Annotated in this window: 59 protein-coding genes, 4 tRNA genes, 2 rRNA genes and 1 pseudogene (1 of these 66 only partly in view); 14 read left to right on the top strand and 52 right to left on the bottom strand. The window is 50.7% G+C overall.

Annotated features, from left to right (window positions below; all coding sequences use genetic code 11):
• Together CAFE_RS00570 and CAFE_RS00565 are read left to right on the top strand one after the other, a co-directional pair.
• Positions 1-90, top strand: partial view of a DUF859 family phage minor structural protein gene (locus CAFE_RS00570; RefSeq protein ID WP_156989481.1) — the end only. 1,620 nt of this gene lie to the left of the window's left edge; only the last 90 of its 1,710 coding nucleotides appear in the window; its start codon lies off the left edge, out of view; its stop codon occupies positions 88-90.
• Positions 91-400: 310 nt separating this feature from the next.
• Positions 401-853, top strand: coding sequence for an asparagine synthase-related protein (locus CAFE_RS00565; RefSeq protein ID WP_228725177.1), 453 nt, complete (start codon positions 401-403; stop codon positions 851-853).
• Between the two features lie 56 nt (positions 854-909).
• On the opposite strand, the gene CAFE_RS00560 is transcribed toward CAFE_RS00565, so the two are convergent.
• From CAFE_RS00560 to CAFE_RS00550, 3 genes are all read right to left on the bottom strand, one after another.
• The gene (locus tag CAFE_RS00560) at positions 910-1,596 is read right to left on the bottom strand and encodes a hypothetical protein (RefSeq protein ID WP_156989480.1); all 687 of its coding nucleotides are present in this window, start codon (positions 1,594-1,596) and stop codon (positions 910-912) included.
• A gap of 155 nt (positions 1,597-1,751) precedes the next feature.
• Positions 1,752-3,119 (bottom strand): UDP-N-acetylmuramoyl-tripeptide--D-alanyl-D-alanine ligase, encoded by a 1,368-nt coding sequence (locus CAFE_RS00555; RefSeq protein WP_156989479.1) that lies wholly within the window; start codon positions 3,117-3,119, stop codon positions 1,752-1,754.
• A 9-nt stretch (positions 3,120-3,128) separates the two neighbouring features.
• Complete coding sequence (locus tag CAFE_RS00550; RefSeq protein ID WP_156989478.1) at positions 3,129-4,586, bottom strand: UDP-N-acetylmuramoyl-L-alanyl-D-glutamate--2,6-diaminopimelate ligase; 1,458 nt, start codon at positions 4,584-4,586, stop codon at positions 3,129-3,131.
• Between the two features lie 348 nt (positions 4,587-4,934).
• Here CAFE_RS00550 and CAFE_RS00545 point away from each other — a divergent pair, with 348 nt between their 5' ends.
• Positions 4,935-6,383 (top strand): radical SAM protein, encoded by a 1,449-nt coding sequence (locus CAFE_RS00545; RefSeq protein ID WP_066643418.1) that lies wholly within the window; start codon positions 4,935-4,937, stop codon positions 6,381-6,383.
• 60 nt (positions 6,384-6,443) lie between these two features.
• On the opposite strand, the gene CAFE_RS00540 is transcribed toward CAFE_RS00545, so the two are convergent.
• The gene (locus CAFE_RS00540; protein WP_066643415.1) at positions 6,444-7,643 is read right to left on the bottom strand and encodes a glycosyltransferase; all 1,200 of its coding nucleotides are present in this window, start codon (positions 7,641-7,643) and stop codon (positions 6,444-6,446) included.
• A gap of 18 nt (positions 7,644-7,661) precedes the next feature.
• Positions 7,662-8,726: a glycosyltransferase family 2 protein gene (locus tag CAFE_RS00535; RefSeq protein WP_066643413.1), complete on the bottom strand. Its 1,065-nt coding sequence runs from the start codon at positions 8,724-8,726 to the stop codon at positions 7,662-7,664.
• A gap of 396 nt (positions 8,727-9,122) precedes the next feature.
• On the opposite strand from CAFE_RS00535, the gene CAFE_RS00530 reads away from it, so the two are divergent.
• Positions 9,123-10,379, top strand: coding sequence for a glycosyltransferase (locus CAFE_RS00530; RefSeq protein ID WP_066643409.1), 1,257 nt, complete (start codon positions 9,123-9,125; stop codon positions 10,377-10,379).
• 36 nt (positions 10,380-10,415) lie between these two features.
• Here the strand turns inward: CAFE_RS00530 and CAFE_RS00525 are convergent, their stop codons facing one another.
• The 10 genes from CAFE_RS00525 to CAFE_RS00480 all read right to left on the bottom strand — a co-directional run bounded on the left by CAFE_RS00525 (position 10,416) and on the right by CAFE_RS00480 (position 20,354).
• Positions 10,416-10,796 (bottom strand): DUF4363 family protein, encoded by a 381-nt coding sequence (locus tag CAFE_RS00525; protein ID WP_066643407.1) that lies wholly within the window; start codon positions 10,794-10,796, stop codon positions 10,416-10,418.
• Positions 10,793-11,470: a DUF421 domain-containing protein gene (locus CAFE_RS00520; RefSeq protein ID WP_066643406.1), complete on the bottom strand. Its 678-nt coding sequence runs from the start codon at positions 11,468-11,470 to the stop codon at positions 10,793-10,795. The genes CAFE_RS00525 and CAFE_RS00520 overlap by 4 nt, the downstream gene beginning before the upstream one ends.
• Before the next feature lie 62 nt (positions 11,471-11,532).
• A complete protein-coding gene (locus CAFE_RS00515; protein ID WP_066643405.1) occupies positions 11,533-12,792 on the bottom strand; it encodes a tyrosine-protein kinase domain-containing protein in 1,260 nt (419 codons plus the stop codon).
• Positions 12,793-12,818: 26 nt separating this feature from the next.
• Positions 12,819-13,985, bottom strand: a complete 1,167-nt coding sequence (locus tag CAFE_RS00510; RefSeq protein WP_156989477.1) for a glycosyltransferase — start codon at positions 13,983-13,985, stop codon at positions 12,819-12,821.
• Entirely contained in the window at positions 13,982-15,199 is a 1,218-nt protein-coding gene (locus CAFE_RS00505) for a glycosyltransferase (RefSeq protein WP_156989476.1), read from the bottom strand. Before CAFE_RS00505 ends, CAFE_RS00510 begins: the two co-directional genes overlap by 4 nt.
• Positions 15,196-16,734, bottom strand: coding sequence for an O-antigen polysaccharide polymerase Wzy family protein (locus CAFE_RS00500; protein WP_066643393.1), 1,539 nt, complete (start codon positions 16,732-16,734; stop codon positions 15,196-15,198). The genes CAFE_RS00505 and CAFE_RS00500 overlap by 4 nt, the downstream gene beginning before the upstream one ends.
• 90 nt (positions 16,735-16,824) lie before the next feature.
• Complete coding sequence (locus CAFE_RS00495) at positions 16,825-18,585, bottom strand: Rqc2 family fibronectin-binding protein (protein ID WP_156989475.1); 1,761 nt, start codon at positions 18,583-18,585, stop codon at positions 16,825-16,827.
• An 18-nt stretch (positions 18,586-18,603) separates the two neighbouring features.
• Positions 18,604-19,374: a Nif3-like dinuclear metal center hexameric protein gene (locus tag CAFE_RS00490; RefSeq protein ID WP_156989474.1), complete on the bottom strand. Its 771-nt coding sequence runs from the start codon at positions 19,372-19,374 to the stop codon at positions 18,604-18,606.
• A 16-nt stretch (positions 19,375-19,390) separates the two neighbouring features.
• Positions 19,391-20,101, bottom strand: a complete 711-nt coding sequence (locus CAFE_RS00485) for a class I SAM-dependent methyltransferase (protein ID WP_156989473.1) — start codon at positions 20,099-20,101, stop codon at positions 19,391-19,393.
• A 46-nt stretch (positions 20,102-20,147) separates the two neighbouring features.
• Positions 20,148-20,354 carry a DUF1858 domain-containing protein gene (locus CAFE_RS00480; protein WP_066643382.1) on the bottom strand — a complete coding sequence of 69 codons (207 nt, stop codon included), beginning with the start codon at positions 20,352-20,354 and terminating at the stop codon, positions 20,148-20,150.
• Positions 20,355-20,613: 259 nt separating this feature from the next.
• Between CAFE_RS00480 and CAFE_RS00475 the strand changes: the two genes are divergently transcribed.
• Entirely contained in the window at positions 20,614-21,870 is a 1,257-nt protein-coding gene (locus CAFE_RS00475; RefSeq protein WP_066643380.1) for a cation:proton antiporter, read from the top strand.
• Between the two features lie 58 nt (positions 21,871-21,928).
• Here the strand turns inward: CAFE_RS00475 and CAFE_RS00470 are convergent, their stop codons facing one another.
• From CAFE_RS00470 to CAFE_RS00430, 9 genes are all read right to left on the bottom strand, one after another.
• Positions 21,929-22,870: a GGDEF domain-containing protein gene (locus CAFE_RS00470; RefSeq protein ID WP_066643378.1), complete on the bottom strand. Its 942-nt coding sequence runs from the start codon at positions 22,868-22,870 to the stop codon at positions 21,929-21,931.
• Positions 22,870-23,493, bottom strand: a complete 624-nt coding sequence (locus tag CAFE_RS00465) for a chemotaxis protein CheC (protein WP_066643376.1) — start codon at positions 23,491-23,493, stop codon at positions 22,870-22,872. Before CAFE_RS00465 ends, CAFE_RS00470 begins: the two co-directional genes overlap by 1 nt.
• Positions 23,468-23,866, bottom strand: a complete 399-nt coding sequence (locus CAFE_RS00460) for a response regulator (RefSeq protein ID WP_066643367.1) — start codon at positions 23,864-23,866, stop codon at positions 23,468-23,470. Before CAFE_RS00460 ends, CAFE_RS00465 begins: the two co-directional genes overlap by 26 nt.
• Positions 23,867-24,079: 213 nt before the next feature.
• Positions 24,080-25,480, bottom strand: coding sequence for an aminopeptidase (locus tag CAFE_RS00455; RefSeq protein ID WP_066643360.1), 1,401 nt, complete (start codon positions 25,478-25,480; stop codon positions 24,080-24,082).
• Positions 25,481-25,494: 14 nt separating this feature from the next.
• On the bottom strand, positions 25,495-26,067 hold the full coding sequence (locus CAFE_RS00450; protein WP_066643358.1) for a lytic transglycosylase domain-containing protein: 573 nt from the start codon (positions 26,065-26,067) through the stop codon (positions 25,495-25,497).
• Positions 26,054-26,668, bottom strand: a complete 615-nt coding sequence (gene coaE / locus CAFE_RS00445) for a dephospho-CoA kinase (protein WP_066643355.1) — start codon at positions 26,666-26,668, stop codon at positions 26,054-26,056. The genes CAFE_RS00450 and coaE overlap by 14 nt, the downstream gene beginning before the upstream one ends.
• Entirely contained in the window at positions 26,661-27,683 is a 1,023-nt protein-coding gene (locus CAFE_RS00440; RefSeq protein WP_156989472.1) for an L-threonylcarbamoyladenylate synthase, read from the bottom strand. Before CAFE_RS00440 ends, coaE begins: the two co-directional genes overlap by 8 nt.
• Position 27,684: 1 nt before the next feature.
• Positions 27,685-28,776, bottom strand: a complete 1,092-nt coding sequence (gene prfA / locus CAFE_RS00435) for a peptide chain release factor 1 (protein ID WP_156989471.1) — start codon at positions 28,774-28,776, stop codon at positions 27,685-27,687.
• Positions 28,777-28,818: 42 nt separating this feature from the next.
• On the bottom strand, positions 28,819-29,016 hold the full coding sequence (locus CAFE_RS00430) for a DUF951 domain-containing protein (RefSeq protein WP_066643347.1): 198 nt from the start codon (positions 29,014-29,016) through the stop codon (positions 28,819-28,821).
• Positions 29,017-29,177: 161 nt separating this feature from the next.
• Here CAFE_RS00430 and CAFE_RS00425 point away from each other — a divergent pair, with 161 nt between their 5' ends.
• Complete coding sequence (locus CAFE_RS00425) at positions 29,178-30,155, top strand: biotin--[acetyl-CoA-carboxylase] ligase (protein WP_066643344.1); 978 nt, start codon at positions 29,178-29,180, stop codon at positions 30,153-30,155.
• Between the two features lie 80 nt (positions 30,156-30,235).
• Here the strand turns inward: CAFE_RS00425 and CAFE_RS00420 are convergent, their stop codons facing one another.
• The 11 genes and pseudogenes from CAFE_RS00420 to CAFE_RS00370 form a co-directional block, all read right to left on the bottom strand.
• Positions 30,236-30,718: a hypothetical protein gene (locus CAFE_RS00420; RefSeq protein ID WP_156989470.1), complete on the bottom strand. Its 483-nt coding sequence runs from the start codon at positions 30,716-30,718 to the stop codon at positions 30,236-30,238.
• A gap of 541 nt (positions 30,719-31,259) precedes the next feature.
• A complete protein-coding gene (locus CAFE_RS00415; protein ID WP_156989469.1) occupies positions 31,260-31,715 on the bottom strand; it encodes a hypothetical protein in 456 nt (151 codons plus the stop codon).
• A gap of 78 nt (positions 31,716-31,793) precedes the next feature.
• Positions 31,794-32,081 carry a hypothetical protein gene (locus tag CAFE_RS00410; RefSeq protein WP_156989468.1) on the bottom strand — a complete coding sequence of 96 codons (288 nt, stop codon included), beginning with the start codon at positions 32,079-32,081 and terminating at the stop codon, positions 31,794-31,796.
• 625 nt (positions 32,082-32,706) lie between these two features.
• The gene (locus CAFE_RS00405; RefSeq protein WP_156989467.1) at positions 32,707-33,009 is read right to left on the bottom strand and encodes a hypothetical protein; all 303 of its coding nucleotides are present in this window, start codon (positions 33,007-33,009) and stop codon (positions 32,707-32,709) included.
• Positions 33,010-33,088: 79 nt separating this feature from the next.
• A complete protein-coding gene (locus tag CAFE_RS00400) occupies positions 33,089-33,682 on the bottom strand; it encodes a hypothetical protein (RefSeq protein ID WP_156989466.1) in 594 nt (197 codons plus the stop codon).
• 263 nt (positions 33,683-33,945) lie between these two features.
• Complete coding sequence (locus CAFE_RS00395; RefSeq protein ID WP_156989465.1) at positions 33,946-35,202, bottom strand: hypothetical protein; 1,257 nt, start codon at positions 35,200-35,202, stop codon at positions 33,946-33,948.
• Between the two features lie 116 nt (positions 35,203-35,318).
• Positions 35,319-36,095, bottom strand: a pseudogene (locus tag CAFE_RS00390) (C39 family peptidase); the annotation flags it as partial.
• Between the two features lie 387 nt (positions 36,096-36,482).
• The gene (locus CAFE_RS00385; RefSeq protein WP_156989506.1) at positions 36,483-38,171 is read right to left on the bottom strand and encodes a glutamine--tRNA ligase/YqeY domain fusion protein; all 1,689 of its coding nucleotides are present in this window, start codon (positions 38,169-38,171) and stop codon (positions 36,483-36,485) included.
• Positions 38,171-39,640, bottom strand: coding sequence for a glutamate--tRNA ligase (gene gltX / locus CAFE_RS00380; RefSeq protein ID WP_156989464.1), 1,470 nt, complete (start codon positions 39,638-39,640; stop codon positions 38,171-38,173). Before gltX ends, CAFE_RS00385 begins: the two co-directional genes overlap by 1 nt.
• A 78-nt stretch (positions 39,641-39,718) precedes the next feature.
• On the bottom strand, positions 39,719-40,504 hold the full coding sequence (locus CAFE_RS00375) for a M15 family metallopeptidase (RefSeq protein WP_066643321.1): 786 nt from the start codon (positions 40,502-40,504) through the stop codon (positions 39,719-39,721).
• A 70-nt stretch (positions 40,505-40,574) separates the two neighbouring features.
• Positions 40,575-40,895, bottom strand: coding sequence for a putative heavy metal-binding protein (locus tag CAFE_RS00370; protein ID WP_066643316.1), 321 nt, complete (start codon positions 40,893-40,895; stop codon positions 40,575-40,577).
• Positions 40,896-41,022: 127 nt separating this feature from the next.
• On the opposite strand from CAFE_RS00370, the gene CAFE_RS00365 reads away from it, so the two are divergent.
• The 3 genes from CAFE_RS00365 (at position 41,023) to sdaAA (ending at position 42,897) form a co-directional block, all read left to right on the top strand.
• Entirely contained in the window at positions 41,023-41,226 is a 204-nt protein-coding gene (locus tag CAFE_RS00365; protein ID WP_066643313.1) for a hypothetical protein, read from the top strand.
• A 119-nt stretch (positions 41,227-41,345) separates the two neighbouring features.
• Entirely contained in the window at positions 41,346-42,008 is a 663-nt protein-coding gene (gene sdaAB, locus CAFE_RS00360; RefSeq protein WP_156989463.1) for an L-serine ammonia-lyase, iron-sulfur-dependent subunit beta, read from the top strand.
• Positions 42,009-42,021: 13 nt separating this feature from the next.
• Entirely contained in the window at positions 42,022-42,897 is an 876-nt protein-coding gene (gene sdaAA, locus CAFE_RS00355) for an L-serine ammonia-lyase, iron-sulfur-dependent, subunit alpha (RefSeq protein WP_156989462.1), read from the top strand.
• On the opposite strand, the gene CAFE_RS00350 is transcribed toward sdaAA, so the two are convergent.
• The gene (locus tag CAFE_RS00350) at positions 42,894-43,157 is read right to left on the bottom strand and encodes a late competence development ComFB family protein (protein ID WP_066643305.1); all 264 of its coding nucleotides are present in this window, start codon (positions 43,155-43,157) and stop codon (positions 42,894-42,896) included. The genes sdaAA and CAFE_RS00350 overlap by 4 nt on opposite strands.
• 158 nt (positions 43,158-43,315) lie before the next feature.
• Here CAFE_RS00350 and CAFE_RS00345 point away from each other — a divergent pair.
• Positions 43,316-43,392 (top strand) — tRNA-Ile (locus tag CAFE_RS00345).
• A 141-nt stretch (positions 43,393-43,533) separates the two neighbouring features.
• On the opposite strand, the gene CAFE_RS00340 is transcribed toward CAFE_RS00345, so the two are convergent.
• The 8 genes from CAFE_RS00340 to CAFE_RS00315 form a co-directional block, all read right to left on the bottom strand.
• Positions 43,534-43,773, bottom strand: coding sequence for a hypothetical protein (locus CAFE_RS00340; protein WP_066643303.1), 240 nt, complete (start codon positions 43,771-43,773; stop codon positions 43,534-43,536).
• 111 nt (positions 43,774-43,884) lie between these two features.
• Positions 43,885-44,019, bottom strand: a complete 135-nt coding sequence (locus CAFE_RS20265; RefSeq protein WP_267459217.1) for a hypothetical protein — start codon at positions 44,017-44,019, stop codon at positions 43,885-43,887.
• Between the two features lie 49 nt (positions 44,020-44,068).
• The gene (locus CAFE_RS00335) at positions 44,069-45,370 is read right to left on the bottom strand and encodes an esterase/lipase family protein (protein WP_066643301.1); all 1,302 of its coding nucleotides are present in this window, start codon (positions 45,368-45,370) and stop codon (positions 44,069-44,071) included.
• A gap of 54 nt (positions 45,371-45,424) precedes the next feature.
• Positions 45,425-46,222 (bottom strand): PBSX family phage terminase large subunit, encoded by a 798-nt coding sequence (locus CAFE_RS00330; protein WP_066643297.1) that lies wholly within the window; start codon positions 46,220-46,222, stop codon positions 45,425-45,427.
• Positions 46,185-46,358, bottom strand: a complete 174-nt coding sequence (locus tag CAFE_RS20565; protein WP_413814406.1) for a hypothetical protein — start codon at positions 46,356-46,358, stop codon at positions 46,185-46,187. Before CAFE_RS20565 ends, CAFE_RS00330 begins: the two co-directional genes overlap by 38 nt.
• Positions 46,301-46,684 (bottom strand): terminase small subunit, encoded by a 384-nt coding sequence (locus CAFE_RS00325; RefSeq protein ID WP_407926837.1) that lies wholly within the window; start codon positions 46,682-46,684, stop codon positions 46,301-46,303. The genes CAFE_RS20565 and CAFE_RS00325 overlap by 58 nt, the downstream gene beginning before the upstream one ends.
• A gap of 180 nt (positions 46,685-46,864) precedes the next feature.
• On the bottom strand, positions 46,865-47,482 hold the full coding sequence (locus CAFE_RS00320; protein ID WP_156989461.1) for a hypothetical protein: 618 nt from the start codon (positions 47,480-47,482) through the stop codon (positions 46,865-46,867).
• A gap of 15 nt (positions 47,483-47,497) precedes the next feature.
• On the bottom strand, positions 47,498-47,782 hold the full coding sequence (locus CAFE_RS00315) for a hypothetical protein (RefSeq protein WP_156989460.1): 285 nt from the start codon (positions 47,780-47,782) through the stop codon (positions 47,498-47,500).
• Between CAFE_RS00315 and CAFE_RS20560 the strand changes: the two genes are divergently transcribed.
• The 3 genes from CAFE_RS20560 (at position 47,750) to CAFE_RS00300 (ending at position 49,098) form a co-directional block, all read left to right on the top strand.
• The gene (locus tag CAFE_RS20560) at positions 47,750-47,923 is read left to right on the top strand and encodes a type II toxin-antitoxin system HicA family toxin (RefSeq protein ID WP_083209942.1); all 174 of its coding nucleotides are present in this window, start codon (positions 47,750-47,752) and stop codon (positions 47,921-47,923) included. The genes CAFE_RS00315 and CAFE_RS20560 overlap by 33 nt on opposite strands.
• Before the next feature lie 30 nt (positions 47,924-47,953).
• A complete protein-coding gene (locus CAFE_RS00305) occupies positions 47,954-48,346 on the top strand; it encodes a type II toxin-antitoxin system HicB family antitoxin (protein ID WP_156989459.1) in 393 nt (130 codons plus the stop codon).
• 584 nt (positions 48,347-48,930) lie between these two features.
• Positions 48,931-49,098, top strand: a complete 168-nt coding sequence (locus tag CAFE_RS00300) for a hypothetical protein (RefSeq protein WP_156989458.1) — start codon at positions 48,931-48,933, stop codon at positions 49,096-49,098.
• Between the two features lie 160 nt (positions 49,099-49,258).
• Here CAFE_RS00300 and CAFE_RS00295 read toward each other — a convergent pair whose 3' ends face one another.
• From CAFE_RS00295 to CAFE_RS00285, 3 genes are all read right to left on the bottom strand, one after another.
• Positions 49,259-50,413 carry an anti-sigma-I factor RsgI family protein gene (locus CAFE_RS00295; RefSeq protein ID WP_066643291.1) on the bottom strand — a complete coding sequence of 385 codons (1,155 nt, stop codon included), beginning with the start codon at positions 50,411-50,413 and terminating at the stop codon, positions 49,259-49,261.
• Positions 50,410-51,120, bottom strand: a complete 711-nt coding sequence (locus CAFE_RS00290; RefSeq protein ID WP_066643498.1) for a sigma factor — start codon at positions 51,118-51,120, stop codon at positions 50,410-50,412. Before CAFE_RS00290 ends, CAFE_RS00295 begins: the two co-directional genes overlap by 4 nt.
• Positions 51,121-51,491: 371 nt before the next feature.
• Positions 51,492-53,432, bottom strand: coding sequence for a GH25 family lysozyme (locus CAFE_RS00285; RefSeq protein WP_166525031.1), 1,941 nt, complete (start codon positions 53,430-53,432; stop codon positions 51,492-51,494).
• Between the two features lie 368 nt (positions 53,433-53,800).
• Between CAFE_RS00285 and CAFE_RS00280 the strand changes: the two genes are divergently transcribed.
• Positions 53,801-55,360, top strand: a complete 1,560-nt coding sequence (locus CAFE_RS00280) for an acyl CoA:acetate/3-ketoacid CoA transferase (protein WP_066643286.1) — start codon at positions 53,801-53,803, stop codon at positions 55,358-55,360.
• A 311-nt stretch (positions 55,361-55,671) separates the two neighbouring features.
• Here CAFE_RS00280 and CAFE_RS00275 read toward each other — a convergent pair.
• From CAFE_RS00275 to CAFE_RS00255, 5 genes are all read right to left on the bottom strand, one after another.
• Positions 55,672-55,747: transfer RNA gene (locus CAFE_RS00275), tRNA-Asn, on the bottom strand.
• A gap of 9 nt (positions 55,748-55,756) precedes the next feature.
• Positions 55,757-55,872: ribosomal RNA gene (gene rrf, locus CAFE_RS00270) — 5S ribosomal RNA — on the bottom strand.
• Between the two features lie 27 nt (positions 55,873-55,899).
• Positions 55,900-55,974: transfer RNA gene (locus CAFE_RS00265), tRNA-Glu, on the bottom strand.
• Between the two features lie 63 nt (positions 55,975-56,037).
• A tRNA-Lys gene (locus tag CAFE_RS00260) sits at positions 56,038-56,113 on the bottom strand.
• 148 nt (positions 56,114-56,261) lie between these two features.
• Positions 56,262-56,376 (bottom strand): 23S ribosomal RNA (locus CAFE_RS00255); the annotation flags it as partial.

Here is a 56,376-nt window from a genome sequence, read left to right as displayed (position 1 = left end):
ACGACCGGGTTCACAGTCAAAATCACCAATGAGGTCACATCCTCAGGTGTAAACTGGGGAATCCACTGGCTCGCAATCTATGGATCGTAACAGCTGAAAAGCAAAGCGCAATATTGCAGATGGAACACCTGATTTTTGCCCTTTAGAACAATGCGGGTGAAGTCCGTCAAAATTATGTAGAAAATTCCATCCGGCGATTCTTTCGCATCCACTTGATGTTCCTGCCTTTCAGAGCTATACTACCTTTGATAGGATTTTGCGGGTTCGTTCGGTACTGTGAATCAAAGCATTTGGAGGACATGCTCGTTTGTCCACAACAGGGGATTGGTTTTAGGAATCAAAACTTCAGGAATGGCGGCGTTTGCATGGACAAACTGTTAAATTTTTACTTACTTAGCAAATCTTAACTCTATGGGACCGCAAAGACCGCATGAGCATGGCAAGCGGACTTGAGGTCCGCGTCCCCTATGCGGACCACCGGATTGTGGAGTATGTTTTCAACGCCCCCTGGAGCTACAAATGTCCCGACAATGTCGTGAAGGGTCTTCTGCGGGACGCCGCCCGCCCCTGGCTGCCTGAAGACGTCCGCACACGCCGGAAGAGCCCCTACCCGAAAACGCATAACCCCGCATATGAACGAATTCTCCGCCGCAGACTGGACCTAGTGATGAAAGATCCGGAGGAGCCGCTTCATCTTCTGGTGAATTCCGCGGCGGTTGAGCAAATGCTAAGTGAAAAATCGGATTACGGGAAACCGTGGTTCGGGCAGCTGATGGCGGGGCCGCAGATGATGGCATATCTTCTGCAGATCAACTATTGGATGAAAAAATATGAAATTGAAATCGAATTATAACCTTAAAAAACCTGCCGGGGTAAAAACCCGGCAGGTAACTAATTTTGCTCTGTCATTTACTGTTTGGCGAAATCCGGCTCAGATGCCACCATGACTCCCGATTCGTCAAACGTATAAGTCACCCCGTCGATCGTACGCGACGTGCCGACTATATATTGTCCGTTTTCATAATAATACTGATCCCCTTCAAAGGTGACGAACCCATTTTCCGGGTAACTGATTTGAGGAAGTTTAAACCATTTGGTCCAGTGATAACTGCCGCCGATCACGCTGCCGTATTTCATGTTCTTTCCGGAACAACGGTTGTCCACCGATTTATTTCCTCCCACATAAACTCCTACGTGACCCGGGCTGTAAAGAATCAGTCCGTGAATGCGCGGCAGTGTGGCAGCATCGGCCAGATCGATGCTGCCTTTCACTTTCGCTGAGGCGAGCATGGAAGTCGAACTGCCGGCAACGGAAATCAGCCCCGGATCCGGGTCACAGTCATCACCCTGCCACCAAAGATAGGATTTGACCAGACCGGAACAGTCGGTGGAACGGGATCCGTCGATATACTGGCCATAGTCCCCGTATTGGTATTTCCATCCTTCCTGATAGGCCTTCAGAACATGTTCCGACAGACCGACGCCCGTCTTTGCCTCCGCGGCCGACGCGGGCACCGCCTGAAAAGCCAAAACGCCCCACAAGGCAAAATTCATCAAGAGCGCGGCAACAAAAACAAATCCCCGTTTTGATCTCATGGCGCATCCTTCTTCCGATTACGAACTTTTAACAACTGTTACAATTTAGTAACATAATATCACATAAAGGTAACAGCTGCAACAGAAAAAGGACATGCAGGAACAAATTTGTAATATCTTTACAAAGAAAAGGAAATAGTTTTTGTAATATTTACCTATTCATGAAGAAGAAACGCGACAATCTCTTCGGTGTGCATGGAACGGGAGCCCTTAATAAGAACGGAATCACCGGGCCTCAGTAATGTTTTCAGCGCTTCGCAGGCCTGACGGTTATCGCCGCATACGCGGCAATCCATGTCGGAGCGGACGGCTCGCGCTCCTTCCGTCATGAGGGCGGCACGCTCTCCAACAGTGATGAGTACGTCTACGCCGGAATTCGCGGCGAATTCGCCCACATTCCGGTGTGCTTCGGCGGAATAGCTGCCCAACTCCAGCATATCGGCCAGCACGGCCACCCGCTTTCCGCTTTTCAGGGATTTCAGAACCCCAAGGCTGCTTTTTGTCGAATCCGGACTTGAATTATAACTGTCGTCCAGGATGGTTATGCCGTTTGCACGGCGGAGCTGCTGCCTCATGGCGGGCGCGCGATAGTTTGAAAGTGCCGCCGCGGCATCGGCCAGCGGTACGCCGAGCTGATCGGCAACGGCAAGTCCCGCAAGCGCATTGAGAACATGGTGCGTTCCGATCATGGGAAGCGATACCTCTCCCGCCTCTCCATTCGGAGCCATGTATTGGAAACGGGTCGACTCCCCCGCGGCTTCGATTCCCTCCGCCCGAAAGTCGCAGTCTTCTCCCGTTCCGAACAAAACGGTTTTAAAAGGAAGAGTTCCGGCAAGGCCGCGCAGCATTTCATCGTCCCCGTTTAAAAACAGTACGGAACCCGGATGAAACCGGTCGGTGATATGCAGTTTCTCCGCCAAGATATTCCGGCGGCTTCCCAGATGCTCGATGTGGGAAACGCCGATGTTTGTCATCACCGCATAATCCGGCGCGGCGATTTCCGTAATCCGGCTCATTTCCCCGAATTCGCTCATCCCCATTTCGACGACCGCGGCGCCGTATTCTTCGGAAAGGCGGAACACCGTCAGAGGAACCCCGACCTGGCTGTTGTTGTTCCCGCGGGTTTTCATCACATTCAGCCCCGCCGAAAGAGCCAGGGCCACCATTTCTTTCGTGGACGTTTTCCCCACGCTGCCCGTGACGCCGACAACCGGCAGGGAAAATCGCTTTCTGTACTCGGCGGCGATGCGCTGGAGCGCGTCCTTCGTGTCGCCGACGGCGATCCAGGCGCCCGGACCGCCCGCCGACTGATGCTCCTGGGTCAGAACAGCCGCAGCGCCCGCTTCCAGAACGGAGGGGATGAATTCATGTGCGTCCACCCGCTCGCCGCAGATCGGGACAAACAGCGCCCCCGGGGCAACTTCGCGGCTGTCCGTTGAAACCGACGTCACTTCGGCGGCCGGGCTGCCGCAGAGTAGCCGGCCTCCGCACGCCGATACCATTTCAGAAACCGTCATTTTCATAGAATCCCCTCACAGCTTTCCGTTTAGAATATCGGCAACGACCTCGCGCTCATCCAAATGATACTTGACGCCCTTAATTTCCTGATAATCCTCATGCCCCTTTCCGGCAAGAACAATCACGTCGCCGTCCTGAGCGTTTTCCATACAGTATTTGATCGCCTGTTTCCTGTCTGGGATGACGACGTATTTTCCTCCGGTTTTGTCAATTCCCGTGCGAATGTCGGCAATGATGTCCATCACGTCCTCGTCGCGTGAATTGTCCGCCGTTAAAACGGACAGGTCCGCAAGCCTTCCGCTTTCCTCCCCCATTTCGAACCTGCGGGAACGCGCGCGGTTTCCGCCCGCGCCGAACATGCAGACAAGCCTTTTCGGGTGATATTCCCGCAGGGTTTCCAGAATATTTCTCATTGCGAGAGCATTGTGGGCGTAGTCGATGAGAAGGGTGTAATTACCGGGAACCTTGACCGGCTCCACACGTCCGCAGACTTTTACGTTTTCCAACCCGTCGCGGATATTCTGTTCCGTAACCGGAAAGTGCAGGCAGACGGCTACGGCCGCCAACGCGTTGTAAACGCTGAACCTGCCCGGAATCCCGACTTCCACGCCGGAAAAATTCAGCCTTCCGGAAAGGTTGAACCTGACCCCCAGAAACCCCTTGCGCGAAACAAGCTCTTCCTTTTCCGCAATCAGCTCGGCCTTCGGCGAAAAGCCGAAAGTTTCCAGCGCACAGGTATGCCCTTCCACGATCCCGCTCCAGTTCTCATCGTCCACATTGATCACCCCGATCTTGCACATACGGAACAACAGACGTTTGCAGGCCATGTATTCCGCAAGGTCCTTGTGCTCATTGCCGCCGATATGGTCCGGAGAAAAATTGGTGAATACCCCGTAATCGAATCGGATTCCGGATAAGCGATGTCCTCTCAGCCCGATGGAGGATGCCTCCATGACAACCGCCTTACAGCCTTCATCCGCCATCCATCGAAGATACGACTGGATTTCATAGGATTCGGGGGTCGTGTTGTCCGTTTTGATCACCCGGTCCCCGATCACCGCTCCGATTGTGCCGATGACGCCGGTCTTGATTCCGGCTGTTTCCAGAATCGACCGGACCATATAGGAAACGGTGGTCTTTCCTTTCGTTCCCGTAATCCCCACAACCGTCATTTCGCGCGCCGGATACCCGAACCATGCCGCGGAAATCAGCGCCATGGCAAGGCGCGTGTCCGGCACCATAACGACGCTCGCACCGCCGGCCTCAACCGGGCGCTGTGCTACAATCGCGGCAGCGCCGGCCTTTGCCGCTGTTCCCGCAAATTGATGGCTGTCGACCGCAGACCCGCACAGGCAGATAAAAAGGCTCCCCCGTTTCACCTGTCTCGAATCATAAACCACATCCGTTATTTCCAGATCCGTGCGCCCGGAACAGGTAAAGTCCAGATCCCGGATTAAATCCGCCAAAAGCATGAAAACGCCTCCGCTGTCATATTGTTTTATGGATGAAATTTCCTGAATTATACCGTAAGAAAATGGCTGTGTCAATATTCCCCGCCAGTTTGCAAAAGCTGTATCATCCAAGAACTTCTTCGGTATTAGTATGAATAAATCATACGGAAAAATGTTTACAGAAAGGAAAAATCCATCTGATGTTTCAGCTTGTACTGAGGAAAAATATTCACCCGACACTTTCCTTATTTTGTATGATTTTTTTACTCTGTCATAAAATTGTATGGTTACAAGTCGATTGATTTCGTGTTATTTTATAATTAAGTTTTACCCTTGCAGGCCGATTATGAGGAAAGGAAGCAGATCTTTATGGGTACTGTAAACGAGAAGCTGGAGTCCTACGGATTGAAAAAAGTGCTGAACTACCTGGACAGCAATCCGGAGGAAAATGTGCCGAAGCTGATCGGCTGGCTGAAAAAATTCGATCGGGACGGCCTTTACCAAAGCGCGTATGAAATGGTTGACGGCTTTATTAAGGATCCGGAGAATAACTGGAACCGTCTTATCCTAAGCCTTTATTCCGATATAGACGAAAGCGTCCGGAGAAAAACTTTTGAGAATTTTCTGATCAATTCCGCCATTCTGGGCAGTCAGAAAAAAAACAAGCTCGTGGAAAAATACGACTGCAACATACCATGGGCCATCCTCATGGATCCGACCTCCGCCTGCAATCTGCACTGCATCGGGTGCTGGGCGGCGGAATACGGAAACCGGCTGAACCTGAGTTTTGATACTCTGGACGACATTGTTCGCCAGGGGAAGGAACTGGGCACATACATGTATATTTTCTCCGGCGGAGAGCCGCTGGTAAGAAAAGACGATATCATCAGGCTGTGTGAAAAACACAACGACTGTGAGTTCCTGGCTTTTACCAACGGAACTCTGATTGACGAGCAATTTGCAGACGAAATGCTGCGGGTCAAGAATTTTGTTCCCGCCATCAGTATTGAGGGATTTGAGAAGGAAACTGATTTTCGCCGCGGAGAGGGGACCTATCAGGCCGTCATCCGCGCGATGAAGCTTCTCAAAGGCAAAAGGCTTCCGTTCGGCGCTTCGCTGTGCTATACGCGGCAGAATGCGGAAACCATCGGCAGCGAGGAATATTTCGATCATCTGATCGAGCTGGGATGCAAATTCGCCTGGCTGTTCACTTACATGCCGGTCGGAGTGGACGCCAAGCCGGAGCTCATGGCAACGGCGGACCAGCGCAAATTCATGTACGATCAGGTGCGGAAGTTCCGCGGAACAAAGCCCTTGTTCACACTGGACTTTTGGAACGACGGAGAATTTGTCAACGGATGCATCGCGGGAGGGAGGCAGTATCTTCATATCAACGCGAACGGCGATATCGAACCCTGCGCCTTTATCCATTACGCGGACTCCAACATTCATGAAAAGACATTACTGGAGGCATACCGGTCGCCGCTGTTCATGCAGTACCGCAGAAACCAGCCGTTTAACCGGAACCAGCTCCGTCCGTGCCCGCTGCTCGACAACCCGGGCAGGCTTTCGCAAATCGTGAAAAAATCCGGAGCGGTCTCCACGGATCTGGCTCACCCCGAAAACGTGGATCAGCTGACGGAAAAATGTGTGGAATCAGCAAAGGCATGGGCGCCCGTCGCAAAGGAAATCTGGGAAAACAGCGAAGGCCGCGAACGGGCGGACTGGAAAGCGGATCGGGAAGCGCAGCAGAAAGCCCAGATTGAAAAAAAAGTTCAGGAAAAGGAAAGCAGAAAAAAGATTAAGGTATCCATGTGATAGAATCTTCATACGAAAGGGACTGTTTCGCGATGAGACAGTCCCTTCCCTTATGCTGTTTTATTGCTTTCCGTTTTCTATCAAAGCATAAAGCTTGTTAATCTCGTCTTCATTGGTGAAATCACACCCGGACAGCGCCCGCGCGTATTTTTCCCGCAGTTCTCCATCCTTTGCAAGGCTTTCCAGACCCTGTTCCACTCCTTCGGTCGTCATCGGCACAATCAGCCCGTTTTCACCCGAGGTGATCTGGTCGGAGGCGGTGGAAAAATCCGTGAGCAAAATCGGACGGCAAAGCACCATCGCCTCGTCTACGGCAATGGCTTTCCCTTCGAAACGCGACGGCTGCATATAAATGTCGCATTCCCTGACAAAGGGATAAGGGTTGCCGCGCTCTCCCAGAAAAACGACGCAATCCTCCGCTCCAAGCTGAGCCGCCTGCTGTTTCAGGCTTTCCTCCTCCGGTCCGACACCGATCACATACCACCGCAGGCGAGTCCCTTTCCGATTCAAAGCAACGACGGCAGGCATCGCCAGATCAAGCCCCTTCTGATGAGAAAGCCGCGCAATGGACAGTACCCGGATTCCGGCGTATCCATCGTCGAATCCCTTTTCTCTTTCCGCCATGGAGCGCAGAAAATTCGAGGATATAATATTGTAAATCACGTGGAATTTTTCAGAATAACCGGGGAAAGTTTTTTCCAGAGCCGTTTTGCAGGATTCCGACACCGTACAGAGCGCGTCCAACTTTGCAACATAAGGAAGGTCGAAATTCCTGCAAAGGCCCATTGCCGTATAATCGCCGTGAATGAATCCGATTTTTACGCCCGCATTCACTTTCTCGACGGCGTAATAAAGCGGCTGCCCTTCCATAAACGCGACGACCGCGTCATACCGCTCCCCGGCCGGGCGGACAAAACGCCGCTCAATTTCCCACATTCTTGAAAGCCGTTCCCCCATCGTGCCGCGAAGCCCGGCGAGGCTGACCAGCAGACGGCAAAAAGCCAGAAGCGGGTGTCCGCTGAAAACGAGAGTCGGAAACGCTTTGCGGATATTGAGCCGGTATTCCCGCGGAAACAGCGGCGGCAAAACATGGACCTTTTCCGGTACACGGCTGAAAAACAGTCCCTCGTTGGCGAACAGCTGCAGATCCACCTCATAATTTTTATCATCAAACAGTGACAACACCGTTACCAGGCTTTTTTCGATTCCGCCGCTGTGCAGACTGTAGTTGACAAAAAGGATTTTCTTCCGTTCAGGCATGGTAAAACTCCCAAGGATTTATTTTTTTCGGGTATCTCCCATTAATACGCGTGAATACGCGCTGTAAAACAGATAGACAAGGGGCGTAAACCCGGACCGGATAACCGCCAGAATGATTCGGTCGGCCCTGCTTCCGTATTTCAGGTAATCGGAATGAACAGCTTCCCTTGCATACGGATTTTTCAGGATCGAGCGAATTTCGCGATATCTCATTAAAAATCCGGCGGGATTTTTTGGAGAAAAGCAGTTGATCAGGGACGAGTGGACCGCAGAGCGCAAAAACCACGCAAGATGCCTTTTTGCGTACCTCTCATACAGTCCCTGTTCCGTCAGGATCCTGCGGATAACCGAATAGCACTGGGTCATCATCTCCATTTTGTGCGGACGATAGCGCGTGCTGAGCGAGTCCGGATTGTAGCGGTAATGATAATAAGCTCCGCCTACAACCAGAAGGCGTTCCGCGGCACAATGCGCCATGACGGACGCCTGCATATCCTCCAGCATGATTTCCCGTTCGTCGCCAAACCGGATCCCGTTCTCAAGGTACCAGCTGCGCAGATACATGCGGCGCCAGGCACAGCCCAGCATTTCCACGTGGCGCCAGGCGCTGTCTTCACGGTCCGGCCCGACCAGTTCCGTAATCAGAAGTTCCTTTACTTCGTCGCCGAATTCCGGATAATTGATAGGAAGCTTGCAGACGCGCTGTTCACCGTCCTGAAGATTTTCCCGGATAAAGTTAAAAAGCACAAGATCCGCCTGATATTCGACCGCGGCCGAATATAGATTTTTCAGCATGTTTTCGTCGATCCAGTCATCGGAATCGACAAACAGCAGATAGTCCCCCCCGGCGTGTTCCACGCCGTAATTTCTCGTATTCCCCAGCCCGCTGTGGGGTTTGTCCAACACACGGACGCGTCCGTCCCTGGAATACTTCCGGGCAATTTCCAGCGAGCGGTCGGTGGAAGCATCGTTAACTAAAAGGACTTCAAAGTCGGAAAAGGTCTGATTCAGGATGCTGCCGACGCAGCGCTCCAGATATTTTTCCACATTATAGATCGGTACGATCACACTGATTTTTGGCACTGTTTATCCCTCGTATTCTTCCGCCGGAAATTCGGAATCATCACAGCGGCAATCATATTTGGACTCAGCGGCTTTGTACGTACTTCCGCGGGCAGGAAGCCGCCCGCTTTGAACAATCCGCGGGCAAAGAAACTCCCCGGACTTCTACCTTCAGGATTCCGGGAATTGCCGCCGATCCGGTCCTCAGAAATTTCATACTGTTCCTCCCCCGCCGCGCTCTGCCGCACGACTGTCAGTAATCTTTTCCTGAATTATTTTCAGTTTGGATTATTATAGCATTGACCGCTCCGAATTACAAGTAAACGCCTGCTGTATTCTCCCCTCGAAGGTTGAAATTGGATGCGGTCTATGCTATGCTTTATGGGATGCGATAGACATCATTGGAGAGAGATTTTTATGAATTATTGTCTGGTATTGCTGACAAAAAAATATCCGTTTGATTCCGGAGAGGAATTTATAGAAAATGAAATTCCTATCCTCGCCAAAACGTTTCGGCACGTTGTTTTAATTGCAACCTCGGTTTCCGACCGGGGCGAACAGACCCGGCCGGTTCCGGACAACGTGGAGATTCACGCTCTGCGCGCTTCCGGAATTCGCCGTTCTCTTCTGCCATCCCTTGCCGGCTCCTTTTTGCTTCCCCTCCCGGCGGTTGTTTCGGGGCTCGACCGCAAAGAAGCGAAAGAGTCCTTTCGAAGAAAGCTGTTTTGCCTGTACTTTCTGGCAAAGGCCGGGCAGGTATACAAAAGATGCCGAAAAATATTGTTCGACAAGCATCTGGACTCTTATGACGGCGTCACCTTTTACAGCTACTGGCTTTATGACACCGCCCTGGCGGCGGCGAACCTGAAACGGGAATTCGGCTTGAAAAACAGCCGTGCGGTCAGCCGCGCGCACCGCTATGATCTTTACGCGGAACAAAACCCGTCCGGATTCCTTCCGATGCGTGAGTACCTTCTCCAGAATCTGGACAAGGTTTATCCCTGTTCTGTGGACGGTGAAAACTATCTTGTTGAGCGGCACCCGCAATTTTCCAAAAAAATTCGAACGGCCTATTTGGGAACCCGGGATCACGGCGTTTCACCCGAAAAGGAAAGCGATGTCTTTCACCTGGTCAGCTGCTGTCACATCTCCCCGGTGAAACGGGTCGACCTGCTCGCCCGCTCTCTTGCGACGCTGAAGGAAAGCGGCCTGAAACTGAAATGGACGCATTTCGGGGGCGGCGAGGGACTCGAGGGCCTTCAAAACTACGCGAAAGAAAATCTGAGTTTCATGGAATGCCGTTTTGAGGGCGAAACCGGCAATGCCAGCCTGATGGAGTATTACAAAAAAACGCCGATCGACTGTTTTGTGAATACCAGCAGTTCCGAAGGGCTGCCCGTCAGTATTATGGAAGCCATATCCTTCGGCATCCCCGTCATTGCGACCGACGTGGGCGGCACGGTGGAAATTGTAAGGCCTGATCAGAACGGCTGGCTTCTTCCGGCTGATTTCAGCCCGGAACAACTCGCCGGCAAAATAGAATTACTGTGCCGGATGCCGCCGGAAGCACGCAAGAAAATGCGCAACGCAAGCCGCGGCCTGTGGACTGAAAATTTTTGCTCCGAACAGAACTATTCGAACTTCGCGGCTGAAATATCCGCCAAAAATCCTTAACGTATGTAGACTCCGCCGATCGGCGGAGTCTTTTTATTAAAATATATTTGCGATACTTGGAATTTCGGACTCATTCAAATAGGAAATCTGCTCGATGCTGCGATCACAGTCCGCAAGGAACTGTTCCGTGCCTCCGTACTGGCAGAGCATAGGCAGCCCGGCCAGCGTCTGATCGATTGCCTCAAGTTTGGAGTGAGGCATATAAGTGCAAAGAACCGTGTGCATGGAGCGCCAGTCGTCCCCTGCTTTGCGGCTCAGCTGAACCGCTGTTTCGGTTTCTCCGCGCAGTTCCGCGCTTTTTGCCTCCGTAACGGTTTGAATCATCCGGGTGCTGATTTGATTGGTATAGATGGTCCCCAGGATACAAACGCCTGTAAGAACAATAAAAATGCCCAGTGAAATCCAGACGCGTTTCACTTTCCCTCCTCCTTTTTCACAATGAAAAAGTCGCCCTTGGTATTGGCAGTCATAAGAAAAACATCCTCGGTGGAAAGATGCTGTCCCCGCAGGACGCCGTCAAGCCAGTCTTTATTTTTTTGGCATAGCTGCAGCGAAAAATCTGAAATAACGCCGTCGCTGACCACAACGGTCTCAATCCCGTTGTCCGGAAGAGGAACCGCCAGCATCCCTGCCGTCGGCTGTTCCTTTTCCGGTTTTTTGATCACACTCATCTTGCCGTTGGTCTCAACAATCGCATAGGCAACATCCTGAATGCTGAACACGTTTTTCTGCCGAAGCTGCTCACTCAGGTCTTCCGTCGTCATTCGCAGGCGTTTCATCTCATTCTGCTGAACTACACCGTTGTTTATGACAATGATCGGCTTGCCGCAGACAAGCTTGCGGAATTTTACATTTTTCAGCATCAGCGCGGAAATGACGATTTCAAACATAACCAGCGCTGCGATCGGAATCAGTCCGCTGGCAAGCGGCTGCCCGGAATCCTGCATCGGTATGGAAGCAATATCCGATATCAGCAGAGTTACAACCAGTTCACTGGTCTGCAGTTCGCTGATCTGCCGTTTTCCCATCAGGCGCACCGCCAAAATAACCACCGCATACAACATTAATGTGCGGATAAAAGAAATTGTCATTCTTATCACCGCAGTTAGTATAAACGGCAGATTCCACATTATGTATCGCCCGGCGCGGACACTCAGGCGTTGGTCGTTACAAAACCGATCACATCACCCCCTGCCGCTGAGATGCGGCTGCAGGATTCTTTCAAATCGTTAAAAGGCGTGGAACCGTATTTTGCGGTAAGAATGACCGACCGGGCATACGGGGCAAGACTTTCCGCATCCGAAAAGCGAATCTCTGAGGGAGCATAAAAAACCACATAGTCGTAGGATGCCGCCGCTTCTTCCGCAAATTTCAAAAAACCTTCTGTGGAAAAAAGGTCGGACGGATTGACTCCGGAAACCGGCGAACCGGAGACAAGACTGAGGCCGGTTGTCTTCTGAACCGGAACAACGGCCTGCTGTAAACTGCAGTCACCTTTTAAAACCTCATTCAGCGTTTTTTCGGGCTTGATTTTCAGCTGAGAAGCTAACTTCGGGCTGCGAAGGTCACAGTCCACCAGAAGAACAGATTTTCCCGTCATGGAAAGAGCGGCGGAAAATCCGGCCGCGACCTGATCTCCTCCGTTGTGCTCGCACACATTCGCCACAAGAAAGCTGCGGTTCTCTCCGCACGAGTTCAGGGCAGCGGAACGAAGAGAGCGAAGTGAGTTTCCCCTGTCCCTTAACTCCTGCGGAATCTCCGCAAGCAAGCGCACTTTCAGCATTTCCTCCGCAAATCTGCTGTTCCGGATTGTCTTATCGCTCAGGACCGCCAGAATTCCGAAGCAGACAAATACGATAAATCCAAGAACAGCGCTCAGAAATCCGGCTTTCACCATGGAGGATTTGATCGATTGGGGCTTCACCTGCTCGGCATGGTCGCTGATGCCCGCGGTCAGAACCGGGTCCGGAAAATGCTGTACCAGTTCCTCCATGAGCAGTTCGGCCGCGGTGTCGGAAATCTGGGCGGCCTTCGCCGCGTTGGTAGTGCTTACGGTCAATTTAACCACCGGAGAAGAATTTTCCATTTCTGCCGTTATTTTTGCGATTTCCGACTTGTCAACTCCGACTTTTTCGGCGGTTTGAGCCAGAAGGTCGTCGCCGGAAGCCAGCGGAACGGCGCTCTGAACACGGCTGTAAAGAATATTGGTATACTGAAGATGATAGTCGCTGTCTGCTCCGTTCGGCACACCGCAGGTCACAGTAAAGGTTGTGCTGCTTTGGTAAACATGGTGTCCGAATTTCAGCGGCAAAAGGCCGCCGACAACGCCGAACGCCAAAACCACAAGGATAAATCTCATCCAGTTTTTTCTGTAAAAATGCATAATTTCAGAAAAGCTAACAAACAGTTCCATTGGTATCCTCCCATATGCTTTCTTTTTCAGACGCCCGCAAAAGCAAGCACCTGCCCGAGAATGGTTTTCCAATCATAGTTCCGCCGTGCGAATTCCCTTTCCTGTTCGGAAAGGGACGGGTCATCCCGGCAGCGGAGCGCAAATTCTACCGTCCGGCCAATGTCGACCGCAGATGAGTCATTCGGCAGACGAAGCGCAAACGGAGGATTTCCGTCCAGCGCGTCGTCCTCATAGGCATAAAGAAAAGGCAGCCCCGCCGCGCAGTATTCCCTCGCCTTCAGCGAAGAGCATCGGGTCAGACCGCGGCGGTAACATCCAAGCGACGACACGCCGAGGTCGGCCGACGCGTACACGCGCATCAGCTCCTCGCCGCGCAGAAAGCCCCTGCACTCCACATCCTCCTCAAGTCCCCTGCTTCTCACGTCTTCCAGAAAAGCGGGCATTTCTTTGCGGTCCCCGCCGACCAGCACAAAACGGACACGGGGGTCTTCCGGCTTTTTCCGTTCCCGGTAGACCCTCATCCCCTCCAGAACACGGTCGTACGCCTGCCACCAGAGCGTTCCGGCAACCCCGACGAGGACGATTTCTCCGCTGTCCCCTTGGTGCCGGGCAAAAGAGAACTCGTCCACGTTCACTCCATTGGTGATATTGACGGCCGGCAGCCCGAAAAAGCGATCCGAGCGGTCGCCGATCAAAACCGCCGCGTCGGCGCATTCGCGAAGGCGGCAGCCCGCCAATCGGTCCTGCGCGGCCGTACAAAGAACTTTCAGCAGCGTGACCGCCTGCCTCTGAATCGGCCGGACTCCCTTCACACTGCGCAGATAGTCCATTATATAAGGATAGTTCGGGATTTCCACGATCACGCGGCGCGTCCCGTTCTCTTTCAATTTGCGGCAAATGCGGATTACGTCAAAGCTGATGCGGTCCAGCCGAAGATAGGCGACGTCAAAGCGATGATCGGTTAAATAGTCCAGCGCCGCCTGGGAAAACCGGTGCATTCTGCGGAATCCTCTCGTTACGGGAACACTGAGGGTTTCACCGCCCTGGAAGAAGATAAAGCATTCGTTTTTCCAAAGCGTATGGGTAACCTTGTATCCGAGCTGTTCAAAGGCGCGAACCTGCCATTCGATTTTTCTCGTCACACCCAAATACAGTTCAGCATCCTCCTGAAAGGTCAGATAGAACAGTTTCATCGGGATAGCACCTCATAAAATTCAGGATAATTTCTCTCGGCGCTGAAGGAACTGCGCCAGATGGAGCGCGAGTTCCCGCAGAGCTTTTCATAGTTCTCTTCCTCCATGGCACGGACATGTTCCAGCATGCCGAGAAGCTCAGAGGGATCGAACTCCGCCTTCAGCAGGAACCCGTTCTGCCCGTCTTTCACAATTTCCCCGGTTCCGCCCACATCGGTCGCAATGACAGGGAAGCCAAACGAACAGGCCTCCATAATGGAAACCGGAATTCCTTCGCTGGAGCTGACGTTGACAAATACGGACACTTCCTGCTGTTTATAAAAATCCAGGACATCCGCGTTTTTCATCGCGCCCGGAAATTCCACACGGACGCAGGGAGGCAGGGATTTTGCCAGTCTTTTCAGCTCTCCTTCCATCGGGCCGGAGCCGATATGCGTCCATTTCATCGGAAAATCAGCTTTGCGCAGCGCTTCCGCGATCAGAGGAAGGCGCTTAACCGGAACCATGTAGGAACAGGAGACAAGATGGAATTCCGTTCTGCAGCCTCCGCGGCAGCCCTCGTCCGGCGTGCCCAGATGAGCCGTGCGCACCTTGCCGGCGTACTGCGGGTAACGGCTTCTGAGAATTCCCGCGCCTTCGTTGGAGCAGGGAAAAACGGCCGAAGCGCTTTTCAGCAGATAACTTCTCATCGGAAGATAGCGGTGCGCGCTCCGTTCTTCATGAATGTCAAAGCCGTGCGCGCGTGAAACAAGTCTTGCTATTTTTCCCTTCGCACGGAGATATTCCGCAAGCAAAGCACCTGCCGCGGCCGCGTCATAGAACCAGTAGCTGTACACGGTGACGTCATCGGCGGACAAAATCAATTCTTCCCGAATCAGAGCCTGGAAAATGCTCATCGCGTTTTTCATGAAAAAGAGCGTTTCGTGCGCTCTTGCTATGGACAGCCTTTTGGTGCGCATCAAATCAAAAAGTTCCGCGCGAACACAGGGCAGCCGAAACAGGGACGCATATTCCGCCCTGCCGACGGCAGCGCGCTTCAGGGGAATCCATTCAACCCCTTGCGGCAGAGAGCGGGTCTTAACGCTGTTTTCTTTCAGTCCGCAGGGGCAGACCAGAATTTTATCAAATCCGCTTGCATAGCGAAGCTCATTTTCAAGGAATTCCTCACCGCCGTCAAACGGAAAAGTCGAGGTGAGAAGCAACAGCAGTTTCACGGATGCTCCTCCCCCAGCCCCTGCGCCCGCTTTACTGGGCGCACGTGGGTCCCCAGCCGGAAAACAAAAAGTGCGGCCAGATAAACTGCAACGTAAAAGCAAAGATAAGTCAGATTAAAGACGTTTGTCACCCATAGAAACGCAAAACTGCGGGGAATATAAACAAAATCCCTGAGCGCGATCAGGCAGGAAGCCATTACGATCCAAGACCTGGTCAGCATGGAGGCAAAAAAACGAAGGATCAGCCCCACGCCTGCTCCAACGATGATCACGCCTAAAAAGCCGAACGCGACATAGGATTCCGCAACAAAAGAAGTTCCAAACCCGCCGCCCGACAGATAGCGAAGCGGATCGACCAAATAGGTCAGGGCATGGGCGTAATTGTGCGTGCCGACCACAAAGGCCGTGGTCTGGACTTCGAGAATCGGTGATAATCCGAACAGGGACCTCGTAATCAGATTATTATGGACAAACAGCTCGAACGGATAAAACAGGTACTTCCATGTCATGCCGTGATCAAACAGATCCCAGTTGTTGACCGTTTGGACAACCACGCGGAAGCTGGCTCCCTGGGAATAGAGAAAATTCACCACGGTATCCAGAAAACTCCGGTGAGACAGCAGTCCGTAAGCACGAATTTCGGCCAGAAGCTGGAGCAGATACATTGCGATGACCGCAAGAATTCCGCCGCCGACCACCGTCCGTTTTTTAAAAATACGCTCTGATTTCTCATTCAGCGAGTCCCGAAGGACGAAATAAATCAGAATCGTAATCGCTTCGCAGACAAAGGTATTTCTTCTTCCGGTAAACAGGGTTGCGAGCAGATAAACGCCGTAAACCGCCATCGGCAGCTTAAGCTGTTTCCGGCTTGGCATGGTGGCGAGAAAAACGGCAAACGACGGAACAAAAAACATGGAAAGCCGGCTGACCGCGGATGGAATGCTTGCGGCGTTAACCTGAGTGAAGGAACCCAGATATCCGCTTCTGAGGACATTGAGAATGGACTCCATCAGCGTATAGAAGGAAGCCAGAGAACTGCCCAGCAGAACAACCGTACTGATCTGCCGGATGATCGGAAGCAGCGGGTTTTGCGACACGGCGGCCCAGCCGTTTTCTCTGACGGATTTCTCCCGTTTGGCAAACATCGGCCCGGCCAGCCGATAAGCGGCATAAATGCTTAAGAGACAAAGCGTAACAACCTGGAGCGCGACAAACAGATTATAAAAGTTTTCCGCCTCCAGATAATAAAGGATTTCAGAATAATGTGCCAGAAAAGACACATAGACGCGTCCGAGCAAAAGAATATTGTATGTTCCGACAAAGACAAGAAAGGGAAAATCGCGCCGAACATTGGGAATCAGATCACAGACAATGGCAAAATTCATTACGATATTCGCGGCAAACATCAGATTCGCGGCGGTCTCATAAAAAAAACCGCCGAACGCCGTCAAAAGATCTGCCGTAAGCATCAGCAGCAGGGTAGTACCGAACAGGATCGTATTCCTGAAGCCGCTTTTTGCCGAAAATCCCGTCATGATACTCCTCCATTTTACTATCCATATGGAAAACATTACTAAACCGATTATACCATTAAATCGAAATATTGCCAGCTTTCGGCGGAAAATTCATTTAGCTCTCATTTTTTCCGCCGCTTCCCGGCTCGGTTCTGCGAAAACGGTTTTATTTTTTACATAAATCACCATGCCCGGCTTCGCCCCCTGGGGTTTGGACACATTTCTTACAAGGGTATAATCCACCGCGACATTGGAGGATTCCCTGCCGCGGCTGTAGGTGGCCGCGAGAAGAGCGGCCTGCGCAATGCCGACGGGGGTCGCCTCCCTCCCCTGAGTAAACAGGACGACATGGGAACCTGGGATATTTTTTGTGTGGAACCAAAGATCGTTTTTGCCGGCCTGCCTGAGTGTGAGAAGATCGTTCTGGCTGTTGTTTCTTCCGACCAGAATGCGAAACCCGTCGGAAGATTCGAACTGCATCGGCCCCTGAACGGCAGACCGCCGCTTCGTTCCCCTCTGCACACGGAGATATCCTTCTCCGGCGAGCTCTTCGCGAATCTCGTTCAGGTCCCTCTCGTCTGCGGCACGGCTCAGCTCTTCAAACACCGTATCCAGATACGCAAGCTCATGCTCCGCCCGCTGAATCTGCACGGTAAGAATTTCCTCCGCCGTGCGCTGTTTGCGGTATTCCTTGTAATATTTCTGCGCGTTTTGCGCCGGGGAGAGGGTCGGATCCAGCGTAATGGTAATGTTCGGCTGCCCTTCCTCATAAAAATTCTCCAGTACGGCGGAGCTCCATCCCTTTTCCAAACGGTACAGGTTGGCGTTAATCAAATCGCCGTATATCCGCAGAATATCCCGTTTCGCACACTGCTCCAGCTCTGCCCGCTGTGCGTTGATTTTTCTGCTCAGGCGGTCGGAGGCGTTCGTGAGAACCCTCAAAAGGTCCTGGGACCGTACTTTCATGCGGGCGATACGGTCGCGTTCCTCGTAAAAATCGTCGAGAAGAGCGGAAAAGCTCTCCTCCTGCCTGACAATCGCCGCGCTGCCATATTGACCGATCCGCAGGAAGGAGAAATCAAGCGGTTTTCCGTCCGACGCACGCGCGATCCACGGAGCGCCGGAAACGTCCCCAACCGTGCCGGAAACGCGTTCCAGAAAAAAGGCGAGACGATCCCATTGTTCCGGCGTCATTGCGCGCAGAGTCATTTCTTTGCCGTGCCCCGTGAGAAAAGCAAGTTCCCTGCAAACGACTGGCGACACGCCCTGAAGGGCGGAAAGCAGCGCCTTGGAAAGCTCCATATCCCCGGGAATCGCCCGCAGACGGGCCAAAATCTCATCCCGGCCGGACGACAGCAGGCACAGCTTGTCCTGCGGCGGCGGCAAACGGTACGGAAGGCCGGGCAGCACCAGCCGTCCGGAGGTCATCCCCGCGTCAACCCTCCGCAGCGCATCGACGATGGCGCCGTCGCCGTCGATCAGAATAATATTGCTGTAACGGCCCATAACCTCCATGGCGACGGTAAGCCTGACGGCGTCGCCCAGCTCGTTCACCGTGTCAAAGTCCAAAAAAAGAAGACGTTCCAGCTGCGGCTGTCTGATGCCGGCAAGGCGCGCCCCCGAAAGTTTTTTTCTCAGCAGCATGCAGAGCATCGGAGGTTCTTTGGGATTTTCAGGTGCATGGCGGGTAAAGTGAATGCGCGCGCTGTCTGCCCTTGCGGACAGAAGCAGACGAAACGCGCCGTCCCTGGTCCGCAGCATCAGCAAAATTTCTTCCCGATTTGGCTGATAAATTTTATCCACTCTGGCTCCGGCCGCCGTTTCTTCGATTTCGCGCTTCAGATGACGCAGAAACGCCCCGTCCAGTGCCATTCTTTTCCCTCCGTATCGTTATAGATAATGTGCCGGCCCGTGCATTGCACCCGACCGGATAAACCTGACATCCTGAAAACGTTCCCCAAGCTTCTGCATCAGGAACGGAATCACCGGATCCTCCGTTTCGAAATGACCGGCCTCAACCATCGTGACGCCGAGGCTCTCCGCGTCCAAAAGAATGTTGTGCTTGCATTCTCCCGTGACAAACGCCTGGCATCCGGCCTGAGCCGCGTCGTAAAGATATTCGGCTCCGCCGCCGCCGCATAGTCCGACCGAGGTGATCCGCCTTTTCCCGTGCGTAAAGCGGACGCCCTCGCACCCAAGCGCGTTCTTTACAAACTCGGCAAACTCTCGGGGACCGTACTCCCGGTCCGTCTCGCCGCAAAGCGCCTCGGCGAGGCCGCACGCCGAATTCTCGCGCAGCATGCGGACATTTTTCAGTCTGAGGCGTTCGGCCAGGCAGTCGTTGACGCCGCCGGGCGCCATGTCGAGATTCGTATGAGCGCAGATTGCGGCAATGGAACTGCCGGCCAGCAGATAAGGCACGGAATTTGTGTTCAGCTTTTTCAGCGGATGAAAAATCACCGGATGATGACTGATAACCAGCTGCGCCCCCAACCCGGATGCTTCCAACACGACTTCAGGCGTAATATCCAGGGAAAGGACGGCGGCGGTGACCTCAGTGTTTTCATCCCCGACCAATAAGCCGGGGTTGTCGAAGCTCATTGCCGTGCGAAACGGGGCAAAACCATCGATAAACCGATAAATATCGCCTGTAGTTGTCATAACGCAACCCCTCTTCTCATGAAACCGATTCGGATTTCAGAATTTTATCAATTTCAGCCGCAAGGGACATAAAATGCCTCGCTTCCTGGATGCTCCCGGTTTTAAGAAGCCCGTTTGCACGCTTTTCCAAGCGCCGTTTTTGAATCGTCAAATACTTTTTTCCGCTCTCCGTTTCCGCCGTCATTCTGCCGATATAACGAAAAAGCTCGTTTTCCCGCGGCTGCCGCGGACAGAAAGAAACCTGCATGACGGAGTAAACATGGCCTTCTTCTTCGACGGCCTGCTCCCGCAGTACAAAATATCCTTCGCGGGCAAGGTATGTCCGCAGTTCCTCCGCTTTTGTCATGGGCTGAAGAATCAGGCGGCGTTCCGGTTCCCGCAGCCAGGGGGCCTGCTCCAGAATCTGAACCATCATCAGGCCGCCCATCCCCGCGATGACAATATCCTCGGCCTCACAAGGCTCGATTTGCTCCAAACCGTCCGAAAGGCGTACCGAAACAACATTCGAAACACCGTAGCGTTCAATGTTGGCGCGGGCTCTGCTGAGAGGACCTGGCCGAAGATCGGCGGCTACGGCGCTGCGGACCAGTCCCTGCTTTGCAAGCCAGACCGGCAGATAGGCGTGGTCGGTTCCCACATCCGCAAGCGCTGTGCCGCGGCGAACCAGAGAAGCGCAGAGCGCGAGCCGGTTTCCCAAAGAAAACAAAGGGCGCTTGCAGCCGGACATGCCGGACGGCCGCCCGGCAGAGCTTCTGTCGGGCGGCCGTTTGCTGTTACTGGCGGGCGGCGAGGTGTTCATTCAGCTTCTGAACCATTTCCTCAACGTCCACGCCGTGAACGACGCAGGCTTCTTCCAGCGATTCGCCGCGCGAAGCCGGACAGCCCAGACAATGCATTCCCATCTCCATAAAAAAGGGCACCGTGCTTTCGTCAAGATCCAGAATCTCTCCGATTAAAGACTGTTTTGTAATTGATGTCATCGTTGTATCCTCCAAGAATAGGTAAAATTCATAAAAAAGGGACACGCTTATTATAATACCCATGCAAAATCTTTGCAATACCTTTCTACAGGCGGGCGATACTCCTATCAACCAATCACCAATTAATGGGTGCCTGTAAAAAAACTTTCGTTTATAAATTACAAATCCCCAACCATTTTTATTGATATCTGAGAATGATGCTAGTATACTGGACTTGTTAGCGCCTTAGCAAATCTGTCAAAAACGGGAGGAAAACAAATTGACATCGTATCACTTTTTATTTGATTTGGCTTTGATTCTGCTCAGTACCAAGCTTTTCGGCCTGCTGACAAGAAAAGTCCAGATGCCTCAGGTGGTCGGCGCTCTGCTCGCGGGCCTGATTCTAGGGCCGGCCATGCTGAACATCCTGAAGGAAACTGATTTTATTTCAAAAACCGCTGAAATCGGCGTTATCGTCCTGATGTTTACGGCAGGGCTGGAGACCGATTTTCAGGAAATGAAAAAGACGGGAAAAGCGTCTTTTCTGATCGCCCTGGTCGGCGTTCTCATCCCACTGGCCGGCGGTTACGCTGTGGCGGCAATGTTTAACAAAACCATGCTGCCCCAAGTCGACGTCAGCCTGTTTCTGCAGAATATTTTTATCGGAGTCATTCTTACGGCGACCTCCGTGAGCATTACAGTCGAAACGCTGAATGAAATCGGTGCGCTGAACACCCGGTCCGGAAACGCGATTCTCGGGGCCGCGGTGATCGACGACGTGCTCGGCATTGTCTGCCTGACTATCGTCACCAGTGTCGCGGATCCTTCGGTCAATATCGTGATCGTCCTGCTGAAAATCGTCGGCTTCTTTATCTTCGCGGGCGTCGCGGGATACATATTCTATCTTCTGTTTACCAAAATGATTAATCGGAGCGACAAGGATCTGCGGCGTTATGTTATCCTTGCTTTCGTTTTCTGTCTTTTGCTTTCTTACTGCGCAGAGCGTTTTTTCGGTGTAGCCGATATTACGGGCGCATATATTGCGGGCCTGATTCTTTCGAACACCAAGGAGACCAAGTACATTACTTCCCGCTTCAACACCGTTTCCTATGCGCTTCTCTCCCCGATGTTCTTCGCCAGCATCGGCATTAACGTTACCTTACCGGAAATGTCATCTTCTATTCTATGGTTTTCCGTTCTGCTGACGATCGTCGCCGTTTTAACCAAGATTGTCGGCTGCGGACTGGGGGCCAGATTATGCAGGTTCACAGGAAGGGAAAGCCTCCAGATCGGCGTAGGCATGATTTCCCGCGGCGAAGTAGCCTTAATTGTAGCAAATAAGGGATTCGCACTGAAAATGATGTCCCCCGTTTATCTGGGTCCCGTTGTTTTGACGGTGATTCTGACGACGATCCTGACCCCCATTCTTCTGAAAATCGTGTATCGGAACCAGGACCTGACGCACAATTCTCCGGAAATGTTCGAAAATAAAGTCGGCGAACATTATCAGGCTCAGGAAAATTACGATAAAGGATAAACGCTGAGACACCGCATAAAAAGCTTCTCCGCCTCAATGGCGGAGAAGTTTTTTATCATCATATATTTTCCGCAGGATAGTACCAGTTGTCCCCTTCCTGCTTTTTCGCAATATACATCGCACGGTCTGCCTTTACAATCAGTTGATCGATCGAATCCCCGTCCTGCGGGTAAAAACTGACTCCGACGCTCAGACAGATTTCCACCGAAATCCCATTGCAGACAATGGCATCCCGCTTTGCCTGAAGAATCTTGGACACGACGATTTTATAATTGTCAGGTGCGTTAATCTGCGGAAGCAGGATCAGAAATTCGTCTCCCCCGTAACGGGCCACAACATCGTTTCTGCGCGTTGCCGCAGTCAGGATTCCCGCAACCTGAACCAGGACCTTGTCTCCGGCTTCATGGCCGTATGTATCGTTGATCTGCTTGAAATTATCCACATCGATAAACATGAGTCCAAGGACCTCATGATTCCGCTCCGCCGCGCGGAGAAATTTTTCCGCCAGTTCATAAAACAGCGCCCGATTGGCAACCCCGGTCAACTGGTCGTAATAGGCGAGGCTTTGAATGGCTTTTTCCTTCTGTTTCAGCTCCTGATTCAGAAGGCGAAGCTGACTGATGCTTTCTCTGAGCTGACGAATCCGCTCGAAGGAATCCGTCACCTCCGTAAATTCCAGAAGAAGGCGTTTTTGGTCCTCTTCCATAAAACGGGTTACCCTGATATTGTATTTTTCTCGGCTGTCGATTAATTTTTCATGCATGGCGGCGGAAAAAAAAAGGCTATGCCCCTGCTCCAGCGCATCCATCAGGGAAATTTGAAAATACGGGCTGTTAAAACCGGGAATAAGCTCCGGCAAACTGCCGCACTTTCTATCTTCACTGTGTCTTTTTATAAAGCGAAGCATAAAGCGGTTTTGAAATAATATTTTCAGCTTCTCATCGACAATGAGAATTCCAAGATTCAGATGATCCAGCACCTCATGAGTAACCGTATCCATTAAAGCCCCGCCTCAATTCCGTCAAGCAAACGAAACAGCTCCTGAAAGGATTCCACCATTAAATCAATGATAACCGCACCCTCTATTTCTGTATCGTCGATCAGGAAAGTAACAAACAGGATCATAAAGGAATGGTTTTTTTCACCGTCGAGATCTTTGTTGAAATCGATCCGATTATAGACCGCCACCTGTGGAAGGTCATAGTTCAGCTGAATATTGATCAAATTTCCAAGTTCTCCGAGGATACAGTTGAGCAGAATATTCCCGATTTCCCGGATCACGTCAAAATCGACATCGGTAAAAGCGGTGTCTTCCGGCGCAAGAGAGCCTTCTCCGGAGCAAAGGGCCACAAATTTCTTTATTTTATCGGCCGGAAACACCAGGTTTGCTTTTCCCGTCAGGCTATTTGTAAAGGAAATCGTCGATACCATCAGCGCCGCATCGAAAAATCCTGAGAACTGATCGCCGAGCTGTTCGCCGGACTCGGTTTCAGGAATTATGATTTTGGGTATCTGCAGCGCAATCCTTTTTTGGACAATTTCGGATAACATATCCGCCGCTTTCCCCATGCCGATATTAAACAGCTCGCTTAAAATATCATAACGAAAGCATTCCCGATCCATTTTTATCGTCCTTTATCATCCGGTCGCACAGCAACCGCATTTTTTCATCATTCAGGGGTTTGTTGACAAAAGCCAGAACATTCTGCGCCTCGATTTCCTCCCGAACGCTTTTCTGGACATCCGCGGTGACAACAACAACGCCGGAGCCGCCTTCCTTCTGAACGATGCGAACCAGTTCAGCTCCGCTTAATTTCGGCATTAAAAGGTCGATGAAAATAAAATCCGGTTTCAGATTCCGAAATTTCTCCAGGCCTTCCTCCCCGTCGGAAGCAAAACTGATTTCTATAACCTCACCCTGCATAACTTTTTTTAATAAATTAGCGGTTACTTTTTGAGAAAAAACAGAATCATCCACTATGAGGACATGAATCATAACGTTTGTTCAGCCTCCAGCAGTTATCGAAGCAATAAGAAATAATAAGACAATTTTCTTAATCATAACATGGCGACAAAGCAATGTCAATAAAACCGTTGAAAGTGACTGCTGCAGCGCGAATTTTAACATTGCCGGAAGCTGCCGCAAAAATAAAAAAAGCAGGGAAAAGAGACAATAAACCCTTCTCTTTTCCCCGGCAGACTTTCATTTTTACGATTCAAAAAACACTCTGATTCCTTCGTAGGTCATATAGATGTCCAGCTTGGAAACGACTTCAAAGGGAGAATGCATGGACAATACCGGAACTCCGATGTCAACCACGTCAACATTCAGATTGGCGACATACATGGCAACCGTTCCGCCGCCGCCGGCGTCCACCTTTCCAAGTTCACCGATCTGCCAGAGCACCCCGTTGGCCTCAAACAGGCGCCGGATTTCCGAGACAAATTCGGCGGAAGCTTCGCTGGAGCCGCTCTTGCCGCGTCCGCCTGTATATTTGCACATTCCAACCCCTCCGTTCAGGAAACAGGAGTTGGCCGCCTCGTACACGTCAGCATAGTTCGGATCGTACGCAGCCGTCACGTCGGCGGAAAGACATTTCGAACGGCTGAGGACGTGCCGTCCCTCCAGACCCTCGGCCTGCGCCAGATCGGCGATAAAATAACGCATAAACTGGCTGTTCAGGCCCGTATTTCCGTCGCTGCCGATTTCTTCCTTATCCGCAAGGACGCTCAAAACCGTGTGTTTCGGAGTTTTCATCTGAAGCGCGGCCATCAGAGCCGGGTAAGCGCAGACTCTGTCGTCGTGCCCGTAAGCGCCGATCATGCTGCGGTCAAATCCGATGTCCACGGCGCCAAACGCGGGAACAAGCTCCAGGTCGGCGGATACGAAATCTTCTTCCGTCATTCCGTATTTCTCATTAAGAATTTTCATCAGGTTGAGTTTTATCAGATTTTCGCCTTCCTCCACACGAACCGGACGGCTGCCGGCCAGTATGTTCAGGTTCTCTCCCTCAATCGCCTTGGAAAGTGTTTTCTGCATCTGTTCGGACGCGAGATGGGGCAAAAGATCTGTGACGGTAAACTGAGGATCGCCCGGTTCTTCGCCGACACGCAGGTCCACATGAGTGCCGTCTTTCAAAACCACCCGTCCGTGCAGGGACAGCGGAACAGCCGTCCACTGGTACTTTTTGATTCCGCCGTAATAATGTGTTTTAAACAGCGCCAGCCCGTCCTTCTCATAGAGCGGATGGGGCTTGAGGTCCAGTCTGGGGGAGTCGATATGCGCCGCGGCAATCCTCACGCCGTCGCGGCATCCTTCTTCTCCGATTACGGCCAGAATTACCGCTCTGTTCCGGTTGTTGTAATAAACCCGGTCTCCGGGCTGATAGTGCTTTCCCTGTTCATAAGGGACAAAACCGGCCTTTTCCGCCGCGTCAATGGCGAAGCACGCCACTTCCCGCTCCGTTTTTGCCCGCCCGATAAAGCTGCGGTAGCCCTCGCAGAAGCGGTCCGCCTGCTCGGCCTTTTCCTTCGGCACCTTAGCAAAACCGTTTTTTCTGTCGATCAGAAGCTTTTTGGTCAGTTCCTTGATTTCTTCACTTTTTTCCATGGTTCGACTCTCCTTTATATTTGATAAAGTTTTTTATACTTTTCATAGCTTTTCATAACGGCGTCCGCATAATTTCTTGTTTCCGAATAGGGAATCCGGGTTAAAGTTTTCCCGTCCGACGAGATTTCGGAATTCCTGAGCCAGCCGTCCACCGTTCCGGATCCCGCGTTATACGCACAAAGGGCGGTGCGAAGCACTCCGTATTTTGTCACCATCATGGACAAATACCGGCACCCGTAGCGGATGTTAACCTCCGGTTGAAGAAGATCCTGTTCGGTATAATGGTCGTTCTGGCTTTCCTGAAGCCAGTTGAACGTGTCCGGCATTAACTGCATCAGGCCAAGCGCTCCGGACCGGGATTCCGCTTCCGCGTCAAAATTGCTCTCCGATCGAATCACCGCGTAAACAAGCGCGGGCTCCAGCCCGTATTCCCCGGCATACTTTTCGACATAGTCAGAATAACGAAGCGGATAGACCGATTTTTCAAAACGGTTGAACCCGATTCGGAGAGCCAAAGCAGCCGCAATCAGCAGGGCCGCCAGCAGGACTAGTGACTTCCAGAGTTTTTTCTTTTTAGAGCGCTTCATTCTCCTCCCCCAGAATTTGTTTCAGCAAGCAAGAGACGCTTGCCTCCAAAATATCATAACCGATAGAGCCGCTGAAAACATGCCCGGCTCGCTTTTCATAAAATTCATTCGGATTCTGCGCACTCATGCGTTCCTTCGCCGCTTCCTCCGACAAGCCGTCGCGATTCATAATCCTTTTCAGCCGGGATTCGGCCGGAGCCGTCACCGCGACGCTTGTGTCGCAAAGCGAATCGGCGCCGCTTTCAAACAGGAGGGGAGCGTCAAGAATCACGGCGACGGAATCGCCGCTCTGCAGCTCCTGAATCCGCCGCACCGTCTCTTTCAGAATAACGGGATGTGTAATCTGATTCAAACGGAGGGTTTTTGCCGGGTCGGCAAACGCCCGTTTCGCAAGCAGACGCCGGTCGAGCCGTCCGTCGGCATTCACAAGATCCGCCCCGAACTCCTCTTTCAGCTCCGCCAGACACTCCGCGTTCTGAACGGCTTCCCTCGCCAACAAGTCCGCGTCGATTACGGCGCAGCCAAGCTTTTGAAAAACCGACGCCACGGTGGATTTTCCCGCCCCGGTCGGTCCCGTCAGCCCGATGACCGGCTTAATCAAGCTGCAGCACCTCGAATCCCGCCGCCCGCATCAGTCGGTTGTAAACGGCAAGGCCGACCCCGTCGGGAGCCGGACAGCGCGCGTAAACCGTTTTTGCCCCGAGATCGTCCAGCCGCCGAAGGGCCTCAAAAAGCTCCCTTGCCTGCGCTCCGGTGTCTTTTTCCGCTCCGTAGCATACGGCCGGGACCTTCAGCAGTCTGTCCTCGCCGTCGTAGCAGAGCGCCGCAACGCCCGGTTCCGCGTGAGAATTTACAAATGCAAAATAAGATTTTTCGCCGCCGCTCAGAATCACCACATTCGCCTTCGGGGAATAATGCTTGTATTTCATCCCGGGCGACAGCGGTCTCGCCCCCTTTGGCAGAGGGTTCATGACGGCAGGATCCACGTCCACCCGGCCCAGCACGGCCCGCAGCTGATCCAGTGTGATTCCGCCGGGTCTGAGCAGCCGCGGCGGGTCGGAAACCAGCGTTACGATTGTGGATTCCACACCGACTCCGCAGGGGCCGCCGTCCAGGACGGCGTCGATTTTACCGTCCATGTCCCGCATCACATGCTCCGCCGTTGTGGTGCTGGGCAAACCGGACCGGTTTGCAGAAGGCGCGGCGATAGGGACATCCGCGGCGGTGATCAGAGCCCGCGCAACCGGATGCGAGGGAAAGCGGATTCCAACGGTCGGCAATCCTGTGCTGACCTCGTCCGGAATCAGTTCCGATTTCTGCAATACCATGGTGAGCGGCCCGGGCCAATACGCCCGCGCAAGCTTTTTCGCCGATTCAGGCAGATTTGTAACCAGCCGGTCAATCTGTTCCATGCCTGAGATATGGACGATCAGCGGATTGTCCTGAGGCCGGCCTTTCGCTTCAAAAATTTTTTTGACAGCCTTTCCGTCCAGTGCGTTTGCGGCAAGGCCGTAGACGGTTTCCGTCGGCATACCGACAAGGCCGCCGTTTCTTATTATATGGGCCGCGGTTTCAATCGATTCGCCTTTCGCCGCGTCAAGGTAAACTGTTTTCATTTTATTCTCCAGAATTTGTTCCGTTTTCAGCAGAGTTCTTTAGTTTTTCCGCCCGGTCCGCCGCGATCAGAGCGTCCAGAATTTCATCGAGGTCCCCATTGAGGACCGCATCCAGCCGGTACAGCGTCAGGCCGATCCGGTGATCCGTCACGCGTCCCTGCGGATAGTTGTAAGTGCGAATCCGCTCCGAACGGTCGCCCGTTCCAACCTGAGAACGTCGTTCGGCCGCCACCTGATCGTCCTGTTCCTTTTGTTTGATTTCATATAATCTGCTGCGCAGAATTTTCAGAGCCCTGTCCTTGTTTTTGTATTGGCTGCGTTCGTCCTGACACTCCACCACCATGCCGGTGGGAAGATGGGTCACGCGGATGGCGGACGATGTTTTATTGATGTGCTGGCCCCCGGCGCCGCTGGAACGGAACGTGTCGATTTTCAGATCGTTCGGGTCCAGTTCAAACTCCACCTCCTCAACTTCCGGCAGCACCGCAACCGTCGCTGTCGAGGTGTGAATCCGTCCCTGCTGCTCCGTCTCAGGCACACGCTGAACGCGGTGGACCCCGCTTTCGTATTTCAGGCGGGAGTAAGCTCCGTCGCCCGTTATCATAAAGCTGATTTCCTTAAAGCCGCCCAGCTCGGTTTCATTGGCGTTCATGATTTCCGTCTGCCAGCCCCTTGACTGGGCATACATGCTATACATACGGTACAGAACGCCGGAGAACAGGGCGGCTTCCTCCCCGCCCGCTCCGCCGCGAATTTCAACAATGACGTTTTTTTCATCGTTCGGGTCGCGGGGAAGCAGCAGAAGCTTCAGCTCTTCGCCGATGCGTTCGCGGTCCGCGCGCGCCGTGCTGATTTCTTCTTCCGCCATATGCCGAAGCTCCCGGTCGGACTCATCCTCCAGAATCTGTTTCGCTTCGTCTTCCGCTTCCTCGGTTTTCCGGAATTCGCGGTATTTTTCCACAATCGGTTCGATGGAACGGACCTCTTTCATCAGTTCCCTCGATTGCTCCGGGTCGCACGCCACGACCGGGTCACATAATTTCCGGTTCAATTCTTCATATCGTTTTTCAAAGACCGTCAAGTTTTCAAACATCACAATTCTCCTTTGTTTTTAAGCAGTGAATCCAAAGGAGAGCTATAACTCATCCTGGCTGGTTTCCCGGATGATTTTTTTAATATTCTTTTCGCACTTCAAACGCGGAACCATAATTTCATGGCCGCATTTTTGGCAGCGGATTTTAAAATCCATGCCGGAGCGCAGCACCAGAAACGTATTGCATCCGCACGGATGCGGCTTCTTCATCTGAAGTACGTCTCCCGGTCTGACGTCCATGGGCGCACCTCTCTTCCATCGCAATTAAAAGACCACAGTCTTTAGTATAGACCAAAATTCGCCAAACGGCAATATCCGCCGTGCAGTTTTTCAGGCGACTTGCGGTTTGCCCAAGTTCGGCATATAATAAAGCCATTCTGAACGATAAGGCTGGGATTATTATGGGAACCAAAGAGCAGATTCTCAATCGTCTTCGTGAAAACGGAGAGTACATCTCCGGGGAGGAACTCAGCGAACAATTACATGTTTCCCGCACGGCGGTTTGGAAATACATCAACTCGCTGAGGGAGGAAGGTTACGGCATCGTTTCGGCGACAAACCGCGGATACCGTCTGGAAAGCTGCCCGGACCGTTACTCAGAGGCCGAAATCGGCGCCGGTTTGGAAACGGAGTTTTTAGGCAGGAATATTTACTGCTTCGATACAATCGATTCGACCAATGAGGAAGCAAAGCGCCGAGCGCTCACCGGCGCTCCGAACGGCAGCGTATTTGTTTCGGAACAGCAGACCGGGGGCAAGGGCCGCCTTGGCAGAAGCTTCGCTTCCCCCGCGGGAACCGGACTGTGGTTCACCGTTCTGCTCCGGCCCGGAATCCTGCCGCTGCGCGTCTCCGTCACGACCCTGCTTTCGGGGCTAGCCGTAGCCAGAGCCATCCGCTCCCTTTCCGGATGCGACGCCAGGATCAAATGGCCGAACGACGTCGTCATCGGGAGCAAAAAGGTCTGCGGGATTTTGACGGAAATGACGGCAGAGGTCGACCGCATTGAATTCGTCGCGGTCGGAATCGGGGTCAACGTAAACAACACGGCTTTTCCCGAGTCCCTGAGGGAAAAAGCTATTTCCATCCGCATGGCGGGCGGAAAACCGCTGCGGCGCGTTTCTCTTTTGCAGGAAATTCTGATTCAGTTTGAAACTCTGCTGAAACAAAACGCCGAAGCAGACCCCGCGTTTTGGGAAGAATACAAAAGCTTGTGCGTCTCCCTTGATCGCCAGGTCGAATTCACACGCAGAGGCGCGCAGGTAAAGGGAGTCGCCGCGGACATTTCCAGCGGCGGCGAGCTGATCGTCGAACTGGAAGACGGAACAAGGGAAACCGTCACTGCCGGAGAAGTCAGCGTACAGGGGATCTACGGGCATTAAATGACGGCGTCCAGCGCAAAGTCAGCGCGGGCGCCGCTTTTTTATGAACTGCGAAACTGCCTAACCGTGTTGCGGCTTCGTTAAGTTACATGATATAGTTGCGTGATCGTTCCAAGGTCATGCGTATTCCCTTCGTCGTCCACCAAATAAGTCTGGATTTCATAGCGGTATTCGGAGAATGCGAACGTGCCGTTCGGGTAATAAGCCTCCCGGCGCGTCCTTTGGACGCCTCCATGGAAATAGGAAGAACCGCCGACGTAGGCCAGGCCCTGAAACGCCACGGCGATTTCCGACGCGGCAACCTGTGTTACCTTATCCGGCATCAGAGGGGTAAGCACCGCGGCAAACAGGCTCATGGCCTCTGCAGTATCTTTAAAGCTGAAAGTGCTCCAGCCCCAACAGCCGCATTCGTTCCACGGGCCATAGAAAAGCCCCGGAACCGCGCCCTCCCCCCGACCTCCGGTCAGAAGGGTTTGAAACCACATCGTCTTATCTGCTGAAATCAGGATGAGACAGCGTGAAAGCCAACGCCAAACCGACAGCATTCTTTTTGTTTTGATCATCTCATTACCTCCTTGATTTTACCACGGTTGACTGGCTTACAACAGCAGAAAATCCTTTCGCCGAAATCAGAACATTGGAATCACATCCTTTCCATTCAATCGTCTCTCTTCCGCGGACTTTCCGGCGGGAAAGCGGCGCGTGTCCGCAAATTATCTTCTTATCGTTAAAAACCTTGGTTGTTTTTTCCATCAAGCAATATAACCACTTGGCGACACGATTTGTTACAAAAGAAATTTAAATTTGTAGCAATCAATAAAATTGATATCTTACTTTTGTGAGTTATAATGGATTTTCAAAATTTCAGCGTAAAAAGCAACGCCGGGTTCGGATAGAACCGGGCGTTGCTTTCATATTTTATTGGAAGCGTATCAAATAGGCTTTCATGGTTTAAAACTCATTCGTTACATATCAAGATCAATCTCTACTAAATAAGGGGGTAAGAATTCCTGCATCCTGCGCTTCTTTCATTATCGCAATTCCTTCAAGCGATTTATAATCTTCTTTGCAAAGTTATCTATAATTGAAAGCCTATCTAATATTCTAAGACGCCCATATATCCTGTACTAAATATATCAAAGACAACTTTGTGTCAAAAACGATATATAATTTAGTTTGACTATAGGATTTATTTAAAACTTTCCATTGATAATCATGAGAGAAATTGGGATATTTTTGTGTATCTACGTCTAATATTTTCAGAATCGCAATCATCTGCTCCTGCATCTCCGTGCTTTTTTGTGAGGACATTTTTTCTAAGAACGGTGCATCTCCCTGCGTGTCTGTTCCATTCAACGCATAAATTTCATATGTTTCCCTGTCACCCGTGCCGCCGGTTTCTGACACGGAATATTGCTTTTTAAAATTGCTCGGTACGATGAAACCCCAATCCTGATACATTCTAGTATCCGACGTAAAATACCCATAAAGGAAAAAACCGAGTGGAACCCCTAAAATGATCAAAAAAACAAGGATGATTCCCCGGTTGGATTTTTGCACGTTAATTCCTCCAAGCAATTATTTTCTTCCCTTTTTTCTAACCGTGAGCCTGTATTTTGGAAGCGTACCTTCCCAAAGCTAACCTGTTCCCTGAACGGAACTTAAATTCGAAGTCCTTCGGAAGACGGTCCGATAAAGAGCCATGATGAAAAGCCAGCAAACCGCAAATAAAATACCGCCAAAAATGCTGAGAGGACCGTGAAGCGGATGAAAGGCGAATTCCGTCAGCGCCGGAAGAAGAAGAATTCCAAGCGTAACAGGGAAAACAATGCGGAAACGCAGAAATCCATAGATTGTGTACCATCCAGCGAGAAAAAGCAGCATCAGATAGAAAAGACGATCGCTTTGAATCGGAATGGAAAACATTTTGACTCCTGTTTCTAATCCTTGAAAAATCGTGATATTGTTTACTGTTGTCATTTGTATGAGTAAGCTGTTGAAAAAAAAGCAGGACACCTAAAACCGAAAAAGCTGAAACAACCACTTTTTTCCGCCGAAGATTATCTCCGTGCTTTTGTGCCGCCCAAAAAGCAAACCGAGCTGCTCCGCACCAGAAAATCGCGCCAATTGTACGCAGCCCTTCAAAAATCCACGGAGCACGGCTCCATGGAGTGAAGGCAAATTCGATCAGAGCGGAAATCAGCAAAACCGTGAAAACAGCAGGAAGGACGAAGCGAAGCCTTGCGAAACCGTATGCAAGGAACCAGCCCAGAAACAGCAGGAACAGACCGAAAAGCACATTGAAGCCCAGTTCGCTCAGCCGGTAAGCCAAATCCGGCGGCCTGCCCGCTTCCTTAGCCGCGGCCCGAAATCCCTGCGTGTAGCAGATCATCCGGAACAGTGTTACAATCCAAAGCAGCGCCGCAAAAAGAGAGATTATCATCCATATGTTCTTTCGCAAAGCTTTGCTTCCTCCTTTTTCAAAAAGCTATATAAACGTGGAACAAAGAAACGGCAAATCCCGGCGCAGGTTTACGTCAGGATTTTTTACCTATTTTTGAATTTTTTCCTTGTCCCTGTCTTCGCTGATCTGCTGCTTCTCGGAACAATCGTGATCGGCTTTGCCATTCTGCTTCCCTCTGGACAGATACAGAAGATAGATTGCAATGCCAAAATTGACGATGACGGCAAAAAATGTAAACGGATGAATATAATCCACTAAACTTCTTCCCGTACCCAGGAAAGCAACCCATTCATATTCTGTTACCCATATTGACTGTACCGTATCGGCACAATACATCATATTAAAGAACAGCAGCGCAAGTCCAACTACTCTTATGAAAAGCTTTTTCATTAATCCGAACCCCCTTTCCTGTAAAAATCAGCGGGCCAACAGCTTTTCTCTGACGGCCCGCTGTTATTGTTTGGGGTCACTACTTTGAAGTAGAGTCGGGGAAAGCTGCATTGAGACATTCCGTTGCTTTTTTTAATGTCGTTTGGAATTTCGTAAGACTGTCTCCCTTGCCGATGTCTTTTGTTTTAACAAATAAACTGTCCGAGAGAGAAACTAATGTTTCAGTGTTTTGCTGAAAGGAACGGTCTGTGGGGAATTGACCTTTCTCCTGCAGGACTTTTTTTAAATTCCTTTGATAAGCCGCCTTTGCGTTGAAAAAATCAGCAAATCGTGAGTTTAGCTCCTGAGGAAGAACCGGTTCGTTCAGTCCTTTTTGGCTCGTGTAAATAATTTTGATATACCTTGGCTGAGCTTTGGTATCGCAATCGATATAACCCAAAAGATAATCTGCCGATCTCTTGTCGCCGGAGGACGATTCCGCTATCTTTTTTACCATATCCTGAAATCGGCAGCAGTCCTCAAACCATTGAAGGTTAAATGAATTGATGAGAGCCTCTTGTAAATGAGTTTCCGAAACCCTATTTGCGGCGAATTCAGAGGAAGAAGATTGGCAGGCGGTACCTAACCCGACCAAAAAGAGAATTGACAGGACAATAACTGCTTTTTTCATCATTCAGCTTTTCCCTTTACTTAACAAGTGTGGACTCCTGTTTTTCCCTTGGGATTTTTTGTTCCGTTCACAGAACACCTGAGGTCCTTGTTTTGAATAGAGAGGTCAATTTCAGAGTCTTTTGTTGGTAGTGAAAGAGAAAAATCATATGACTGTTGTGAATTTATGATAATGCGAATCGGCGTTACAGTCGTTGCTGTTTGAAAAATGAGTGGTTCCGTCACAGGGAGAACCGCCCTTTGTTAACAACTGTAGATTTCCATTGATCATGAAGTCCCCGCTGATACGGCATGTTCGGCCTTCGTTGGCAAATCATCAATCCGTATAATACTCAGTAAATCAGTCTCATCCTTATCTGCTTGGATGCTTTCCCTAGACATATGGGACCAACACAGATAATGATTGTTCGTGAAAAATCCGCTCGTAAAATCAATTTCACCCGGCGATAAATCAACGGTTCTGCGAAGCAGCCGGTCAAACGCGATGGCCTTTTGCCCGTATCGCCACAGGGCAATCCGTTTACTCAGGCAAGGCCATGAATAACCCATATTCGAATAATCGGGTTTCTCTTTTCGGACCAGCGTTTCAACCCCGTTTTCTACTAAATGCAGATCCATCAGCAGCAACGTTTCTTTTGGTGAAGCTCCTGTTTGAAAAGATTGGGATACGTACATGACAGAATCGCAGCCATCGGTCGCATAATCATAGATTCGAACTCCTTGTTTCATGCAAGGCTTTTTTTGACTGCCTTTCAGCTTGTTGATGACGCTGTAATTCAGTTCAGGATTGCTTGACTCATCTTTACACAGACCGAAAACCCCGGTTTCCCCAAATTTTGGAACCGCGAACTGTTGAGCAATCGTTTTTTTATGACCGGTTTTCAGATCGTATTCGTAGGTTTCTATGGTATAGTTTTTGTCCGCATCCACCTGAGTCACATGATCCAGAAGAACACGGTCGTCTTTCAGGGAGGGGGTCGGCTGATTCCCTGAAATGGGGTTGCCGTTTTGATCCATTGCCGTTTTAAATATCCGGTTTGTTTTGTTGGATTTTCTATTATACGCATAGATTTCGCAATTGGGATCCGCCATACTATCCTCGCCGAGGTTTTGTTTCCAAACGACCCAATTGTCGTTGATACAGCCATATGTGATGTTGGTTGGCCCTTTTGTGGAAGCGATATGCGTCTCTTTGCCCGTATTTAAATTATGAACAACAAGTGTTTCATTAGGATCAACATATAACAGATCACCCGTTTCGGATATGGAAAGGCAGAGTTCATCATAGAAGTTCAAATTAATAACGGGTATATTCCCCCATTCCGATTGGATCGTTCCTTTTACCTCCGATTCCGTTGACAAAGGGCCTTGCGATGACTGGGGGTTGGACCGAGAAGACAAAACTTCTTCAGAGGCGGCTGATGAGATGGGGGCTTGGGAGGAAGGTGTTTCCACCTTTCTCCCGCACCCAGACAGGACCAGCAAAAGACATGCTGCAAAAAAACATCCCGCCTTATTTACCATATAATTCCTCTTCTTTGAACATATTCTGAAAAGTCGGAGGCAGATGCTGTCAAATAAGGGGATTTAATATTATCTGACCATTTGACGGAACTTGCACCATAAATCGGTTCGGCCCAGTGAATCGTGTCCCCATTATTCAAATATCCGTCAATCGCAACCCAATGTCCCAGGTTTCCACTTATATAGCCTTTAGGTCGCTTTTCACCTTTTTTAAAATTAAAATTAGCGGCAATGCCGTGACCGCTGTCAACATCAGTTCTTATCTCGCTTTTCAAATCGCTGCTGCTTGGAGCTGACTCTGGCTCATACCAAGAAGTATCGGCATATTTATTTAATACATTTTTCATAACGTATTGATTCACCGAATCAGCATACCATGGGGTTGACTGAAACTTTTCTGTCTGGAGATTATCGTTTGAAGCAAGCTCAGACTGTGTCATATCGACATCAAATACTTCTAAAATTGCTTCTGCTGTAGCAGGACCGCAATAATAATTTTTTTCTTGGGAAATTTGATACAAATCGGAAATGTACTTATCTGCGGACGCTGTTAATTCTTTTCTTATTGCCGGAAATAGAGATAAGCCGGATACTTTTCGCGCATTTTCAGTATCTCCGACAGCAATATAAAAAGATTTTAATTTTTTTTCAATATCAGCTTGGGATGCGTTTCCTTCTTGATAATCCTGATATACCTTTGCAAACGCTTTCTTTTCGATTTCGCCAGGCATGACCGGGTACTTATCCAATATCAGTGTTCCATCGAAATCACGTTTTTCTTTATTCGCGGAAGACTTTTTACTGGACGTTTCCGCGAACGCGGGCACACAAACCATCATGGACAGGGCAAAAACCAGAACCAGGCTGATCGCTTTTTTCCAAGTCTTTAACATTTTTCTACCTCCTAATTTTGTTTTGATTGACAGGCGTACAAAAGGAGGTCGCTTGGGGAGATTCTTCCCTGCTGTCGGGAACCATCGGTATCATCCTCTTTCTTTTTTATTTCTTCCCATGCGCATTGGAAAGTTCCTGTTTTTTCCTTGGAATTTTTTGTTCCGTTCATATAACACCTGCGGTTCTTGTTTTGTTACACTGTTTTAATTTAAAATTTGAATATTTTGTAAAATCACTTAATTTTTATGTTTTGGATTTAAAATCATTAACAAATAAAAGTTCTTGTCAGCGGATACTGACATTTATTAAGTCTTCACTCTTTCGTAAGCACAGCAAAAACGCCCGGTGCGTTTTTAAACCACACCGGGCGCTGCTATTGAGAAAATTTATTTTTTCTTTTTAAAGCCGTCTTTGAGCGAAACGGAACGGTTGAACACCGGGTGCCCCGGTTTGCTGTCGCGGCTGTCCAAGCAGAAATAGCCCTGCCGCAGAAACTGGAACGCGGCGGGCGCCTTCTCTTCCGCCAGCCAGGGCTCCACCTTGCAGCCGTTAAGCGCTTTCAGGGAATTGGGGTTTAACTCTTCCAGAAAATCCCCCGCCTCCGGGTCCGGAACGGTAAACAGGCTGTCATACAGACGGACTTCCGCATCCACGGAGGTTTTGGCGTCCACCCAATGGATGGTGCTTTTTACTTTTCTGCCGTCCGGCGTATTGCCGCCGCGCGTTTCCGGGTCATATTCGGCGTATACCACCGTAATATTGCCGTTTTCGTCTTTTTCACAGCCGGTGCATTTCACCACATAAGCGGTTTTTAAACGCACTTCGTTTCCGGGGAACAAGCGGAAATACTTTTTTTCGGGGACTTCCATAAAGTCCTCGCGCTCAATCCACAGCTCGCGTGAAAAGCTGACCGGACGGGTGCCGGCCTCCGGACGCTCCGGATTATTCTCTACGTCGAACCGTTCGGTTTTATCCTCCGGATAATTCGTGAGAACCAGCTTGACCGGATCCAGAACCGCCATGGCGCGGCGGGCGTTCTCGTTCAGGTCCTCGCGCAGGCAATGCTCCAGAAAACCGTATTCCACGGTGGAATTTACTTTCGCGACGCCGATCCGTTCGCAGAAATTGCGGATGGAAGCCGGCGTGTACCCCCGGCGGCGCAGGCCGCAGAGGGTCGGCAAGCGGGGGTCATCCCACCCGGAAACGTAGTTGTTTTCAACCAGCTGCCGCAGTTTGCGCTTGCTCATGACGGTATTGTTGATGCCAAGGCGCGCGAACTCAATCTGGCGGGGCTTCGCGGGAAGATTGATATGCTCGATCACCCAGTCGTACAACGGGCGGTGATCCTCAAACTCCAGCGAACACAGCGAGTGAGTGACTCCCTCGACGGCGTCCTCGATCGGGTGCGCGAAATCGTACATCGGGTAGACGCACCATTCGGTTCCCGTGCGGTGGTGCGCCATGTGATTGATGCGGTAAATCACCGGGTCGCGCATGTTAAAGTTGCCGGAGGTCAGGTCAATTTTCGCGCGAAGCGTCATGCGCCCGTCCTCAAACTCGCCCGCCCGCATGCGGTGAAACAAATCAAGGCTTTCTTCCGCGGGGCGGTCGCGGTACGGGCTGCGCGCCGGATGCGTCAGGTCACCGCGGTATTCCCGGAATTGCTCCTGCGTCAGCTCGCAGACATAGGCGAATCCCTCGCGGATCAGCTTTTCCGCCAGTTCATACATCTTCGGAAAATAGTCGGAGGCGTAATAAAAGCGGTCGTCCCACGAAAAGCCAAGCCACTGAATATCTTCGCGGATGGCGTCGACATATTCGACGTCTTCTTTTGTGGGATTGGTATCGTCCATGCGCAGATTGCACAGCCCGTCGAATTTTTCCGCCGTTCCAAAGTCGATGCAGATTGCCTTGGCGTGCCCGATGTGCAGATATCCGTTCGGCTCGGGGGGAAACCTGGTGTGAACCGTCTTCCCCTCAAAGCGCCCGCCCGGGGCAACATCCTCTTTGACAAAGGTATGAATAAAATTTCCGGCGCTTTCGGTTTCTTCCGCGCTCTTGATCTCTTCGCTCATCATACCGACTCCTTGTTCAGTTTTTCAAGACCGACGTTCAGGCGGCGCAGCGCTTCCTCTTTGCCAAGGAAACACAGAATTTCGATCGCCCCGCCGGGGGTTACCTTGGTTCCGGCCGCCGCGATGCGCACAGGCCAGAGCAGCGTTCCGTTTTTAACCCCCAGTTCCTGTGCAAGCCCCATCAGGGTATCATGGATTGGCTCCATCGTCCAGTCGCCAAGCTCCTCCAGCTTCGCAATCGCGGATTTCAGCATGGCCACACTGTTTTCAAGATTTGTCTTGCTCTTTTTATTGATATAATCGTCGACCGGATAATCGGGCAGTTCCTTTAAAAATCCGATCATACCCGGAATATCGCTGAATTTGGTCACGCGCGGCTGCAGAACCCCGGCCAGCACATCCCAGGAATAATCGCCCTGCGGGAACAGCTGCCGAAAATAAGGCATCGCGTTTTCCAAGAACTCTTCCCGCGGCATGGCGCGGATGATTTCCCCGTTGAACCACAGCAGTTTGTCGTAATCGAATACCGCCGGCGATTTGCTGATTCCGTCAATGGAGAAATTTTCGACCAGCTCCTCAAGCGTAAACAGCTCCCGGTTGTCCTTCGGGCACCAGCCAAGCAGGGCTATGTAATTGACAATCGCCCTGGAAAGGTAGCCTTCTTCAATCAGGTCATGGAAGCCGGTGGAACCGTGCCGTTTCGAGAGCTTGGAAACGCTTCCGTCCGCGTTTTTACCCATAATCAGCGGCAAATGCACATAAGTCGGCACATCCCAGCCGAACGCCTCGTAGAGAAGATTATACTTCGGCGTAGAGGACAGGTATTCGCTGCCGCGCACCACATGGGTAATTTTCATCAAGTGGTCATCGATGACGTTCGCGAAGTTATAAGTCGGGTAACCATCGGATTTCAGCAGAATCTGGTCTTCCAATTCCCTGTTTTCAATCGTGATCGGACCGTATACCACATCGTCAAACGTGGTGGAACCCTCAATCGGCATCTTCTGACGAATCACATAGGGTGTTCCTGCGGCCAGAAGCCGTCCCACTTCCTCGGCCGACAGATTTCGGCAATGACGGTCGTAGCCGCCGCCGTTTTCCTCCTTGGATTCGTGCAGGGATTCCAGACGTTCCTTGGTGCAGAAACAGCGGTAGGCTTTGCCCTCCGACACCAGCTGCTCCGCATATTTCCGGTACAAGTCTTTTCGTTCGCTCTGTACATAGGGGCCGTAGCCGCCGCCGAGATCCGGGCCCTCGTCATGTTTGAGTCCCACCATGTCAAGCGTGCGGTAAATAATGTCCAGCGCGCCTTCCACATACCGTTCGCGGTCCGTGTCCTCGATGCGGAGGATAAAATCCCCGCCGGCGGATTTCGCAATTAAATATTCAAATAATGCCGTCCTCAGATTCCCGACATGCATCATGCCGGTGGGACTGGGGGCAAATCTAGTCCTGACTTTCTCCCGCATGGGTCACACCCTCCTGCTTTTTCGTTCACTGCCATGAAAGATTCTGATTGTAGATTATACCAAATTTCGGCGGGATAATCAATGAACGTTCCCCTTTTTTTGCAGGAAATCAAGGTATTCCTCCAGGCACAGGTCCTTTTCTTTCATCATCCGCGCGTTTTCCACCCCAACATAGCGATAATGCCACGGCTCATATTTGATTTTGGTGATTTCCTGTTTGTCCTTCCGGTACCGCAGAATAAACCCGTAATCCTGCGCGTGTTCGTCCAGCCATTGAAACGCGGGCGTTGTGTCAAAATCGTCCCGCACCCCGTTTAAATCAAGCGCAAGGCCCGTGCTGTGCTCGCTGTAGCCCGGGCGGGCTACCGATTTTTCCGCGTATGCCTCCGCCTCATCGGGAGAAGAATAGGACTTGGAATACCCTTCGATCTCCTCCTGAAACAGTTCGCTCTGTCTTTCGCTGCTTCGGTACGCGGAAGAAATCCACAGCGATATTCCGTCGGCCGCTGCGGCAGCGTTCATTTTTTCATACGCGGCCGCGGCCCTCCGGTTAATCTGCACCTCATATACGGTGATAAGGTCCGGGTCATAATTGTCCGGCAGCTTATGGCTGTAATTCACCAGAATGAGATTTTTATCCGTTGAGGCGGCCGCAGATGTACCTCCGGAGGACGGCGAAGCGGCCGAGGCCGCCGAAGAAACGCCGGAGGAAGCGGCGCCCGCATTTGCCGCTTCCTCCCTGCTGTCGCGATAGGAATAAACCTCTAAAAATGTAATAACACACGCCGCAAAAAAAACAAAAACCGAAACAAAACCCGCAAAAACAAAAAGAAAATTTCTAAATCCTTTTTTGTGATTTCCCATTCTGCATTCCCCCCTGAAACCTAAAACTAGTATGGGAAGAATGCCGAAAATAATTCGTTTGATTCCGGACTTATTCCAGCCGCACGGCCGTGCCGGAAGCTGTTACCATCAGCATGCCGTTGTTTGCGCCAAGCACTTCATAGTCAAGCTTGACCCCGACCACGGCGTCGGCGCCAAGGCGCTGGGCCCGTTGTTCCATTTCGGAAATTGCGCTTTCCCTCGCCTGAATCAGCTCTTCCTCATAGGTGCCGGAGCGCCCTCCAAAAAAATTTGACAGCCCCGCCGCAAAATCCTTGATGAAATCCACGCCGGAGATCACTTCCCCGAACACAATCCCCTTGTACTCTGCAATTTTTCTGCCGTCGATCGAGGGCGTTGTTGTACAGACCATCGGTCACACTCTCCTTCTTCAATTCGATACACGGATATTATAAATCCGCGCAGCGTTCGGCGCAATCATTCTAATTGAATATTTGCCGCCATATGCTTCTATGACACGGTCTTCTGGGGATGATGTTATGAGCCGAAACGACTACGGTACAAAGCTGGTGCTGGCGGCCACGGCGTTCGCGCTGGATATTTCCCGGGAATTAAGCGCCGACGAAATGAATGTTCTCGGCGCTTTCCTGAATGTGGTCGGAGATCAGCTTTCCCTGATGGCCGCGTCGGAAGTATCCGAGCCGCTGTTCGGACAAAACGGAAACGGGAAAGACGGCGGATAAATCGAGAAAGGTTCCGCCGCCCTTCTTGATTTATCCGCCAAACGTGATATGATATTCGGTAACGGCAGCACAGAAGCGCGAAGTTTCGTCCTGTGCCTCTCTGGAAAGGCAGGAAACGAATGAATCTTTTTGATGTCATGGGTCCGATTATGGTCGGCCCGTCCAGTTCCCATACGGCCGGGGCCGTGAGAATCGGTTTCATTACAAGAAAGCTGCTCGGGGAACCGGTCACGGACGCCGAAATGCTTCTGCACGGCTCTTTTGCCGCGACTGGAGAAGGCCACGGGACCGACCGGGCGCTCGTCGCCGGACTTCTGGGGATGAACCCGGACGACGAAAACATTCCCAAAAGCTTTGATATCGCCGGAAAACAGGGAATGAAATTTCGGACAGGCGTCATCGCTCTGCGAAACGTTCATCCAAACACCGCGATGCTGCGGGTATCCGGAAAAAGCGGAAAAAAACTGGAAGTCGTCGCCTCTTCCCTCGGCGGGGGAAGAATCCGTATCTGCCGGATCGACGGTATCGAAACAAATTTTTCGGGAGACTGCCCGACACTGATCGTTCATAATCTGGATCAACCGGGTCACGTGGCTCAGGTTACAGAGCTGTTATACCAATATTCAGTCAACATTGCCTCCATGCAACTGTACCGAAACGTAAGGGGCGGCTATGCGGTTATGGTGCTGGAATGCGACCAGCCGATTCCGGCGGAACCGCTTGCTTCCCTTGCGCAGAAAGACGGGATTATTAAAGTTACCTATCTGAATCTTGACGAATAGCGGAGGATTTGCTATGGCATTTACATCTGTAAAACAGCTTCTGGCAGCGGCAAAAGAACAAAATCTTCCTCTTTGGGAAATCATTTTGGACGAGGACGTCAAGGACCGCGGAACCGGGCGGGAGGATTCCCTGCGGCAGATGAACGCGCTTTGGTCGGCCATGAAATCCGCCGGCGTAAGTTACCGCGCGGAGGCCCGTTCGAAAAGCGGCCTGGTCGGCGGAGACGGCGGCAAAATGGAGGAATACGCGAAAACCGGAAACGGCATTGTCAGCGGATTTTTTTCTGAAGTGATTGCGCAGGCGCTCCAGATGGGCGAATGCAACGCCTGCATGAAGCGGATCGTCGCCGCGCCGACGGCCGGTTCATGCGGCGTATTGCCCGCCGTACTGATTCCGTTTGCAAAGGCTAACAAAATCGAGGATCGACAAATCATATCCGCGCTGTTTGTCGCGGCGGGATTCGGACAGATCATCGCTTCGCGCGCGTCCATTTCCGGGGCGGAGGGCGGTTGTCAGGCAGAAATCGGCTCCGCCTCCGCCATGGCCGCCGCGGCCGTCGTCAGCCTGAAGGGCGGCACCCCCGAGATGTGTGCCAACGCCTGCGCCATGGCCTTGATGAATCTTCTGGGTCTGGTATGCGACCCTGTCGCCGGTCTTGTGGAGATTCCCTGTGTGAAGCGGAACGTGGTGGGAGCAGTCAACGCCATCAGCTGCGCAGACATGTCTCTCGCGGGAATCGGCAGCGCGATTCCGCCCGACGAGGTGATCGACGCCATGCGCGAGGTGGGCGATATGATGCCCGCCGCCTTGAAGGAGACCGGAACAGGCGGCCTGGCCGCAACCCCTGCGGGCATCACCGCAGCAAAAAGAATCCACGGAAACATTTAATGATGCCGCGGATTCTTCTTCACTTTTTCGGCGGCTTCATACAAAGCGGCCAGCAAATCAACCTCAAACTGGCTTGACATGGTGTCCAGCTTTACATAAGCTCTGCCAATATCCGTGCTGACATATTTGGGAGAAAGCCTGTTCAGCGCGTAAGAAATAATATCAGCTCTGCACTGGTCACATTTGCAGCAGCCGAGAGAATCGATGATTTCATCCAGTTTTTGTTCCGCAAGGCTTTCCGTAACATTTACAATTTTCATGGAACCCTCCCCATTTTATTTTCTTATATCATATCATCTATTAGGAAAAATTGTAAGTGCTTACACCTATTTTGTTTTTTATTTTTATGGTTGCATTTTTGGACTGATTATGGTATGATTATATAGTTTCTGGTACCTATTCCCTTGTGTTTAAAAGAGGGCCATTAGCTCAGTTGGTTAGAGCAACCGGCTCATAACCGGTCGGTCCAAGGTTCGAGTCCCTGATGGCCCACCAAACAAAAGCCGCATCAGACAGCCGTTTTTCGGTTGTTTGGTGCGGTTTTTTCACGCTTAATTTTAACGCAAAAGTACGATAAAAAACGCTATAATTCGCAATCATGCAAGTCAAAATGCATGTTAGAACATTTGTGCTTTTCTACCTTTTCGCCTCCACGAACCACCGGTTTTCTTCCAGCCAGAGACAGGCCTGTTTCCCCATGATTCGGCATGTGTAGCGGATCCCCGCGCCGCCGGCCTTGAGGGATGCGGCGCGCCGCACATCCAGCACCCGGTCAACTTCATACCGGGTTCCATCCTCCCACTTGACGGCAAGCGGCATAATGTGGCCGTCTGAATCAAACTCCGCGACAACGTCAACATAAACCTTTCGGATCATGGGCGATTCCTCCGAACATGTGTTTTGTTATAGTATAGAACACGTGTTCGGCTTTTACAAGCGGAAAAATGTAGAAAAACCGGCCCCGCCCACCACAGGCGGGGCCTTAATTCACTTTTCCGTTTTCCCCTCCACCTTCCCCTCAATCTCCTTCAGCTCCGCATAGATCATTGCCTGGTCCTGTGCAATCGTCTGAAGGTTCGCGTTCATGATTAAAAAAGCAAGCCCTCCGGAAATTAATCCCATGGGCCCTTTTTATATCTTACCATTGGAACATTTACTACAGTTTCAATCATTATGATATACTTTCCAACATTGCTGCCAGTTGAATAAATTTTGACTGAAGGTATGCTTTGTTGCTACTCTGGCCAACAACATTTATATGGTCCGTATTCTCAATTTCTTCAATATAATTCCAAGTTCCCTTCGGTGTATTACTCTTGAACTGGTATGTGCCATCCTGTGCCACACCGTAATTCTCATTATATGGGTCGCTGGAATCGCTGTGTGGCCGGGTTGCAGACCGAACGCTCACAATACCATCATTTTCCCACCAGGCCTCGTCAACTGTGACGTGCCCAACTGCATAATTGACATGATGCCCCATATAGATAGAACTCTTCAATAGGGCCAGATTCATATTCGGATAAGGAATCTGATAGTGCGGATAAACAGGCGAAGCGTATGTATCTGAACAAGAAATTGTGAAATAGTAGATGTCCGGTTGGGCCTTTGCGTACGCATTCAAAACAGCAGCACCGTCCGTATCAAGATCATAAATACTTAAGTCATTTGTCTTTTTCCAAAGGTTGCTGCTCATAACTCTCTTATAATAACTTACATAAGATTCGCCTGCTTCTCTCTCGAGCCCCCATTGATCAAGCCTAAAATCTAATCCCAAATTTGTATCATCAATATTTGTACCGGCTGCTGCGGCTAACGCCGCAACAAATTGATGCATAAGCGGCTCAAGTTTATACTCAGTATCATCGAATTGACTCCCGTCATGCGGAGTAGCTATCGTTGTGATGCTATCGATCCAATGCCGGCATTTGCCAGAAAAGAGAGGGCTCAGACTGCCATCCGTTGTCTCGGCCTGTTCTTGAGTATCGCCATTTTCTAAGAGCTGTGCAAGCATACGAATGGTCTCACCGCCCATACTATGACCGACCAAATGAATTTTAAGAATGCTGTCTGGCTCATTCAATTCCGGTAAAACGCCGCCGAATTTTCTACCGTATCGTTCGTGCCCATATTTCTTTGAATGCGCAGCGCCATAATCAACTGTCCCGCCAACAAGATAAGCATAAAGCTCACACGCCCTATCCCAATTACTTGAAACGGGGCCTATGGTTGGCGTATAGACTGTATATCCCTTGCTTTGAAGTAATTCTCTTATGCTATCCGTTCCGCCCCAATAATTTAAGTGCGCAATTTCAGTATTGCCCCATCCAAACAGTCCATGTACAAGTACAATAGGGTAATTATTAAGAGGCGAAGCTGTTACATTTTCAGCCTTCGAGCCTAAATGGAATGCAAAGCTAAAAATAAGCGAAAGCGAAAGCGCTAAAGAAATAATTCTTCTTGTCCTTTTCATTTTCAGCTACCTTTCTGAATCTTATTTTTTTAGAAGCACAAACATATAATACCATTATTTTACAGCTTCACAATATACAACTTTACGACTTTGTAAAAAAAGAGGGCACCCGGAAATTACTTCGCCTCCGGTCCCGGTCGCAACGCCCATGTACTCATGCTCATAGGCATCCGGCTTTGCGGCTTTCAGGTGTTCCGCTTCAAGGATGAATTTATTTCCCAGCCATCCCCGCGGCACGGTCAAATAAGTGCTGTGGTGTTCCACCATGCCGGGCATCGTAAACACCGTCTGGTCATTCACCCAGGAGCGTTGACTCCGCGGCGGGTTAAAAGAATAAAAGACGGTGAATTTCTCACCGCCTCTTAAAATCGACTGCTGAATCGACCGGATTTTTTCAGGCCCCTCGAATTCGTCGAGTTCCTCGAACCACAGGTATTTAATGTACCCCCGCGGGGCTTTAATGGATTTCATCTTCATCGGATCGTCGGCTCCGCGAAAAAGAATCTGCTGCCCGGTCGGCTTATAGGTAAGCCGCAGCGGCGACAGGGACGCCCGCCAAAGGTGGGACGCGCCGAGCTTGTCGATTGCCCACAGAAGTTGAGTATAGACGCTGTCTTTCAGGTCGATGCCATACCGGCGCAGCGCGGCGGCGTTTGTGAATTTTCCCGCCGCCGCGTCCCGCATGATGCCAAGCGGAATCTCAGTCCCGACGAAAGACGACTTTGCAGAACCGCGCCCGCCGCCCAGCTTATAAAACGTGTGGCCCTCCGCGGCAATGTCACGGTGCAGGCCGTAAAACGACGGGGCGATAATGTCAGTCAGGTTGACTGTCTTTGGGGATGTTGTCAACAATCTGAATCGCTCCTTCACCGGAAAGATTGACGTTGTCGGTAAACAGGCCAAGGCGGCGGCCCAACAGTTCCAAGGCTTTCAGCTTGTCGGCCATTTTGATTTCACGCTCCACACCTTCACCGTCTGCGGTCGGAATTGTTTTGACCTTGACCGAGGAAATCGCGGCGGTATCGTCCCGGGCGGCCCGGCTTTGATCGTCGCACTGTCGAAATCGATCACGTCCTGCGAATTGGCAAAGGCGACGCGGGCCAGTTCCCGGACAACGCGGTCGACAGTGACACCCGTCCGCTTCGACTGCTCCGCGAGGGCCTTGTCTATGCGCGCGCGAATCTGGGGTTTTCTCAGGTTCTCACTTCCAATATCGGAGGCTGCCGCGGGGCTATACCCTGCCCGGATTGCCGCCTGTGTGGCATTCAGGTCGATGAGGTATTCCTCACAGAAGCGTTTTTGTTTGTTCGTCATGGTTGTCACCTCCAAAAAATGAGTATAAAAACGGACGCCGCGATAGGCGTCCTGAAGTGATATCATAAAAATGCAGAGGGCAAACACACTAAATGTGATAAAATGAAAAGAGACAGGATGGTGTGTTATGAGGAAATATGACAAGGAATTCAAGGAAGAAGCAGCTGATTTCAAGGGACTTCATTTTGTGTCAATATGTATGCTTTTTCCATCAACAGTTAATTTATAATTTTGATCAATATCATTAACATACGCATAATAAGTTATACTGGAATCTATCGACGATTTACTTTTTTGGAACAATGAATTTCTGTTGTCTACAATATTGACTGGATCGTCAGTAAAAAGTTTCGATATAATAATATAATAATCGTTTGTATGTTTACACCAATAAACGCTCATCCTATAAATTTTCTCGTCACTATCCAGCCAGGTTTTAGAAAATGTCTCTTCATTGGTTGAGTAAATTTTTATTTTCCAACCTGTCTTACTTTTGGGAATAATTGACCGGGATCTCGCGCCTTCATTGGTATATAGAATCAAAGCCGACTTTTCCCCTTCAACAACCGTATTTATATCACCCATAACCGAATAGTTAAAAACAGTTTGCGGAGATGAAAAAGTAATGAAAAGATTTTCTACAGGTAATAAGGAAGATAAAGAACAACAGACTGCTGCAACCAGAAATGAAACTATAATTCCCCTCGTTTTTAAGACTTTCTTGTGCTTTTTATAAAAAAACAAAAGTCCTATGGAAAATAATATGAAAATAATTATTCTGACAATACTATACCACAATTTTATAATTAACCCTTAATACGTTGGTTGCGGAGAGCCAATCCACTGTCCGGTTCGAACAAATATTGCTGCTGCTGCAATAAACCATCCGCTGGCACTTACATTTAAATAATTAGTTTGATTGCTTTTATCGCTCAATTTGGCTGTAGTTGCACTTTCAAATCCCAACTTTAATTCTGCTAACGAAGCTCGCAATCCAAAACTATTTGACGCGGTTCCATTTTTTAATGATCCTGATACCCCTGTGTTGTTAAGCCCAAAACTTATATTCAGAGTAAAATTGGGTGCATTAAATCCCACGGATTCTCATATGACAGGCCGGGAGCAAATCACGATATTTATTACAATCCTAAAACAAAGACAACACTCCCGGTCAAGCACCACCGTGAAATAGATGATACTACCGCCCATAAAATGCTTCATCAAGCGGGAATCGAATGAATTTCCACTTCCTTACAAGGAGGAATCTTTATGTATTATGTTTATTCGGCAGTGTTTACCAAAGCAGAAACCGGCTATACCGTTGAGGTTCCCGACGTGCCCGGCTGCGTCACTGACGGCAGCACACTGGAAGAAGCGACCCGCATGATAAAGGACGCTCTCGGCGGCTGTCTCTGCACGTTGGAAGACCATGACGAGCAGTCGGTTCCCTCTCGCACCCCGTCCGATTTCACCCTTTCCGCAAATCAGTTTGCCGCTATGGTTGATATTGATACTGACCGCTACCGCGCCGAAACCGACAATCGTGCTGTTCGGAAAAACGTTTCCATTCCGGCATGGCTAAATTCCCGCGCTGAACGCGCTGGTGTCAACTTTTCTCAAACTCTGCAAGACGCCTTAAAATCGCAATTACATGTCCAGTAAAACAAAAATGCCCGCTCGGTGCTGTCACACCGGGCGGACGGAACGCAGAATTTTATTCGGGAGATGGGCAGCTCCGTGAATGCATTACCTACTATTACACTCATGATCCCAGCTACCAAGCACCACCTAACAATTCGGATTTAAAGCCCACCAAAGCAAAAGCCGCATCAGACAGCCGTTTTTCGGTTGTTTGGTGCGGCTTTTTCACGCCTTCTCACCGTTACCCCGCGCATTTTGGAATTAGTGGGATGACGCTCGTCGATTGGAGCAAGCTATTGTAAAAGGAGTTGTATACCATGAAATTTATTGCCTCAATGCTGATCGGATTATTGTTAGGGGCGGTTGTCCTCTTTTTGGAACCTTCGACCAAGAAACGTCTGAAATTTAATAATCCATTTCGAAAATAGAATACTCCTGAGCCGTCTCGGCGATGATACTGCCAGGCTACGGCCATCCATATTCCGCAGATCGGCAAATTCGGCGGGACTCCTCAAAGATTTTTCCCGGGCAACCGTGTTAAAAAAAGCAACAGAGACGAATTATATTTTTGAGTACCTTGTAGAAACTATCTTTGAGGTGATTTTTTGTATAGAAATTTGCATGAATTGCTTATGGACAGCGACAGCACGCGGCAGTACTTTATGAAGCTTCCTGTACAGATCCAGCTGACGGTTCACGATCAAAACGACAACATCAGGACGGCTGAAGAACTGCGCAGATACGTCGATCACATGACAAAGATCAAGGGCTAAGTTATTCCTTGCAGTCTTCGGCAATGCACTCATTCCCACTTTGTCGTAGGAATTTTCGACTGTCTTCGCAGAAACGGTAACAGGCCCCGCCCGAAGAAGACAGGACTGAAGAATGCTCCAAGGCCTCGGCTCGTTTCCCACCGAGGTCTTGGAGCACCTGTTATTTATTTTTCGCTTTATCGGAATTGGAATGATCGTTACTTTTTTGGCCGGAATCGGACTTTGCATTACCCGGCTTGGAATCGGAAGAGTTCGGCTTTGACTTGTCTTCTTCTTCATTGGACGCGCTGTTGCCGTTGTTTGATTTTTCCTTGATCTCCGTCTGGGCCGCCGAAGATGATGAATCCTGAATTTCAGCATCGGCTTTCTCCGACTTATTACTCTGGCCCTGATTCCCGGACTTGTCCAAATGATTCTGGGAAGAGGCGGCTTTGTTTGCGGAAGCACCGTTTTGCCTGGTCGGCTGAGAGGATACGCCCTGCGTCTCGGGTTGAGCGGAATCTTCCGAAGAGGCGGTTTCCGGGCTGCTCGAGGCGCTGTCCCCGTCGGTCCCGGTATCATTTTGCACATCCTCAGCATCATCGTCCCCGGAGGCCTTTTTCGTTTCTTTGATTGCTTTCATAATATCTTTTACGGGCTTTCTCAGCCATTGGGTAACATCAACACTGCTTGGGTCCCCCGTGCTGGCCTGCAGTTTTTCCACAAGGTTCAGTTTGCCGGGCGTGGTGTCAAGTGCGCGCGCCTCCTGGACTCTTTCGTACCCAACGCTGACGGACTCCACATCTACAGGCGTCTTCGCGTCATCCACTTCCTGTTCGGCAGTATCCTTCAGGTTGGTTGCCAGTTTTTCCGCGCTTGTTTCATTATCGCTGTAGGTCGCGATCATGATTCCACCCGGATCATCGGATTGAAAGTAGCCTTCCTGACTAATCTGTTGAACCGTGCTTCTGACCGCTTCGTCGATTGACTGATTTTGCAGATTTAACTGCTCCAGAACTTTTACGGCATCCTGATCCACTGCTTTTGCACTGAGAACCCTGCCGAACCGGTTGACGGAGTATTCAATCGAAGGGTTCACATCCAGGCTGACATAAATGCAAGGGGTGCAATAGGCCCACGCCGATACGCCGAACATAAGCGTCAAAGCCGCCGCGACAGTTATAGCCATTGTTTTCGCCGGATTTCCAAACACCTGCTTTTTCATTTCTATCACCTGTCCAATCGCATAATTTCTGTCTTTGACCTTGATTATGCAACCATCGTCCGACAGGGCCGCAGCATGAGCTCCCCTGATTTCTACAATAACGCCTTTCATCTGTTCAGCTCCTCCCGGACATATCGCATATATCCAGCGAGGAAGGGATAATCCCCGGTCATTATCTCTACCCCCGCTATGATATATTTACGGTGACGTTCCAGTATTTTTCGGGGCACTCCGCTGTTCTTTTCCAAAGTTTTGATCGGGAGGCACCTGGAACGCCTCATCTCACTGACCAAAACAGAGCTGCTTACGATGCAGGCAATGACCTTCGCGCATGCTTTTTTCGTCTTCTCTGCCTTTGGGGAACATTTTGTCAGATCAAAAAATGAAAATCCGTATCTTGAAAAGTCCTGTCCCGCGCATTCGATCTCCATTTTCAGAGAATCGTCCGCCGCCCTTTCGCTTTGATACAAAACCGCTTTTGACACCGTTGCGTTTTCTTCGCTCTCCTCCGGATCGGAATCCAGCGTGGAAAGACTCACTGCGGTTTCCGCGCGGAATTTCGCCTGAGACCGTATGTAATCGATTAGTTTTCTGCGAATTACAAGTTTGGCAAACCCTGAAAAGCTGCCTCGATCCGCCGAATAAGCCTTTACCGCCTGTGAAAATGCACCCAGTGCCACCGCCCACTCGTCGTCATTTTTTGTTAAATAACGTTTTGTTGTCTCCGATGCGCATTTCAGAATAAATAATTCATTTTTCCGTACAAAGGAATTGAAAAAAAGATCGTCCTTTGCCGCGCGGACAGCCTGTTGATTCATCTCGCACAAGTTTGTTTCTCCCTCCCAATTTTCCCCCGCTTATAGAATATCCGTTCGCTTCCTTACGAATCACCGCCTTGCAGGAACAAAAGATCATGATCCATAAGATTGATAACCTCCAATCCCGTTATTTGACAATTTCAGCCCTGATTTTGAATTTATTCTACCATAACCTGGGAAAGAGAATAATCTCGTTGTTCGAAAAACAACACAATTTTACGATTAGCTGCCTTCCGTTCCCTGCGATACCGGAATTTCCTGCTGGCAGTTCCGGACCGTAAAGCGGACATCGTCGGAACAATCAGCTCCGAAGACGATAAAGGCCCGCGAACAGGTTTGAAAGCTGTTCGCGGGCCCTTTGCGTTTCTGTTTTATGAAACCGTGACAATACTCAGCCGCTGAGCAGACTTTCCCTGTTCCGCCGCATAAACGCCCGCCTGACCGGAACCTGCCGCTCTGATTTGATAGAAATAACTGCCGCCGGACTGTGTGACGGAGACGGACTGGATGACCGAGCTGTTACCGGTGTTAAAATGTAAAACGGGATTACCGGAAGCCGGAGTAAATTTAAACATGTAGGTTTTGCCTTTCGACATGGTAAACAAATAGGGAGTGTCGGATCGAATCCCGGCGGGAACCTGACCGGAAAGCGTTCCGTTCGCGGTAAAGGATGCGGAAGCTCCGCTCGCGTCCTTGGTTGTGATCACCGCCGCGCCCGTTCCGGCATTTGTGATTTTAAACAGATATCCGTCGGAAGCTTTGCCGTAATAGGATACCGCCACCGCGGATGGATTGGAGGAAGTCGCGGTCGGAGCCGTCGAGCCGGTCGAATAGATCTTATAAATATAGGAATTATTCGATCCGAACGTATAAGAGGCCGTCGTGTCGCACTTGAGAGTCCCCGTCGAAACCGGAGCGCTACTTTGCAGTGTCCCGTTGGCGGTAAAGGATGCGGATGCTCCGCTCGCGTCCTTGGTTGTGATCACCGCCGCGCCCGTTCCGGCATTTGTGATTTTAAACAGATATCCGCCGGAAGTTTTGCCGTAATAGGATACCGTCACCGCGGACGGATTGGAGGAAGTCGCGGTCGGGGCTGTTGAACCGGTCGAGTAAATCTTATAAATATAGGAATGATTGGACCCAAATGTATATGAAGCCGTTGTGTCGCATTTCAAAGTTCCGCCGTTATCGGCAGAACCGGAGTTGTCCTGTGGAGTCGAAACGGTGGATGTTCCGGAACCGACCGCCGTAAAGGATACCGCGGTCCCATTCCCCGCCGTCGTCGTAATTACTGCCTCGCCCGGTCCGTTATTCGTAATCTTATACAGGAAGCCGTCCGTCAGCCTCTTGGAATAGGACACACTGACGGCAGCAGGATTCGAGGAGGACGCGGAGGGCGTAAAGGTGTCGTTGGTCGTAATCTTGTAATAATAAATCGAGTTCGTTCCGAATGTATAGGTTCCGGTGGTATCACAGGTGAAATTCTGCTCGGAAGAATCCGGTACCGTAGGAGTCGTGATCCCATCGCCGCTGCCACTGCCGCTGCCGGAATAATCGTAGAAACTGTAATCAACGTCACACGAGCCTGATACACCGGGCACCGACCTTTGGCCGTACTGCCACATGGTATATGGGCTGAAGCTCGTCATGTCCGTACTGTGCGCTATCCATGTGTCGTACTGTGCGACCAGCGGACTGGTCAAATGAGCTTTGTAAAAGCTGTAGTAGCTGTAAACAACGGTCTTATACCCGGCCGCCTCAAGTTTACTGCAAAAAGCCTGTACCATCTGTCCGAGCGTGTCTGTGGACAATCCCCACTGATCCTTGTCCTCAACATCATAGGCGACAGGATAGTCCAGTTGTCTGCCATTGAGAATATGCAGGCAGAAGTCGGCCTCCGTTTCCGCCATTTCCACGCTGGTGGCGTAACTGTAATGATAAGCGCCAACCTTCAAACCGTTTGCCTTCGCGTTGGAATAATTGGTTTCAAAGTACGGGTCTGTCTGCGTAGACCAGTTCTCACTGCCGAATCCGGTACGGATCATGGCAAAATCAATGCCGTAATTTTTCACGGCGGCCCAGTCAACTGTTCCCTGATAGCGGGAAACATCGATCCCCTTATAAGCGACGTTGACAACACAGGACGCGCTGTACGCGCCTGTTGTAGCGGTTACAATCGTCTGACCGATTTTTTTGCCGGTCACCTGCCCCTGGCTGTCCACCGTGGCAATCGTGCTGTCGGCGGATGTCCATGTAACATCCGTATCGACCGAGGAACCAAAGTAAGCGCATAATGTCGTGTAATCACCCACTCTTACTCCGATCGACGACTCATTGAGTTGGAATCCCCCCGAACTGTTATCTGCAGCAAAGGTCGGAAAAGACATTAGTATCATACCAGATACGACCAGGATCAGAGCAAGAATCTTTTTTTCAACACTGTTCCTCCGTTTCATTTCATTTTGTAGAAAGCGAACTTTCCGTCGAATTCTGTTACATTATTTATTATATTTTTTTGGCAGTTTCCTGTCAAGCGAATACTACAAAAAGAGGCTTCCTGTTTTTGGGAACAAATCAATTCTTCTTTCTATTTTTCCTTTTTGTCTTGCGCTTCCAAAACTCTGCATGATATAATATTAACAATTAAACCGAAATGACAATTTGGAGGGAAATTGATAATATGGCTGTTAAATTTATCACGGCGAAGGAAGCCGCGTCCATGGTGCCGAACGGTGTTAACTTTGGGTCAAACGGATTTATGGGCACTGCCTTTGCCGAAGAAATCGCGATGGAACTGGAACAAAGGTTCCTGGAAACCGGCGAGCCGAATCAACTGACCCTTGTTTTCTGCGCCGCCCAAGGGGACAACGACAAGCGTGGCCTCCAGCATCTGGCCCATGAAGGCATGGTCCGCCGGATGATCGGGGCCCATTATGGAATGGCCCGCAAACTTGGGGAACTGGTTGTACAGAACAAGGTGGTCGCCTATGACTTTCCTCAGGGCGTCATGTGCCATCTGCTCCGTACCACGGCTGCCCATCAGCCCGGCGAACTGACCCAGGTTGGTCTGGGAACCTTTGTCGACCCCCGGGTTTCCGGCGGAAAAATGAACGACATGACCAAGAAGGAAGAAGATCTTGTCCAGCTCCTGCAGGTAAACGGCGAGGATTATCTTTTTTATAAAAGCATCCCTCTCGATTATGTCATCATTGGCGGTACCTATGCGGATGAAAATGGAAATATCTCTTTTGAACGGGAAGGTTCTAAAGCGGAGGCCCTCGCCATGGCACAGGCTTGCCGAAATTCCGGCGGAACCGTGTTCGTCCAGGTGCAGAAAGTTGTAAAGGCAGGTTCGCTAGACCCCCAGAAGGTTGAAATTCCGGGCGTCCTGGTCGATTATGTCGTCGTGGCAAGCGATCTGAAATACTGCGCACAGAACTTCGGCACCGAATACAATCCGGGGTTTTCAGGCGAACACCGGATGAGCCTGTCGGAATTCACGCCTGCTCCCCTGAACAGCAAAAAGGCAATCGCGCGCCGCGCCGCCATGGAGCTGGAGAACGACAGCACCGTCAACCTTGGGATCGGCGTTCCCGAATTCATCTCTTCCGTTGCGGTGGAGGAAGGAATCAGCGATAAATTCACCCTGACCGTGGAATCCGGACTGTTCGGAGGAAATCCGCAGAGCGGGCACGATTTCGGCGAAAGTCTGAATCCGGAAAGTATGATTGCAATGCCCTCCATGTTTGATTTCTACGACGGCGGCGGACTGGACCAGGCCTTTGTCGGATTTGCTCAGGGGGATACCGCCGGCAACGTCAATGTCTCGAAATTCAGCGGAAGACTTCCCGGGTGCGGCGGATTTATCGATATTACGCAGAACGCAAAAAAGCTCTATTTTTGTGGAACCTTCTCGGCGGCCGGACTGAAAACGGAAATCGGCGATGGCAAACTGAAAATCGTCACAGAAGGAAAGTCAATGAAATTCTGCGAGCAGGTCGAGCAGATTACTTTCAGCGCGAAAACCGCAATCGCAAATAATCAGCCGGTTATGTATATTACGGAGCGCGCCGTATTCCGCCTGACCAAAGACGGTTTGATGCTGTGCGAGGCCGCGCCGGGCATCGACGTGGAAAATGATATTTTGTCGCTCATGCCGGTACGACCTATCATTTCTCCGGATTTTCATCTGATGGACGCACGGATTTTTATAGATGAAAAAATGGGACTGAGCGAATAAAGATTTCTCGCCTTTTTAACCGAACATTGTCATAGGCATTTGCTTACATATGCTGTTATTTTTGTACTATTAAAAACGACCGAAAAACAATCTAAAAAGCCGGGACAGCCAATATTTTCTGGCATGGCTGCCCCGGCTTTTGGGTTTAATATTCAATTAATTTCAAAGGAAGATTGCCGGCGGCAGAACCTAAGCCGCGAAACCCTCACAGCCTTCTTGAGCCACAGGCTGCGGTGGTGCGGGGCCCAGTTAATAGAGACGCGCGGAAATAAAAAAACAGCAGCCCATGCTTTAACACGAACTGCTGATTATGGCTCCCCAAGTTGGACTCGAACCAACGACCCTGCGGTTAACAGCCGCATGCTCTACCGGCTGAGCTATTGAGGAATATGAAGATGTTGGCATCACCTATTGTTCCGGGCCGTTACCAGCCAAGTATCTTCGGCGCAAATGAGCTTAACTTCCGTGTTCGGAATGGGAACGGGTGTACCCTCATCGCAATCGACACCAACTATATTCAACTATTTAATGATCAAACTTGGTGACCCGTGCGGGAATCGAACCCACGTTAACGGCGTGAGAGGCCGCTGTCTTAACCGCTTGACCAACGGGCCATATCCAACATCTTTTCAGCCGGCACGGAGGTCAGGGTCCCTGACCCCTTTCCGACTTCCTCTTGGTGCACCATCAGGGATTCGAACCCGGGACACCCTGATTAAGAGTCAGGTGCTCTACCAACTGAGCTAATGGTGCATAGACCATGCGGTCAGCACGCGCCTCCGGCGATTAAACCATCGGCTTACGGGAACTTCCCGCGCTGCTTTTTCAGATACATATCGTACCCTCAAAACTGAACAAAACTGGAAGCAGAAAAAGAGAAACGAACGGGCGAACCAAAAATATGGTCAAGCCCTCGGCCTATTAGTACTGCCAAGCTGAACACGTTACCGTGCTTACACACGCAGCCTATCAACCTTGTAGTCTTCAAGGGGCCTTACCAGCTTATGCTGTGGGAT

Source organism: Caproicibacter fermentans (assembly GCF_009746625.1).
Classification (GTDB): domain Bacteria; phylum Bacillota; class Clostridia; order Oscillospirales; family Acutalibacteraceae; genus Caproicibacter; species Caproicibacter fermentans.
Note: the sequence above shows the minus strand (reverse complement) of the source record. Positions and strands in the feature narration are given on the sequence as shown.

Excerpts from the sequence above, each read along its gene's own strand:
- CAFE_RS00325 (WP_407926837.1), bottom strand. The coding sequence starts at position 46,684 with ATGACGAACAAACAAAAACGCTTCTGTGAGGAATACCTCATCGACCTG.
- gltX (WP_156989464.1), bottom strand. The coding sequence starts at position 39,640 with ATGCGGGAGAAAGTCAGGACTAGATTTGCCCCCAGTCCCACCGGCATG.
- CAFE_RS00440 (WP_156989472.1), bottom strand. The coding sequence starts at position 27,683 with ATGAAAACAGTTTACCTTGACGCGGCGAAAGGCGAATCGATTGAAACC.
- CAFE_RS00515 (WP_066643405.1), bottom strand. The coding sequence starts at position 12,792 with ATGGAACTGTTTGTTAGCTTTTCTGAAATTATGCATTTTTACAGAAAA.
- CAFE_RS00450 (WP_066643358.1), bottom strand. The coding sequence starts at position 26,067 with ATGAAGCGCTCTAAAAAGAAAAAACTCTGGAAGTCACTAGTCCTGCTG.
- CAFE_RS00555 (WP_156989479.1), bottom strand. The coding sequence starts at position 3,119 with ATGAAAATGACGGTTTCTGAAATGGTATCGGCGTGCGGAGGCCGGCTA.
- CAFE_RS00395 (WP_156989465.1), bottom strand. The coding sequence starts at position 35,202 with ATGGTAAATAAGGCGGGATGTTTTTTTGCAGCATGTCTTTTGCTGGTC.
- sdaAA (WP_156989462.1), top strand. The coding sequence starts at position 42,022 with ATGGCATTTACATCTGTAAAACAGCTTCTGGCAGCGGCAAAAGAACAA.
- CAFE_RS00560 (WP_156989480.1), bottom strand. The coding sequence starts at position 1,596 with ATGAGATCAAAACGGGGATTTGTTTTTGTTGCCGCGCTCTTGATGAAT.
- CAFE_RS00510 (WP_156989477.1), bottom strand. The coding sequence starts at position 13,985 with ATGAAACTGTTCTATCTGACCTTTCAGGAGGATGCTGAACTGTATTTG.
- CAFE_RS00530 (WP_066643409.1), top strand. The coding sequence starts at position 9,123 with ATGAATTATTGTCTGGTATTGCTGACAAAAAAATATCCGTTTGATTCC.
- CAFE_RS00470 (WP_066643378.1), bottom strand. The coding sequence starts at position 22,870 with ATGGATACGGTTACTCATGAGGTGCTGGATCATCTGAATCTTGGAATT.
- CAFE_RS00420 (WP_156989470.1), bottom strand. The coding sequence starts at position 30,718 with ATGATCAAAACAAAAAGAATGCTGTCGGTTTGGCGTTGGCTTTCACGC.
- CAFE_RS00365 (WP_066643313.1), top strand. The coding sequence starts at position 41,023 with ATGAGCCGAAACGACTACGGTACAAAGCTGGTGCTGGCGGCCACGGCG.
- CAFE_RS00495 (WP_156989475.1), bottom strand. The coding sequence starts at position 18,585 with ATGGCACTGGACGGGGCGTTTCTGCGTCATCTGAAGCGCGAAATCGAA.
- CAFE_RS00500 (WP_066643393.1), bottom strand. The coding sequence starts at position 16,734 with ATGACGGGATTTTCGGCAAAAAGCGGCTTCAGGAATACGATCCTGTTC.
- prfA (WP_156989471.1), bottom strand. The coding sequence starts at position 28,776 with ATGTTTGAAAACTTGACGGTCTTTGAAAAACGATATGAAGAATTGAAC.
- CAFE_RS00350 (WP_066643305.1), bottom strand. The coding sequence starts at position 43,157 with ATGAAAATTGTAAATGTTACGGAAAGCCTTGCGGAACAAAAACTGGAT.
- sdaAB (WP_156989463.1), top strand. The coding sequence starts at position 41,346 with ATGAATCTTTTTGATGTCATGGGTCCGATTATGGTCGGCCCGTCCAGT.
- CAFE_RS00375 (WP_066643321.1), bottom strand. The coding sequence starts at position 40,504 with ATGGGAAATCACAAAAAAGGATTTAGAAATTTTCTTTTTGTTTTTGCG.
- CAFE_RS00540 (WP_066643415.1), bottom strand. The coding sequence starts at position 7,643 with ATGCCTGAACGGAAGAAAATCCTTTTTGTCAACTACAGTCTGCACAGC.
- CAFE_RS00340 (WP_066643303.1), bottom strand. The coding sequence starts at position 43,773 with ATGATCCGAAAGGTTTATGTTGACGTTGTCGCGGAGTTTGATTCAGAC.
- CAFE_RS00290 (WP_066643498.1), bottom strand. The coding sequence starts at position 51,120 with ATGAATCAACAGGCTGTCCGCGCGGCAAAGGACGATCTTTTTTTCAAT.
- CAFE_RS00485 (WP_156989473.1), bottom strand. The coding sequence starts at position 20,101 with ATGTCCGGCTGCAAGCGCCCTTTGTTTTCTTTGGGAAACCGGCTCGCG.
- CAFE_RS00280 (WP_066643286.1), top strand. The coding sequence starts at position 53,801 with ATGGCTGTTAAATTTATCACGGCGAAGGAAGCCGCGTCCATGGTGCCG.
- CAFE_RS00545 (WP_066643418.1), top strand. The coding sequence starts at position 4,935 with ATGGGTACTGTAAACGAGAAGCTGGAGTCCTACGGATTGAAAAAAGTG.
- CAFE_RS00460 (WP_066643367.1), bottom strand. The coding sequence starts at position 23,866 with ATGATTCATGTCCTCATAGTGGATGATTCTGTTTTTTCTCAAAAAGTA.
- CAFE_RS00370 (WP_066643316.1), bottom strand. The coding sequence starts at position 40,895 with ATGGTCTGTACAACAACGCCCTCGATCGACGGCAGAAAAATTGCAGAG.
- CAFE_RS00480 (WP_066643382.1), bottom strand. The coding sequence starts at position 20,354 with ATGACATCAATTACAAAACAGTCTTTAATCGGAGAGATTCTGGATCTT.
- CAFE_RS00465 (WP_066643376.1), bottom strand. The coding sequence starts at position 23,493 with ATGGATCGGGAATGCTTTCGTTATGATATTTTAAGCGAGCTGTTTAAT.
- CAFE_RS00405 (WP_156989467.1), bottom strand. The coding sequence starts at position 33,009 with ATGAAAAAGCTTTTCATAAGAGTAGTTGGACTTGCGCTGCTGTTCTTT.
- CAFE_RS00425 (WP_066643344.1), top strand. The coding sequence starts at position 29,178 with ATGGGAACCAAAGAGCAGATTCTCAATCGTCTTCGTGAAAACGGAGAG.
- CAFE_RS00400 (WP_156989466.1), bottom strand. The coding sequence starts at position 33,682 with ATGATGAAAAAAGCAGTTATTGTCCTGTCAATTCTCTTTTTGGTCGGG.
- CAFE_RS20265 (WP_267459217.1), bottom strand. The coding sequence starts at position 44,019 with ATGGGATTAATTTCCGGAGGGCTTGCTTTTTTAATCATGAACGCGAAC.
- CAFE_RS00550 (WP_156989478.1), bottom strand. The coding sequence starts at position 4,586 with ATGCTTTTGGCGGATTTAATCCGGGATCTGGACTTTACCTGTTCCGGG.
- CAFE_RS00490 (WP_156989474.1), bottom strand. The coding sequence starts at position 19,374 with ATGACAACTACAGGCGATATTTATCGGTTTATCGATGGTTTTGCCCCG.
- CAFE_RS00520 (WP_066643406.1), bottom strand. The coding sequence starts at position 11,470 with ATGACAATTTCTTTTATCCGCACATTAATGTTGTATGCGGTGGTTATT.
- CAFE_RS00305 (WP_156989459.1), top strand. The coding sequence starts at position 47,954 with ATGTATTATGTTTATTCGGCAGTGTTTACCAAAGCAGAAACCGGCTAT.
- CAFE_RS00430 (WP_066643347.1), bottom strand. The coding sequence starts at position 29,016 with ATGGACGTCAGACCGGGAGACGTACTTCAGATGAAGAAGCCGCATCCG.
- CAFE_RS00410 (WP_156989468.1), bottom strand. The coding sequence starts at position 32,081 with ATGTTTTCCATTCCGATTCAAAGCGATCGTCTTTTCTATCTGATGCTG.
- CAFE_RS00385 (WP_156989506.1), bottom strand. The coding sequence starts at position 38,171 with ATGAGCGAAGAGATCAAGAGCGCGGAAGAAACCGAAAGCGCCGGAAAT.
- CAFE_RS00455 (WP_066643360.1), bottom strand. The coding sequence starts at position 25,480 with ATGGAAAAAAGTGAAGAAATCAAGGAACTGACCAAAAAGCTTCTGATC.
- CAFE_RS00295 (WP_066643291.1), bottom strand. The coding sequence starts at position 50,413 with ATGAAAGGCGTTATTGTAGAAATCAGGGGAGCTCATGCTGCGGCCCTG.
- CAFE_RS00335 (WP_066643301.1), bottom strand. The coding sequence starts at position 45,370 with ATGAAAAGGACAAGAAGAATTATTTCTTTAGCGCTTTCGCTTTCGCTT.